55 protein-coding genes (2 of these 55 cut by a window edge) are annotated in these 57,671 nt (G+C 63.2%); 42 read left to right on the top strand and 13 right to left on the bottom strand.

Annotated elements, in window-relative coordinates; all coding sequences use genetic code 11:
- The 4 genes from CKO25_RS11935 to CKO25_RS11920 form a co-directional block, all read left to right on the top strand.
- Positions 1-293 carry the 3' portion of a protein-disulfide reductase DsbD family protein gene (locus CKO25_RS11935; RefSeq protein ID WP_242467576.1) on the top strand. The gene continues 1,798 nt to the left of window position 1, outside the view, so only the last 293 of its 2,091 coding nucleotides appear in the window; its start codon lies off the left edge, out of view; the stop codon is at positions 291-293.
- 148 nt (positions 294-441) lie between these two features.
- Complete coding sequence (locus CKO25_RS11930) at positions 442-1,065, top strand: thioredoxin family protein (RefSeq protein ID WP_338115119.1); 624 nt, start codon at positions 442-444, stop codon at positions 1,063-1,065.
- A gap of 175 nt (positions 1,066-1,240) precedes the next feature.
- Positions 1,241-2,443 (top strand): alanine transaminase, encoded by a 1,203-nt coding sequence (gene alaC, locus CKO25_RS11925; protein ID WP_200388146.1) that lies wholly within the window; start codon positions 1,241-1,243, stop codon positions 2,441-2,443.
- A gap of 80 nt (positions 2,444-2,523) precedes the next feature.
- Positions 2,524-3,840: a homoserine dehydrogenase gene (locus CKO25_RS11920; RefSeq protein WP_200388145.1), complete on the top strand. Its 1,317-nt coding sequence runs from the start codon at positions 2,524-2,526 to the stop codon at positions 3,838-3,840.
- Between the two features lie 61 nt (positions 3,841-3,901).
- On the opposite strand, the gene CKO25_RS11915 is transcribed toward CKO25_RS11920, so the two are convergent.
- From CKO25_RS11915 to glgX, 6 genes are all read right to left on the bottom strand, one after another.
- Complete coding sequence (locus CKO25_RS11915; RefSeq protein WP_200388144.1) at positions 3,902-4,999, bottom strand: DUF4340 domain-containing protein; 1,098 nt, start codon at positions 4,997-4,999, stop codon at positions 3,902-3,904.
- Positions 5,000-5,002: 3 nt separating this feature from the next.
- A complete protein-coding gene (locus CKO25_RS11910; RefSeq protein ID WP_200388143.1) occupies positions 5,003-7,903 on the bottom strand; it encodes a Gldg family protein in 2,901 nt (966 codons plus the stop codon).
- Positions 7,896-8,834, bottom strand: a complete 939-nt coding sequence (locus tag CKO25_RS11905) for an ABC transporter ATP-binding protein (protein ID WP_200388142.1) — start codon at positions 8,832-8,834, stop codon at positions 7,896-7,898. The genes CKO25_RS11910 and CKO25_RS11905 overlap by 8 nt, the downstream gene beginning before the upstream one ends.
- A 419-nt stretch (positions 8,835-9,253) precedes the next feature.
- A complete protein-coding gene (locus CKO25_RS11900; RefSeq protein WP_338115118.1) occupies positions 9,254-9,469 on the bottom strand; it encodes a CPXCG motif-containing cysteine-rich protein in 216 nt (71 codons plus the stop codon).
- Between the two features lie 46 nt (positions 9,470-9,515).
- A complete protein-coding gene (zwf, locus tag CKO25_RS11895) occupies positions 9,516-11,003 on the bottom strand; it encodes a glucose-6-phosphate dehydrogenase (RefSeq protein ID WP_200388176.1) in 1,488 nt (495 codons plus the stop codon).
- Positions 11,004-11,236: 233 nt separating this feature from the next.
- Complete coding sequence (gene glgX, locus CKO25_RS11890; RefSeq protein WP_200388141.1) at positions 11,237-13,315, bottom strand: glycogen debranching protein GlgX; 2,079 nt, start codon at positions 13,313-13,315, stop codon at positions 11,237-11,239.
- 516 nt (positions 13,316-13,831) lie between these two features.
- On the opposite strand from glgX, the gene CKO25_RS11885 reads away from it, so the two are divergent.
- The 4 genes from CKO25_RS11885 (at position 13,832) to CKO25_RS11870 (ending at position 19,535) form a co-directional block, all read left to right on the top strand.
- Positions 13,832-16,354 (top strand): DUF2868 domain-containing protein, encoded by a 2,523-nt coding sequence (locus CKO25_RS11885; RefSeq protein WP_200388140.1) that lies wholly within the window; start codon positions 13,832-13,834, stop codon positions 16,352-16,354.
- A complete protein-coding gene (locus tag CKO25_RS11880; RefSeq protein ID WP_200388139.1) occupies positions 16,354-17,787 on the top strand; it encodes a GTPase/DUF3482 domain-containing protein in 1,434 nt (477 codons plus the stop codon). The genes CKO25_RS11885 and CKO25_RS11880 overlap by 1 nt, the downstream gene beginning before the upstream one ends.
- Entirely contained in the window at positions 17,784-19,106 is a 1,323-nt protein-coding gene (bioA, locus tag CKO25_RS11875; protein ID WP_200388138.1) for an adenosylmethionine--8-amino-7-oxononanoate transaminase, read from the top strand. Before CKO25_RS11880 ends, bioA begins: the two co-directional genes overlap by 4 nt.
- A gap of 72 nt (positions 19,107-19,178) precedes the next feature.
- Positions 19,179-19,535 carry a hypothetical protein gene (locus CKO25_RS11870; RefSeq protein WP_200388137.1) on the top strand — a complete coding sequence of 119 codons (357 nt, stop codon included), beginning with the start codon at positions 19,179-19,181 and terminating at the stop codon, positions 19,533-19,535.
- Here CKO25_RS11870 and CKO25_RS11865 read toward each other — a convergent pair.
- The 3 genes from CKO25_RS11865 to CKO25_RS11855 are packed head-to-tail and all read right to left on the bottom strand — an operon-like array spanning position 19,519 to position 21,362.
- Complete coding sequence (locus CKO25_RS11865; RefSeq protein WP_200388136.1) at positions 19,519-20,004, bottom strand: EVE domain-containing protein; 486 nt, start codon at positions 20,002-20,004, stop codon at positions 19,519-19,521. The two genes, CKO25_RS11870 and CKO25_RS11865, sit on opposite strands and share 17 nt — an antisense overlap.
- Before the next feature lie 31 nt (positions 20,005-20,035).
- Positions 20,036-21,064, bottom strand: coding sequence for a ribosome small subunit-dependent GTPase A (gene rsgA, locus CKO25_RS11860; RefSeq protein ID WP_200388135.1), 1,029 nt, complete (start codon positions 21,062-21,064; stop codon positions 20,036-20,038).
- A gap of 4 nt (positions 21,065-21,068) precedes the next feature.
- Positions 21,069-21,362: a c-type cytochrome gene (locus tag CKO25_RS11855; protein ID WP_200388134.1), complete on the bottom strand. Its 294-nt coding sequence runs from the start codon at positions 21,360-21,362 to the stop codon at positions 21,069-21,071.
- Between the two features lie 385 nt (positions 21,363-21,747).
- Between CKO25_RS11855 and orn the strand changes: the two genes are divergently transcribed.
- Positions 21,748-22,296 carry an oligoribonuclease gene (gene orn, locus CKO25_RS11850; RefSeq protein ID WP_200388133.1) on the top strand — a complete coding sequence of 183 codons (549 nt, stop codon included), beginning with the start codon at positions 21,748-21,750 and terminating at the stop codon, positions 22,294-22,296.
- A gap of 53 nt (positions 22,297-22,349) precedes the next feature.
- Here the strand turns inward: orn and queG are convergent, their stop codons facing one another.
- Positions 22,350-23,468: a tRNA epoxyqueuosine(34) reductase QueG gene (queG, locus tag CKO25_RS11845; RefSeq protein ID WP_200388132.1), complete on the bottom strand. Its 1,119-nt coding sequence runs from the start codon at positions 23,466-23,468 to the stop codon at positions 22,350-22,352.
- Between the two features lie 267 nt (positions 23,469-23,735).
- Between queG and CKO25_RS11840 the strand changes: the two genes are divergently transcribed.
- From CKO25_RS11840 to CKO25_RS11700, 29 genes are all read left to right on the top strand, one after another.
- Complete coding sequence (locus CKO25_RS11840; protein ID WP_200388131.1) at positions 23,736-25,319, top strand: NAD(P)H-hydrate dehydratase; 1,584 nt, start codon at positions 23,736-23,738, stop codon at positions 25,317-25,319.
- 115 nt (positions 25,320-25,434) lie between these two features.
- Entirely contained in the window at positions 25,435-25,908 is a 474-nt protein-coding gene (gene tsaE, locus CKO25_RS11835; RefSeq protein ID WP_200388130.1) for a tRNA (adenosine(37)-N6)-threonylcarbamoyltransferase complex ATPase subunit type 1 TsaE, read from the top strand.
- Positions 25,909-26,088: 180 nt separating this feature from the next.
- Positions 26,089-27,390: an N-acetylmuramoyl-L-alanine amidase gene (locus tag CKO25_RS11830; protein WP_338115116.1), complete on the top strand. Its 1,302-nt coding sequence runs from the start codon at positions 26,089-26,091 to the stop codon at positions 27,388-27,390.
- A 144-nt stretch (positions 27,391-27,534) separates the two neighbouring features.
- A complete protein-coding gene (gene mutL, locus CKO25_RS11825; protein WP_200388128.1) occupies positions 27,535-29,394 on the top strand; it encodes a DNA mismatch repair endonuclease MutL in 1,860 nt (619 codons plus the stop codon).
- 109 nt (positions 29,395-29,503) lie between these two features.
- Positions 29,504-30,424: a tRNA (adenosine(37)-N6)-dimethylallyltransferase MiaA gene (miaA, locus tag CKO25_RS11820; protein WP_200388175.1), complete on the top strand. Its 921-nt coding sequence runs from the start codon at positions 29,504-29,506 to the stop codon at positions 30,422-30,424.
- Between the two features lie 362 nt (positions 30,425-30,786).
- A complete protein-coding gene (hfq, locus tag CKO25_RS11815) occupies positions 30,787-31,038 on the top strand; it encodes an RNA chaperone Hfq (protein WP_200388127.1) in 252 nt (83 codons plus the stop codon).
- A 59-nt stretch (positions 31,039-31,097) separates the two neighbouring features.
- Complete coding sequence (hflX, locus tag CKO25_RS11810) at positions 31,098-32,384, top strand: ribosome rescue GTPase HflX (RefSeq protein ID WP_200388126.1); 1,287 nt, start codon at positions 31,098-31,100, stop codon at positions 32,382-32,384.
- A 276-nt stretch (positions 32,385-32,660) separates the two neighbouring features.
- Positions 32,661-33,845 (top strand): FtsH protease activity modulator HflK, encoded by a 1,185-nt coding sequence (hflK, locus tag CKO25_RS11805; protein WP_200388125.1) that lies wholly within the window; start codon positions 32,661-32,663, stop codon positions 33,843-33,845.
- Entirely contained in the window at positions 33,842-34,708 is an 867-nt protein-coding gene (hflC, locus tag CKO25_RS11800) for a protease modulator HflC (protein ID WP_200388124.1), read from the top strand. The genes hflK and hflC overlap by 4 nt, the downstream gene beginning before the upstream one ends.
- 263 nt (positions 34,709-34,971) lie before the next feature.
- Positions 34,972-35,154: a DUF2065 family protein gene (locus tag CKO25_RS11795; protein WP_200388123.1), complete on the top strand. Its 183-nt coding sequence runs from the start codon at positions 34,972-34,974 to the stop codon at positions 35,152-35,154.
- A 46-nt stretch (positions 35,155-35,200) separates the two neighbouring features.
- A complete protein-coding gene (locus tag CKO25_RS11790) occupies positions 35,201-36,397 on the top strand; it encodes an ATP phosphoribosyltransferase regulatory subunit (protein ID WP_200388122.1) in 1,197 nt (398 codons plus the stop codon).
- Between the two features lie 8 nt (positions 36,398-36,405).
- A complete protein-coding gene (locus CKO25_RS11785; protein ID WP_200388121.1) occupies positions 36,406-37,701 on the top strand; it encodes an adenylosuccinate synthase in 1,296 nt (431 codons plus the stop codon).
- A gap of 18 nt (positions 37,702-37,719) precedes the next feature.
- Entirely contained in the window at positions 37,720-37,995 is a 276-nt protein-coding gene (locus CKO25_RS11780) for an OadG family transporter subunit (protein WP_338115115.1), read from the top strand.
- A 120-nt stretch (positions 37,996-38,115) separates the two neighbouring features.
- The gene (gene oadA, locus CKO25_RS11775; protein ID WP_200388120.1) at positions 38,116-39,915 is read left to right on the top strand and encodes a sodium-extruding oxaloacetate decarboxylase subunit alpha; all 1,800 of its coding nucleotides are present in this window, start codon (positions 38,116-38,118) and stop codon (positions 39,913-39,915) included.
- 3 nt (positions 39,916-39,918) lie between these two features.
- Positions 39,919-41,052 carry a sodium ion-translocating decarboxylase subunit beta gene (locus tag CKO25_RS11770; protein ID WP_200388119.1) on the top strand — a complete coding sequence of 378 codons (1,134 nt, stop codon included), beginning with the start codon at positions 39,919-39,921 and terminating at the stop codon, positions 41,050-41,052.
- A 96-nt stretch (positions 41,053-41,148) separates the two neighbouring features.
- A complete protein-coding gene (locus CKO25_RS11765; protein WP_200388118.1) occupies positions 41,149-41,907 on the top strand; it encodes a YceD family protein in 759 nt (252 codons plus the stop codon).
- A gap of 169 nt (positions 41,908-42,076) precedes the next feature.
- Entirely contained in the window at positions 42,077-42,253 is a 177-nt protein-coding gene (rpmF, locus tag CKO25_RS11760) for a 50S ribosomal protein L32 (RefSeq protein WP_200388117.1), read from the top strand.
- Positions 42,254-42,327: 74 nt separating this feature from the next.
- Positions 42,328-43,356: a phosphate acyltransferase PlsX gene (gene plsX, locus CKO25_RS11755; protein WP_200388116.1), complete on the top strand. Its 1,029-nt coding sequence runs from the start codon at positions 42,328-42,330 to the stop codon at positions 43,354-43,356.
- Positions 43,356-44,312, top strand: coding sequence for a beta-ketoacyl-ACP synthase III (locus CKO25_RS11750; RefSeq protein WP_200388115.1), 957 nt, complete (start codon positions 43,356-43,358; stop codon positions 44,310-44,312). The genes plsX and CKO25_RS11750 overlap by 1 nt, the downstream gene beginning before the upstream one ends.
- 11 nt (positions 44,313-44,323) lie before the next feature.
- Positions 44,324-45,274 carry an ACP S-malonyltransferase gene (gene fabD, locus CKO25_RS11745; RefSeq protein WP_200388114.1) on the top strand — a complete coding sequence of 317 codons (951 nt, stop codon included), beginning with the start codon at positions 44,324-44,326 and terminating at the stop codon, positions 45,272-45,274.
- Positions 45,261-46,001 (top strand): 3-oxoacyl-ACP reductase FabG, encoded by a 741-nt coding sequence (gene fabG, locus CKO25_RS11740; protein ID WP_200388113.1) that lies wholly within the window; start codon positions 45,261-45,263, stop codon positions 45,999-46,001. The genes fabD and fabG overlap by 14 nt, the downstream gene beginning before the upstream one ends.
- 153 nt (positions 46,002-46,154) lie before the next feature.
- Positions 46,155-46,391 carry an acyl carrier protein gene (gene acpP / locus CKO25_RS11735; RefSeq protein WP_005223711.1) on the top strand — a complete coding sequence of 79 codons (237 nt, stop codon included), beginning with the start codon at positions 46,155-46,157 and terminating at the stop codon, positions 46,389-46,391.
- A 117-nt stretch (positions 46,392-46,508) separates the two neighbouring features.
- Positions 46,509-47,747: a beta-ketoacyl-ACP synthase II gene (gene fabF, locus CKO25_RS11730; RefSeq protein ID WP_200388112.1), complete on the top strand. Its 1,239-nt coding sequence runs from the start codon at positions 46,509-46,511 to the stop codon at positions 47,745-47,747.
- 16 nt (positions 47,748-47,763) lie between these two features.
- A complete protein-coding gene (pabC, locus tag CKO25_RS11725) occupies positions 47,764-48,657 on the top strand; it encodes an aminodeoxychorismate lyase (protein ID WP_242467575.1) in 894 nt (297 codons plus the stop codon).
- Positions 48,654-49,655, top strand: coding sequence for an endolytic transglycosylase MltG (gene mltG, locus CKO25_RS11720; protein WP_200388111.1), 1,002 nt, complete (start codon positions 48,654-48,656; stop codon positions 49,653-49,655). Before pabC ends, mltG begins: the two co-directional genes overlap by 4 nt.
- Positions 49,652-50,326 (top strand): dTMP kinase, encoded by a 675-nt coding sequence (tmk, locus tag CKO25_RS11715; RefSeq protein ID WP_200388110.1) that lies wholly within the window; start codon positions 49,652-49,654, stop codon positions 50,324-50,326. Before mltG ends, tmk begins: the two co-directional genes overlap by 4 nt.
- Positions 50,323-51,348: a DNA polymerase III delta subunit-related protein gene (locus CKO25_RS11710; RefSeq protein ID WP_200388109.1), complete on the top strand. Its 1,026-nt coding sequence runs from the start codon at positions 50,323-50,325 to the stop codon at positions 51,346-51,348. Before tmk ends, CKO25_RS11710 begins: the two co-directional genes overlap by 4 nt.
- A gap of 110 nt (positions 51,349-51,458) precedes the next feature.
- Positions 51,459-51,839: a PilZ domain-containing protein gene (locus CKO25_RS11705; protein WP_200388108.1), complete on the top strand. Its 381-nt coding sequence runs from the start codon at positions 51,459-51,461 to the stop codon at positions 51,837-51,839.
- 8 nt (positions 51,840-51,847) lie between these two features.
- Positions 51,848-52,708, top strand: coding sequence for a TatD family hydrolase (locus CKO25_RS11700; RefSeq protein ID WP_200388107.1), 861 nt, complete (start codon positions 51,848-51,850; stop codon positions 52,706-52,708).
- 183 nt (positions 52,709-52,891) lie between these two features.
- On the opposite strand, the gene CKO25_RS11695 is transcribed toward CKO25_RS11700, so the two are convergent.
- Entirely contained in the window at positions 52,892-53,416 is a 525-nt protein-coding gene (locus CKO25_RS11695; RefSeq protein ID WP_200388106.1) for a GNAT family N-acetyltransferase, read from the bottom strand.
- Complete coding sequence (locus tag CKO25_RS11690) at positions 53,416-53,700, bottom strand: hypothetical protein (RefSeq protein ID WP_200388105.1); 285 nt, start codon at positions 53,698-53,700, stop codon at positions 53,416-53,418. Before CKO25_RS11690 ends, CKO25_RS11695 begins: the two co-directional genes overlap by 1 nt.
- A 138-nt stretch (positions 53,701-53,838) precedes the next feature.
- Between CKO25_RS11690 and CKO25_RS11685 the strand changes: the two genes are divergently transcribed.
- The gene (locus CKO25_RS11685) at positions 53,839-54,153 is read left to right on the top strand and encodes a zinc ribbon domain-containing protein (protein ID WP_242467574.1); all 315 of its coding nucleotides are present in this window, start codon (positions 53,839-53,841) and stop codon (positions 54,151-54,153) included.
- Between the two features lie 38 nt (positions 54,154-54,191).
- On the opposite strand, the gene pap is transcribed toward CKO25_RS11685, so the two are convergent.
- Positions 54,192-55,745 carry a polyphosphate:AMP phosphotransferase gene (pap, locus tag CKO25_RS11680; RefSeq protein ID WP_200388104.1) on the bottom strand — a complete coding sequence of 518 codons (1,554 nt, stop codon included), beginning with the start codon at positions 55,743-55,745 and terminating at the stop codon, positions 54,192-54,194.
- A 206-nt stretch (positions 55,746-55,951) separates the two neighbouring features.
- Here pap and phoU point away from each other — a divergent pair, with 206 nt between their 5' ends.
- From phoU to CKO25_RS11665, 3 genes are all read left to right on the top strand, one after another.
- On the top strand, positions 55,952-56,656 hold the full coding sequence (gene phoU / locus CKO25_RS11675) for a phosphate signaling complex protein PhoU (RefSeq protein ID WP_200388103.1): 705 nt from the start codon (positions 55,952-55,954) through the stop codon (positions 56,654-56,656).
- A 184-nt stretch (positions 56,657-56,840) separates the two neighbouring features.
- On the top strand, positions 56,841-57,326 hold the full coding sequence (locus CKO25_RS11670) for an NfeD family protein (RefSeq protein WP_242467573.1): 486 nt from the start codon (positions 56,841-56,843) through the stop codon (positions 57,324-57,326).
- A gap of 111 nt (positions 57,327-57,437) precedes the next feature.
- Positions 57,438-57,671: the beginning of an SPFH domain-containing protein gene (locus tag CKO25_RS11665; protein WP_200388102.1), read on the top strand. 729 nt of this gene lie beyond the right edge of the window; only the first 234 of its 963 coding nucleotides appear in the window; its start codon is at positions 57,438-57,440; the stop codon falls past the right edge of the window.

Here is a 57,671-nt window from a genome sequence, read left to right as displayed (position 1 = left end):
CCCGCGCGGCGGGGCAGCCCGTCTTAGTGAACATGACGGCGGCTTGGTGCATCACCTGTCTGGTCAATGAGCGGGTGGCCTTGAGTTCGCCTGCGCTCGCGCAGCGGTTTGCCGCCTCCGGGGTGCTGTATTTGAAGGGTGATTGGACGAATCGCGACCCTGCAATCACGTCTTATCTCGCCGAATATGGGCGCAATGGCGTTCCACTCTATGTCTACTATCCACCAAACGGATCACCCGAGGTGCTCCCACAGATCCTGACCGAGGAGATGGTGAGTCGGGTCTTGCCCTGACACGAATCGGGATGCAGTCGGGCCTACTGGTGGTCAACCCCCGTTGCGTTGGGGGATGTCGAGGACTCGATGACGCGGATGTGGCGCGCTGGTCGTTCACATTCAATCGATGGTCATCGGGTCGAGTGTGCAACCGAGAAGAGGACGAATGATGAAGACATCACGCGTGAGCAGAGGACTGGTGGGCCTGACGACGCTGGTTGCGACCCTGAGTCTTGGAACGGTTTGGGCGGCGCCGCAGGTCGGTCAGCCAGCCCCCGACTTTCAGGTCGTCGATACCGCGGGTCAGACTTGGACACTGGCTGAGCTGACTGGTAAGAAGACGATCCTGGAGTGGACGAATCACGACTGTCCCTTTGTGATCAAGCACTATGATTCCGGGGCCATGCAGGCGCTGCAACGCGATGCCACGGATGCCGGTTACGTCTGGCTGTCGGTAATCTCCTCCGCGCCGGGTCAACAGGGCCATGTCAGTCCAGCCATGGCCGATGACTTGACCGAGCGCCGTGATGCCCATCCGACCGCCGTGCTGCTGGATGAGTCAGGCGCCATGGGGCGCGCCTATGACGCCAAAACCACCCCGCACATGTACCTGATCGACGAGTCCGGTGTGCTGGTGTACATGGGCGGCATCGATGACAAGCCAACGACCAATCAAGCAGACCTGGAGGGTGCGAACAACTTCGTGCGGGCGGCCATGGCGGATTTGGCCGCCGGGCAGCCGATCGCCGTACCGGTGACACGCCCCTATGGCTGCTCCGTGAAGTACTGAGTTCACCTGCCGGCCGCGGCGGCGAGTCGGCAGGCGCCGACACGGTCGTCTCGCGGTCAAGGCCGGTTTGCGACCCTGGTGCCGCGCGCCTGGCCGCGCGGCTGGCTTTGCATCTGACGGGTGGGGCGGTAGACTTCCCCGCTTGACCCGAATCGAACCGACAAGAGGCCGTCCAGTGGTAGCGCCCGAGCCCGATTTCCACCGTATCAAGCGGTTGCCGCCGTATGTCTTCAATATCGTCAATGAGTTGAAGGCCGAGGCGCGTGCGCGTGGCGAAGACATCATCGACTTCGGAATGGGCAACCCCGATCAGCCGACGCCCCAACACATCGTCGATAAGCTGGTCGAGGCCTCGGTCCGCAAGGATACCCATCGTTACTCCGTCTCGCGCGGCATCCCCCGTTTGCGGCGGGCGATCTGTCATTGGTATCGCGATCGGTTCGACGTTCATCTCGATCCCGACAGCGAGGCGATCGTGACCATCGGGTCGAAGGAGGGGCTTGCCCATCTCGCGCTCGCGACCATGGGCGCCGGCGATTCCGTCTTGGTGCCCAACCCCGCCTATCCGATTCATCCCTATGGGTTCATCATCGCGGGGGCCGATGTCCGTCACGTGCGGCTGACTCCCGAGGTTGATTTTTTCGAGGAATTACAGCGCGCGATTCAAGACTCTTGGCCCAAGCCGAAGATGCTGGTCCTCAACTTTCCCGGCAACCCCACGACGCAGTGTGTCGATCTCAACTTCTTTCAAAAGGTGATCGAGATCGCCGCCGAGCACGGCATTTGGGTCGTGCATGACATCGCCTATGCCGATATTGTGTTCGATGGCTACCGTGCCCCATCGATTCTTCAGATCCCCGGGGCGAAGGACATCGCCGTGGAATTCTTCTCGATGTCGAAGAGCTACAACATGCCGGGTTGGCGGATTGGTTTCATGTGCGGCAACAAGACCCTCGTCGCCGCCTTGGCGCGCATCAAGTCCTATCTCGACTATGGCACCTTCACGCCGCTCCAGGTGGCCGCGATCGCGGCCCTCGAGGGTCCGCAATCCTGTGTGCGCGAGATCAGCAAGACCTATGAGAATCGGCGGGACGTCCTGTGCGGCGGTCTGAATACCTCGGGTTGGCCCGTCGAGCCGCCACAGGCAACCATGTTCGTCTGGGCACCCATTCCCGAGCCCTACCGCGCGCTTGGATCGCTGGAATTTTCGAAGAAACTGCTGCGCGAGGCCAAGGTCGCGGTTTCGCCGGGGATCGGTTTTGGCGAGTACGGTGATGGACATGTCCGCTTTGGTCTGATCGAGAACGAACACCGGACCCGGCAAGCGATTCGGGGGATCAAGGAGATGTTTCGCCGCGAATCACGGGCCGGGAGCTGAGCGGGGCGAGTCCCTGAATCCTGCTGGGCGCGGGTACCGCGTGACGGATTGGCTGCTAGGTTTGCGAATAGGTAACAGGCATGAAACCAGTGAAGGTCGGGCTTCTGGGGCTCGGTACGGTGGGGGGAGGCACGGTAACGGTCCTGGCGCGCAATGCGGTCGAGATCAGCCGTCGCGCGGGGCGCGGGATCGAGATTTCGCATGCCGCGGCGCGTGCCTATGACCCCGATCGGATCCAGGGTTTGGACAGGATCGGACGGATCGGGGACGATGCCTTTGCGATCGTGAATGATCCCGACGTGCAGATCGTGGTGGAGTTGATCGGTGGCTATTCGCCAGCGCGTGAATTGGTCCTGCAAGCGATTGCCAACGGGAAGCATGTGGTCACCGCGAACAAGGCGCTGATCGCAACGCATGGCAACGAGATCTTCGCCGCGGCGCGGGATCGGGGTGTCATGGTTGGGTTCGAGGCCGCCGTGGCGGGTGGGATCCCGATCATCAAGGCGCTGCGCGAGGGGCTTGCCGCCAACCATATCGAGTGGATCGCTGGGATCATCAATGGCACCGGCAACTTCATCCTGACCGAAATGCGCGACAAGCAGCGTGATTTCGCCGACGTCCTGGCCGAGGCGCAAGCACTCGGCTATGCCGAAGCGGATCCCACCTTCGACATCGAGGGCATCGACGCCGCGCACAAGCTCACGATCCTCAGTTCGCTGGCGTTCGGGGTTCCGCTGCGCTTCGAGCACTGCTTTACGGAGGGGATCGCGAAGGTCGGGGCGCTGGATGTCGCCTATGCCGCGGAGTTGGGTTACCGCATCAAACATCTCGGGATCACACGTCGGAGCGCTGGTGGGATCGAGTTGCGGGTGCACCCAACCTTGATCCCCGAGCGGCGTCTGATCGCGAATGTCGACGGGGTGATGAATGCCGTCCTGGTCAAGGGCGATGCCGTCGGGCCGACGCTCTATTACGGGGCCGGGGCCGGGGCCCTGCCAACCGCCTCCGCGGTGGTGGCTGATCTGGTCGACGTCGTTCGGACCTTGACAACGGACCCAAGCAACCGAGTTCCACACCTGGCGTTCCAGCCCGATGAGCTTGCCGATATCCCGTCGCTGCCGATGGAAGCCGTGCAGACGGCCTATTATTTGCGTCTCTCGGCGCTCGATCAGCCAGGGGTCATGGCGCGGATTGCGAGCATCTTGGCCGATCAGGGGATCAGTATTGAGGCCATCAAGCAGAAAGAGCCCGCCGAGGGTGAGACCCATGTGCCACTGGTCATGCTCACCCATCGCGTGATCGAGCGACAGATGAATACCGCGATCGCACAGATCGAGGCGCTGGACTCGGTCCAGGGCGAGGTGACGCGCATCCGGATGGAGACCCTGTCCGGCTAACGCACGCGGACCTCGTCGCCGCCCGCTGATCGTGAAGAGACAGTAGGCGGCCCGCCGCCCATCACGGATGCGTGGGCACCGTCATCGCATCCTCTCCGTCGGGCTCGTTCCCTACAGGAGCGGGCTCGAGTGTGGCCGCGGGCGATGCCGGCTCCGCACTGCTCGGATCCTCGTCGAACTCGGTGGGTTCGACCAAGTCCTCGAGGCTTGTTTCCAAGAGTTCGCCGAGATCGATCGTGGAGACCTTGAAGTACCAGGGACGGGTGGTGTCTTTCAGGACAAAATCCGGACTCTCGACGGCTTGGGAGATGCGGTAGTGGCGTGCTGAACCGTCAGCGAGCTCGATGTTAATGCTCAACACGGGCGACGCTTGGCCAAACGCGGCCTCCTCCTCAATGCCGAGGACACCGCGATAGCTCAGGTTGGCCAGGCGTTGAATCAGCGCCTGAACCGCCTCTTGATCAACCGCCTGATCGAACTCGCTGAGTGACCACTGCCCATCGTCGGCACGCACGAGCCGCATCTCATCAATCGACACCGCACTGATCTCGCCAGCCTCGAGACGCAAGAGCCCGAGTTCGATCCAATCATCCCGGCGTGGTGACAGGCTCGATGATGCGAGCTGCAGATCATAGACACCTGGGTCACCCGGCGGGCGGGCAAAGACGCGTCGAAAGCCGGGTGAATCGCCCACGATCAACTCAGCGAGCGGTCCTGTTTTGCCCTCGATCGAGAGGCGCCGATCGAACGAAGTGTCAGCGACCTTGAAGCGTTTCCGTGCGTCTTCGCTCCCGGCGATGGGGGGCGGTTTGCGCAGCGCGAGCACGTCCTCGATCAACTGATCAACCTTGGCGGCCTGAATGGGGAACTCGGCGAGGTTCGCGAGCACCCAGGTGTCATGGGTGCGGCTGAGCGTGAGTTGTTCGGCTCCGTCGCCGCTGGTGAGGATCACGCGTTCGACCTCCAGTGGTCTGAATTCGAACAGGGGCGTGTCGATTGCCATCGGGGCGAGGCTGCGGCTTCCGGTGAGGCTCAGACCCAGTGCGATCAGCAGTTGGAGGATGAGCAACACCCCCAAACCCAGCACGATGGGCGTGCGAAGATCCTGATGCCAACTGAGTTCGGCAACGGATGGATTGCTCGTTGGTGTCTCGCTCATCCTTCAACGCCCTCCCGTGCCCTTGAGATCAATGAGAAGCTTGGCATTGGCTTGATCATGGCGGCGGCGCATCTGTCGATAGATCCAGAAGACCAGTGCCAGACCGGCGAACGCAAGGAGATAATTCAGGGCCTCCCAGAGAATGCGCCCCTCACGCCCAAGCGGTTCGAGCAGACGGCTAAACTGACCCCGGCCGCGCAGTGTGAGCAGCCCCTGGTCCTCAAGCGCGGTCTCGACCGCGTTCTGAATCAGCTCGAGCGGTTTGAGATAGCGGTTTTGGGTGGCCTCCGTGGCGAGGCTGATCGCGGTGTCGGAGAGAAAGGTCGAGGAGCCGATCAGGATCAAGCGTGCCGAGGATGGAGAATTCTCGATCACCGTCGAGAGCACCGGGGCCGTCGGCGCGTCCGGCTCCTCGTCGAGGTCGGAAGCCCTCTCCCGAACGGGCTCGAGGAGTGGCGAGGGACGCCCGGCAAAGGCGGATTGAAAGCGTCCCTCCAGAGCGACCCCCAGCAGTTGTCGGCCGCGCTCCGCGCCCCGCGGGAAACCCAATCCACCGTAAGTCTGGAAGTCGGGTTGCACATTCTCGGACGCGCTGCTCCAGGCCTCTGGTGAACTCCTGATGAGCTCGATCACGCGCCGCTCCGCGTTGGCCTGGGGGTCCACCTGGATCGGCGAGACCCAGTTCATGGTGATCTGCCCGAGGGTGGCTGTGATCGGCGAGTCCGTGGCCAGACCATCCGTACGGACATCCGGAAAATACAGATAATCAAGGGTCTGGATCTCCTCGACGAGAAAGCCGCCGAGATCCCGCTGGACTGGGATGGGGAAGGGGGTGTTCTTAGGATCGAGCACCAGGGTCGGTGCGAGCGTCAGGCCCTGATGGCTGAGCCAATCCTCGAGTCCGGTCGGCGCGGCGCGGGCCTCGATGGCATTGGCATTCAGGTTGAGATCGAAGCTGCTCGCGGCCAGGATGACGGTGCCGCCCTGCATCAGGAACTGATCGATCGCGAATTGTTGACGCTCATCGAAGCCGCGGGGATCGACGACCAGCAGGAGATCAGCCTCCTCGGGGACCTGGCCCGATGTCAGATCCGTCTCCAGGAGACGAAAGCCATCGCGCAGACTTTCTTGCAACAGACTGTATCCGGCACTGGAGCTGACGTCGCCGAAAACGGGCGGGATCGAGGGCGGCGCATGCAATGCAATGGTCCTCAAAACCCCTGGCGTCAAGCGTTTGATCGCGGCCTCAAGGGCGCGGGTCAGACCCGCGCGATCCAGTGCCTCGGGGAGCGGTACCGGCACGACCTGTTCACCCGACTCGAGCAACATGTAGAAGTAAAAGGGCGTGGGATCCAACAGACTGATCACGAGCGGCTCGAAGCCGTACTGTTCGGCAATGGTTTGCGCCAGGCTGCCGTCCCCCTCGGCGGGATCCTCGAGCTGGAAACCGAACCGACCATCCGCGTCCGCCGCGAGGTCGCTCAAGACCGCTTCGAGCTCGGCACGCAGTTCTTGCAGCGGTTCAGGGAGATGACGCGCGGCGGAGATGTAGCCACGGAAGGACACCGGATCATTCAGATTGCCAAAGAGATCGCCGCCGCCCTGGTAGCCCTGGAGCACTTTGCGAATGGTGCGCGTGATGTCGTACTCCGGATTGCGCAAGCGAACATCGAGATCGGTTTCGCCCCGGGCCTTCACGTCGATCAAGTCCTGGAAACCGAGCGTTTCGTACTCATCACCGTATTGGATGAGCAGATCGAAGTAGGAGTTGACCACCGAGGCCTGGTACTTCGACGCGGTCTGGAAGGCGACCGGGCGAATGCCATACTGCTCGCCGGCTTCGCGTTCAAGCTCCGGTGAACGCAGTGGATCGACGAACTCGACCCGCACCCGTCCGTCGCCCGCGAGCTGATACTCCCGCAGTAGGTCCCGGAGCTGTGGCACCAATGGGGCTAGGAGCGGGTGGGTTTCCGCGCTGAAATAGCCGCGAATCAGGAGCGGTTCCTGGAGTTGCCCGAGATAGTGCCGGGTCGGATCGGAAATCGAGTAGATGCGTCCCTCGGTCAGATCCATGCGTGCCTGTCCGGCCGCATGCAGCCAGAGGTTGGCCGCCAACAGATTGGCGGCGGCCAGGGCCGTGATCAGCGTCCAACGCCGGTGCCGCCGTGGGTTTGCGGTCGGCTCGGCCCAGCGCAGTCGTTCGAGACTGTAGAGCGTCAGGGCTAGAAACACCCCGACGATGCTCAGGTAGTAGTAGAGATCACGCAGATCGATAACACCGCGGGTGATGGACTCAAAACGCGCGCCACTGCCGATCAGGCGCAGCACCTCGCCCCCGCCATGACCCACCAGGTTGGTCAAGGCGGGGGTGCCGATCAGATAGAGCGTGGCGCCGAGCAGGGTCGTCCCGATTAAGGCGACGATGGGGTTGTCGGTACGCGCGGAGACGAACAGACCAATCGCCACGTAGGCGGCGGCGAGCAACAGGGTCGCAAGGTAGGCACCAAACACCGGGCCCCAGTCGATCGGGCCCAGCAGCGACACCGTGAGCGGTAAGGGCAGGGTCAAGGCCAGTGCGATGGCGACCAGCGCCAAGGCGGCAAGAAATTTCCCGATGACCAGGTGCAGGGTCGGGACCGGCAGGGTCAGCAGTGTCTCCAGAGTCCCCGAACGTCGCTCTTCGCTCCAGAGCCGCATCGTCAGGGCCGCGGACAAAAAGATCAGCAGCAGCGGCATCCAGTCGAAGAGGGGGCGAACATCGGCGATGTTGCGGGCGAAGAAGGCATCGACCCAGAAGAAGACGAATAGGGAGGCCGCTAGAAAGGCGCCGATGAAGAGATAGGCGACCGGGGAGCCGAAGAAGGCCCCAAGTTCACGACCGGTCACGCGCAGGATCTCACGCATGATGTGTCTCCATGGTCTCCAGTGTCACGGCCCCAAACAGATCTTCGAGATCGCGTCGCTCGGGGCTGAGGCGGTGGAGGCTCCAAGCGTGCTCGGCGGCCGTGCTCGCCACCACGGGTGCGAGCGCATGGGGATCCTCGGCACTCAGGGCTAGGTCGCACAGGTTGCCATCGCCCGCCAGCACCTCGATGTGGGTGACGGTTGGTAATGCGCCCAGCACCGAGCGGGCGGCCTCGGTGTCCGCCGCCAGGGTCACCAACAGTCGTCGGGGGCGGCCGATCGCATTCAAGGCACTGTCCAAGGCCAATTCGCCACCACGCATGATCAGCACCCGGGTGCAGACGGCCTCGACCTCTTGCAGCACATGGGTCGAGATGATGAGGGTCGCCTCCTTGGCGAGTTCACGCACCAGCGCACGCATCTGCTGGATCTGTCCTGGATCGAGCCCGTTGGTGGGTTCGTCGAGGATCAGGAAGGCGGGTTCGTGAAGGATCGCCTGGGCAACGCCGACGCGTTGGCGATAGCCGCGTGACAGGGTCCCGATGAGGGCGGTCGCCTTGGGGCGGAGATCCGTCCGCTCGATGGCGCGGCGGATGGCCGCCGCGCGCCGCGCCGGCGCGAGGCCATGCAGGGTGGCCTGATAGTTCAGATAGTCCACGACCTGCATCTCCGGGTAGAGCGGGCAGTTCTCGGGCAGGTAGCCAATGCGCCGTTGTGCCTCACGACGCCGCTCGGCGATGTCAAGCCCATCGATGCGAATCTCGCCGCTGCTCGGTTCTAAGTAACCCGTGAGCATCTTCATGATGGTGGTTTTGCCGGCACCATTGTGCCCGAGCAAGCCGACGATCTCCCCGCGTGCAATGTTGAAGGAGACCGCCTGCACCGCTTTGAGGTCGCCGTAGCAGCGACTCAGTTCACGTACTTCGATCATACGAATTCCTCACCCGCCTTCGTCAGGTCCGCCCGCCGCAGGGTCACCGGGCCTCCTGGCGGGACGGATCATGACCAGCGCGGGATCACAGTGCCAGCTCGAGTCAAGCCGCGGAGAAACCGCGCCGATAGCGTGATGGAGGTCAAGTATTGGAGCGGCAGGAGACCTGACCCGGGATCCCATCAGACGTCGTGGCTGCGGGGTCACGTCCTCACGCGCATTGAGTTAGACCACGCCCCTGTTCGGAGTCGCATTTCACCCAAGCTGAGCTGAAGATGCAAGACCGGGTGTCGCTCAGGGCGGGGTTGGAATAGGCGATGGCGGCGGCCGGTCTGGCGTCGACTTGGCTCCGGCGTGTTCCTGACGCGCAGAGCGGTCCGTGGCAGTGCGCCCGGCGCTCGACATGGATGCCGCGCGTGTCAGTCGCCCTCGCGGATTAAGGTCACGCCATACTCAGGGTCCAGGGTGACCTGGACGACAATGGGGGCACAACAGACGTGGCAGTCCTCGACATAGGTCTGCGCGCCGGCACTCAAATCGATCGCGAGCGCGATGGGAGCATGACACCAAGGACAGAGGTCGTCGTGGTCTTCTAAACCGTTCATGAGGTCATCCGCGGCGGTCGTTTCATCCACGTCAGCAGGGCTCGATCGCCCTTGCCCGGATGGCGAGCAGGCCTGTTCAGCTCGTCTCGGACGAGCGGATCCGTCGCCAATGGCGCCCGTCGTTCTTGAGCAGGTCGTCGGCACCCGGGGGGCCCCAACTGCCGGCGGCATAGTTGGGAAAATCGCGCGCCGGTAGGGCCGACCACACGTCTTGCACGGATTCGACGATCTCCCAGCCCTTCTCCACGGTTTCGGCATGCTTGAATAGGGTCGCATCGCCGTTCATGCAGTCATAGATGAGGGTTTCGTATCCGGTGGCGGGTGCATTGCCGAAATAGTCGGCATAGCAGAAGTCCATATTGACGGTGCCCACCCGCATTCGCGGTCCGGGGATCTTTGCCCCAAAGCTCATCTGAATGCCCTCGTTGGGCTGAATCCGCAAGACCAACATGTCCGGGCTCATCTGGGCGGTATCGGCATCCTTGAACATGATCGTTGGGGCACGCTTGAACTGGATGACAACCTCGGTGTATTGGCCATGCAATCGTTTGCCCGTGCGCAGATAAAAGGGCACGCCAGCCCAGCGCCAGTTGTCCAGGGTCAGCTTCAGTGCCGCATAGGTTTCGGTGCGCGATCCGGCCGCGACGCCCGGAGACAGCCGGTAGGCGGAGACCTGCTCTCCGTTGGTCATGACCCCGTCGCCGTACTGGCCGCGCACGGCATTCGTCAGAACCTGCTCCGGGGTCAGCGGGTGGACCGCGTCGAGCACCTTGTTGATCTCATCGCGCACGGCATCGGATTCGAACGAATTGGGCGGCTCCATCCCCAGAAAGCCGAGCAGCACCAGCAGATGATTCGGGATCATGTCGCGCAGTGCACCGGCGGTGTCGTAGTAGGCTCCCCGGTGCTCGACTCCGACCGATTCGGCCACCGTGATTTGTACATGGTCGATGTGTTGGCGATTCCAGAGCGGCTCGATGAAGCCGTTGGAGAAGCGAAAGACCATGATGTTCTGCACCGTCTCCTTCCCGAGATAGTGGTCAATGCGATAGATCTGACCCTCGTCAAGGGTCTCGTGAAGCATGCCGTTGAGGGCCTTGGCGCTATCGAGATCGCTGCCGAATGGCTTTTCGATGATGACCCGCCGCCAATCGCTCGCGCCCTCCGAGGTCAGGCCAACGGCTCCCAGTAGGCGCGTAATGTCGGCAAATAACATTGGTGGAACAGCGAGATAGAACAGATAATTCCCGTCGGTTCCGCGTTCGGCGTCGATCTGGCTCAGACGTTCGCACAGCGTCTGATAGGCGCCCTGGTCCTTGATGTCGCCTTGCATGTAGTGCAACCGCTCACGCAGCCGTGCCCAGGTTGCGGGATCCCAGGCTGCCCCGAGGTTGCCTTGTACATCGCTTTCCATCATGTCCCGAAAGGCGTGATCGTCCATCTCAAGACGGTCAACGCCAACGACCGCGAAGCTCTCGGGGAGCAGCTTCCCATGACAGAGATGAAAGAGTGCCGGAATCAGCTTGCGTTTCGTCAGATCGCCCCCCGCGCCGAAGATGATCATGACACACGGCGGTGCCGGTGGGGTCGTCTCGGCAGTGAGGCGCTGAGTGGGCACGGCATCGGTCCTCTGGTCGCGGTTGGATGGGGGTATGCGTTGGTGATTGTAACGTGAAACCGGCCCCGGCTTCCGGCCAAGGCGGCCGCTGCCGGATGCCTGGTCGTCATCGCGGGCGCCGCGGTGGCGGCGCGGCCAGCCCGTGACATCAAGCGCTGGCCATGGGGTGTCGGTCAGGCTTACGCCTCGCAACCCTCAAGGACGACGACCGAGCGCGCGCTGACCTCAAGCGGCTGATCCGGCGGCAGGCGAGGCGCACTCGGCGCGATGATCGCGGGCTCCCGAGCGGTATCGATGGCGCACCGCCAAGACCATCCGGGCAGCTGCGGAAGCGCGAACCTCAGGGGCGTCGCATCCATGTTGAAGAGGATGTGGAGCGGGGGTTCCGCCGGCGTCAATCCGGCCAGGGTGAACGCCAGGGTGCGCGCATTCGCATCATCCCAGTCGGGGCGGTCGAGTCCGACCCCATGCCAAGAGATATCGGGGAGTGGTTGCGTTCGGGTCGGGGCGCCGGTGAGGAAACGACTGCGATGCAGCGTCGGGTGGTCTTGGCGAAACGTGATCATGTCGCGCACGAAATCGTGCATCTCCCGGTTGGCCTCGAGCTGCGTCCAATCGAACCAGGATAAGGCATTGTTCTGGCAGTAGCTGTTGTTGTTGCCTTGCTTGCTTTGCAGCACCTCGTCACCCGCTCGGAGCATGGGGACCCCTTGGCTGAGCATCAGGATGGCGACGAAGTTGCGGGCCTGGCGACGGCGTTGGGCGAGGATGGCTGGATCATCGGTGGGCCCTTCGACGCCGCAGTTCCAGCTCAGATTGTGGTCGTGGCCGTCACGGTTGTCTTCACCGTTGGCCTGATTGTGTTTGCTGTTGTAACTCACCAGATCCCAGAGGGTGAAACCGTCGTGGCAGGTGATGAAGTTGATCGAGTTCGCCGGCAGCCGACCCCGGCTTTCGTACATGTCGCTCGATCCGGCCACGCGGGTCGCGACTTCGGCAATCAGCCCGGGATCACCTCGGACAAAACCGCGGATCACATCGCGATAGCGACCGTTCCACTCGGCCCAACGGAAACCGGGAAAATCCCCGACCTGGTAGAGACCCGCCGCATCCCAAGCCTCGGCGATCAGGTGCGTACGGCCGAGGGCGGGCGAAAGTTCAGTGGCCCAGAGGATCGGCGCATGATACTCGGGGTTGCCGTCCTCGCCGCGCGCGAGGGCGCTGGCGAGATCGAAACGGAAGCCGTCGACATGCATTTGTCGCACCCAGTAGAGCAGGGCATCGATGAGGAAACGGGTCACGATCGGATGATTGCAGTTCACCGTGTTGCCGCAGCCGGTGTAGTCGCGATAGATCCGGCGATCGGCGAAGTCGAGATGGTAGAAAACCTCGTTACCGATTCCTCTGAATCCGATCGTCGGTCCTCCCACACCACCCTCGGCGGTGTGGTTGAAGACCACATCGAGAATCACTCCGATGCCCGCTCGATGGAGCATCTTGACGAGATCACGGAACTCATCGCGCGCCCGGTTAGGGTCGCGCGCATAGCCCGGATGGGGTGCGAAGAAGCTGTAGGTACTGTAGCCCCAATAGTTCTCGAGCCCCATCGCGGCCGTTTGTGCTGGGACATCCTGGGCATCGAAGGCCATGACGGGCATCAGCTCGACATGGGTGATCCCGAGTTCTTGCAGGTAAGGGATTTTCTCGATCAAGGCGCCGAAGGTGCCTGGAGCGGCGGTCCCGGACGTTGCGGAGCGGGTGAAACCGCCAACATGCAGCTCATAGATAACCGCGGCGTTCAGAGGGAAAAACAGCGGGGTATCGCCTTCCCAATCATAGTCGTCGCGCACGACCTGCGCTCGGATGGCGCTGCTCACGTTGTCGCCCGGACGACTGGCGCGCTCACGCTGCCACAAACGGTCGGAAACGGTCGTTGCCCAGGGGTCCAGGAGGGCCTTCTCGCCGTCCATGCGACAGCCGATCGTCTTGGTGTCGCAGGTGCCGCCAAGACGCCAGTTGTAGTAGACCCCGTCGCGCAGGTCCTCGACAAAGATATGCCAGAAGAAAAACGTCCGATTCACCAGTGGGTCGAGCGGGATGACGGCAGTGGGTGCGGTTTGCTCGGCGGTGTCGAAGAGCAGGAGCTCGACCTGCTCCGCGTAGCGGGAGAAAACACAGAAATTGACGCCGTCTTCGCTCGCGCGCGCGCCGCCCTGATCGCGATTGCCGGGGCGGGTCTGATATCTGGCATGACTCATGGGGTGAAGCCTGGCCGCGATGCTGTCCTGATCCAAGTCTGTTCCGCTCGGCTGAACCGACTCGGTTTCGACTCCTCTGGCGAGGTCGCTGGCACACGGCAGCCGCCAATGCCCGGCGGCCTGATGCTGGTGACCCTCCCTCGCACTAGTGTAGAGGAGGTCCGCGGGTTTTGCTCACCCGATGACCCTGGGGTGTGAACGACGGTTTGGTCCTGCTACCGTCCCCGCGGCGGATCGATCGGAGCGCAGGTTGGCCAGGGGCGGAACATCAGCGCGCGCTCATGCGAACGTGCTCGCAGGCTCGGTCGGACTGGTTAGGGCGTGAATTGAATCCCGGACTGTGGGATATTTCGTTTCTAGCCATGACGAGGTGTTGAAGGCGAAATCCGACCGATCCAGTTCGGATCCTTGCAATGCGCAGTCTGCACGCCACACTCTCGGGTTCGTCTCGTGTCCATCGCACTCATCAGGGTTTGAGAGGGCGCGACCTGCATTCGATCTATCTCCCGGAGGCCCATGGATCTTCGCTACCATTCGACCGAACCCCAGCCTGGAGATGCGACATCGGTGACGGCACGCCGCTGGAGCGTCGCCGATCTGATCGACCTCGAGTACTATCTCGATCAAGACGAGCAACGACTGCGCGAAAATCCGACGTTTCGCAAGACGCTCACTGAACGTGACCGCTCGCTGTATCTCGAGACGATTGCCCCCGCGCTCGGTCAGGCGGAACCCCACACGCCAGCGCACCGCCGCCGTGGCCTGCGCCGCTGGCTGGAGGAACGCCGCCGCAGCGAGGCGCCCGAGATGCGTGCCCTGCTGCCGGGGGCTGCCTTTCATGGCGCCCAGCGAGTCGTCAATTGGCTGGTCGCCATCCTCGGATGGGGTGCGGGCATTGCGGTTGCGTCGGCGCTGCTGAGCTACGATGGGACGCGCCCAATCAGTGTGTCCTGGTATCTGTTTCTTCTGGTTTTTCTGCAGGTCGCCTTGGTGTTCATGCTGCTGGGGACCTGGGCCTATCGCCGTGTGCGCGGCCGCGGTGCGGTGACGCCTCCCGCGCTGCTCGTCGGCATCCTGCGCCCTGTGTTGGCGAAGACAACGAACTGGCTGCAAGGGCATCGCATCGGGCATGCCACGGGCGAATTCCAAGAGCGGGCGCGGGCCAGCCAGGGGTGGCTGAAATCACAGCATGCGCTCTATGGCCCCTTGTCCTATCTCCCCTTATTGATCTCGGCGCAGGTCTTTGGTGTTGCCTTCAACCTCGGCGTGATCCTCACCACGATGTCGTTGGAATGGTTCACGGACATTGCCTTCGGTTGGGGTTCCACCCTGAACGTCCATCCGCAAACCATTTTCGACCTGTCGCGGTTGATCGCACTCCCTTGGGGCTGGTTGCTCGGCGAGGGTGTCGGTTATCCAAGCCTGGAACAGGTCGCTGGTTCGCGCATCATCCTCGAACACTGGGCCAGCGCGACGCCCGTAGATAAACCCGACCCGCTTCACTTGCGCTCTTGGGGTTCGTTCCTGATGCTCGCCGTGCTGACCTATGGACTGCTGCCGCGGCTGCTGCTCCTAGGTGGTTCCTTGTTGGTTCAGAGGATGATCCTCGCGCGGCTGCCGATGACGCACAGTCGCACGCAAGCTCTGTACGCCCGGATGCTCTCGCCTCGCATCGAGACGACGCCGAGCAGTGCGCGACAAGGCGCGGAGATGCCGATTCCCGCTGCCTCGGAGAACCGCTCGCAGCGCGTTGTGGGCGATGCGGCTGCAGCCACCAGCGCACGCCCCTGGCGCAATGCCCTTGTGCGGCGTCCTGCTCCGGGGCGTCCTCCCATCGTTGCCGATGCATCAACGGGTCAGGCGGCGCCGACCGCCCCGTCGACCGCGAATCGAGCCACGCCCGTGGCGGAGCCAGTCGGCGCGGGCAGGCCGTTCACGGTCGCACGCGAGACGGCGGAGCCGACTGCGCCGAGTCGCTCGTCTCCCCCGCATGCGACCGATGCGCAGGCGTCGGCGTCCACGCCACGTCCCGCGGGGACGGGGACCGTCACCGCCGAGCAACCCATCCGGCCATCCGTGCCGGCGGTGACCGACCCGGATGCCGAGCGCTCCGTGACGTCCGCGGCTGCGGTTGCGTCCGCGCGGTCGCCGGTACCACCGTCTGGACCGGCGACCGCGCCGCAACAGGAGGAGACCTCACCTGCGACCAAGCCCCGGATACCGGAGCCGGATCCGCCCTCCCAAACCACGGCAAAGGCCAAGACTAAGGCCAAGACCAAGGCGAAAGCGCCGAGTAAGACGGCACGGGTGGAGGTGGCACCCCGTGCCGCGCCCCCTGAGACGAGCACGCCGTCAGGAGTGGACGCGCCCGCCCGGGAGCGGGCTGTCGCCCCGCCGCGGCTGTTGTTGTCCCCACGGTCGCGCTCCGCCCCGGCGCATCCGGCGCATCCGGCGGCGCCGGTGGCCCCGGCGAGTGTCCCTGAAACACCCATCGAACCGACTGACGCGGGCGTCGCGGCGGCGGCGGATCAAGCGGTGTCACGCCCCGGCCCGGGGCGCGCATCACGGGGCGGCGAGCGGTTCGCGCCCGATGCCTGTCTGTTGCTGCTGCATGTGGATATCGACGACATCCTGGAGGATGAGGATCATCCTCGCTTGCAGCAGATGCTCTTGTTACACACCGGCTGGCGCGTGGGTGCGACGGCGACCTTCGGGGCAGGCAGCGCCATGAACGAGGAGGCGCTGGCCGTCTTGGAACAAGGTGTCTGGCAGGCGCCACCGCCGCGTATCGCGGTGATCGAGGACGGCTCGCAACCACCCATCACCGAGAATCTGCGGTTCCTGCGTGATTTGCGCGCCGCGGCCGGCCCGCGCGCCCAGATCACTCTGGCCTTGGTCGGTGACCCGAACGATGAGGATCGGCTACCGCCCATGCGGTCCTTTGACTTCATCGACTGGCAGCGCAAGGTCGATCAAATGGCCGATCCCTATCTGCGCTTGGAGATGTTGGCACACGCCGACGAGCATGGAGAGGAGTGATGTCAGCGAAGATTCCAAGACTGGCGATCATGGGTCACCCCAACGCGGGGAAATCCTCAGTCGTTGCGACCTTGACGGAGAATGACCTGATCGCGATCGACAAGCGTGCCGGTACAACGACCGAATCGAACGTCTATCCGGTCGTTATCGATGGCCGCGCGGTGATCGAGTTCATCGACACCCCAGGGTTTCAGAACCCGAATGCCATCCTCGAATGGTTCCATGCGCAAAGCGACAAGCTCGAGTTGCCCAGGGCCTTTGTGGCGGCGCATTGCGACGATCCACTCTTCGCGCATGATTGCGCGTTGCTCCAGCCGGTTGCCGAAGGGGCGGCGATCATCCTCGTGGTCGATGGCTCGAAACGGATCAAGGAAAAGGATCGCGTCGAAATCGAACTCCTGCGTCTGACCGGTCGCCCGCGCATGGCGATCCTGAACAACCTGACCCAATACGATCGCTATACATCACAGTGGCACGATGCCTTGTGCAAGGCGTTCAACTCGGTACGTGAATTCAACGCCCATCGCGCGACCTACGCGGAACGGATGAAGCTGCTCCAAGCCCTTAAGAGCATCGACCAGCGTTGGGAGCCCCTGGTGGGGGAAGCGATCCAAGCCTTCGCGCACGACTGGAACCGGCGCACCGACCTGGCGGTTGAGACCATCCTCGATCTGTTGCGCGATGCCTTGACCTTCAAGGTCTCGCGCACGGTTCGCAACGGCCGCTTGGTGTTCGAGAGTGGCCGCGAACGGATTAAGCAGGAGGTGATGACGGCCTTCGAGGATGGCCTGCGTGATCTCGAGGTGCAGGCGCAAGAGCAGATTCGCGCCAACTTCCGACACCATGTTTGGCACATGCCGCCGGACTCGATCCTCGGCAAGGATTTGCTCTCAGAGGAGGTCAACCAGGCCCTGGGACTCTCAAAACGTCAGTTGGCGCTCGTGGGCATGGCCGCGGGCGCGGCCTCCGGCGTCACCATCGACCTCTCCCTGGCGGGTCATACCTTCGGAGCCGGCGCGCTGTTTGGGGCGGCGACAGGTGGCCTGATCGGGCTCGTGGGTGGTAAGGCCTTGGCGAAATTGAATATCGAACGTGCCCCGGGGACACAGCGCTTCACGGTCGGTCCCGTGCACCATCCACGCTTTCCCTTCGTGCTGCTCGATCGCATCGTGCTCTATAGCGCACGGGCCATGAACTGGTCGCACGGGCGCCAAGCCGCGGAGGAAGATGCGCCCGATAAAGTGCCCGACAAACCTATTCCGCGTGGCGGCTTCACCGAGGCCTTAACGACTCAGCAGCAGCGTGATCTCGCACGCTTTTTTAACGGAGCGCGCAAGGGTAAACCGGAACGGGAAGAGGAGTGTCGCATCCTCATCAAGGAGATCCTGCATGGGCTAGCCTTGAGTGAGATCGACAGTCGGGCCGATCTATGAGCCGCCACTTCGGGGTGGCGCCGCTCACTGAAGCCGAGGTGCTCGCAAACGATCGCGCGCACGCCTGGCATCCCTACACCTCAACCATCGACCGTGACCCCGTCTACCCCGTCGCCTCGGCGCACGGGTGCCGCATCACCTTGATGGACGGTCGTGAGTTGATCGATGGCATGTCCTCCTGGTGGTGTGCCATCCATGGTTACAACCACCCGGTCCTGAATGCGGCCGCCGGCGCGCAGCTCGAGCGCATGGCCCACGTCATGTTCGGCGGTCTAACGCACGAACCGGCGGCGCGCTTGGTCCGCACCCTCGTCGAACTGACGCCCGAGCCCCTGCAACAAGTCTTTCTCTGTGATTCGGGATCGGTCTCGGTGGACGTGGCGCTGAAGATGGCGATTCAGTTTCAGCAGGCCCAGGGGCACCCTGAGCGACAGGGGTTCATGACGATCCGACAGGGTTATCATGGCGATACCTTTGGGGCCATGTCGGTCTGTGATCCGGTGACCGGGATGCATCATCTCTTCGCGGGGATCCTGCCGCGGCAGGTCTTCGCTCCCGCGCCGCAAAGTCCCTTTGGCGGTCCCTGTCGCGCCGAGGAGATTGACGCCTTTGCCGATCTGCTCGAGCGCCACCACGGCGAGCTGGCGGCGGTGATTCTCGAACCCATCGTCCAGGGCGCCGGCGGCATGCGTTTCTACAGCGCCGACTATCTCGCCGCGGTGCGCGCGCTCTGTGATCGCTTCGAGGTGCTCTTGATCGCCGATGAGATCGCCACGGGTTTCGGTCGCACGGGCAAGCTGTTCGCCTGCGAACACGCGGGGATCGCACCCGATATCATGACGTTGGGCAAGGCGCTGACGGGCGGCTATCTGACCTTGGCGGCAACGCTGGCGAGCGATCGGGTGGCGCGGACCATCTCCGCGGGCCACCCGGGTGTCTTCATGCATGGTCCGACCTTCATGGGGAATCCACTGGCCTGTGCGATCGCCAACGCCAGCATCGAACTGCTGCTCGCGCAAGACTGGTGCTCCACCATCGCGCGGATCGAGCGTGCCCTGACGCTGGGACTCGCGCCCTGTCGGGTCTTGCCAGAGGTCGCCGAGGTGCGCGTCCTCGGCGCGATCGGTGTGGTCGAGATGACACAACCGGTGCGGATGCGGGAACTGCAGCAGCGTCTCGTCGAGCAGGGGATCTGGGTGCGCCCCTTTGGTCGGCTTGTTTATCTGATGCCGCCCTACATCATGAGCGATGAGGATCTCGCGACGCTGTGCCAGGGTGTGGTGGCTGTCCTCAGCACACCAGGCGACACGGCCCGTTGAGCGGGGTCAGGGCATCGTCCATTTCCGGACCACCGATTGGTCACGAATCATCGAGTATGCGAGGACGCGATCATGCAAGATCAGCCCATCATCAAGACCGCCATTCCCCGGCGTCGTTATCAGGTCGGGACCCATCTCGCGACCTTGCTCGGTGAGATCGATAGTGGGGACGCTCGCCAGTTTCGCCATTTGCTCGCCTTCGTACCCCAGGGCCAATCGGAGCCAACCTTGTATGTGTGCGCGCAAGTCAGTGCGCCGGCTGAACGTGCCGAGGGGGCTTACAGTTTGGTTGTGGTCGGGGAAGTCATCTCCGAGGTGGTCGATCGAGACGATTGCTGGGGGGATCTCGAGACCTTCACCACGCAAGCCTTGAAGCTCGGTCAGCAGGCGCTCGGTCTGCGGCAGGTGCAGATCAACCGTCTGCTTTAGCGCGATCCTCCAGACCCAGGATCAAGGTCCACTGCGCTGGAGAGACGGGCATGATGGAGAGACGATTGCCCGGTCGTACCAAGGGGAACCCGGCGAGTTCGCGCTCGGCGTAGGTCTTCAGTTCGGCCAGTGAAATGACGCGGCGCAGATGACGAACATAGCGAACCTCGACCAGATACCATCGTGGTTTTGCGGGATCGCTCTTCGGATCGAAGTATTGCGCACGAGGATCGAATGCGGTGGGGTCGGGGTAGGCCGCGCTTGCGACCTCCGCGATCCCGACGATCCCCGGCACGGCGCAATTGGAGTGGTAGAAGAAGATCGGATCGCCGGGTCGCATCGCATCACGCATCATGTTGCGCGCCTGATAGTTGCGCACGCCATCCCAGGGTTCGGTGCGCGCCGGGCGCGCGGCGAGGTCATTGATGCCGAAGGTCTCGGGTTCGGATTTCATGAGCCAGTGGTTCATCGGGTGCTGGTCCTGGGTCGATCGTTGCGTGCTAGTTGCGTGACTGTTCGGACTCGGCCAAGAGGTGGCGGAAATTGTTCAGGCGTTGCGGTGTGATCAGTCCCGCGGCGAGTGCGGCTTGAACGCCGCAATCGGGTTCCTGGTCGTGCCGGCAATCCGTGAACCGACAGCGCTCGAGATGGGGACGCAGCTCACGAAATCCCTGTTGCAGGTTCTCCCGCGAGATGATGCCGAGACGAAAGCTGCGCACCCCGGGGGAGTCGATCAGGGCGCCGCCAGTCTCGGCGCCGGGACCGAGGCGGTAGAGCGTGGCCGCGGAGGTGGTGTGCCGTCCCAGCCCAGTGGCCTGCGAGAGTCGGCCGATCTGAATCCCACGATCGGGCAAGAGCACGTCGATCAACGAGGATTTCCCGACTCCTGATTGACCGACCAGGATGCTGGTATGGCCAGCAAACTGACCGAGCAGGCGCTGCGGTGCGCCCGCCGCCCGCAGGCTGATCCACGTCAGGGGGTATCCGATCTCGGCGTAGTGAGCGAATCGCGCCTGGAAGAGGTGTTGTTCGTCCGCACTGAGCAGATCCATCTTGGTGCCGAGGATGATGGCACGCACCCCCATCATTTCGGCCGCGACCAAATACTGATCGACCAGATAATCGCTGGGCTCGGGACGCGGAGCGATGACGATGGCAAGTTGCGTGAGGTTGGCCGCGAGCGGCTTGTCACGGCCGCTGAAGTCCGGTCGACTCAATAGGCTGTCACGGGGCAGGATCGCGGTGACGATGCCGCGCTGATCCGCGGTGTGATGCCAGACCACGTGGTCGCCGCAGACGGGGTGACCCAGATTCTGGCGCGCGCGACAGTGGATGATCTGTCCCGCCTCATCCTCCACGGCCAAATGTCCCCCGTGCCGAACCACGATCCGTCCCCGTGCCGGCGGGAGGGACTCGGTGTCGAGATCGGATGCCGCCGCGTCGAGCCGTGTTGCGAGGCGTTGGCGGCGGCGATCCTGAATCGTTTGAATGCGCTCGATTTGGCGTCCGGAGAGCCGCCGTTTCGGCATCGGCTCAGCGCTCGAATTGATAGAAATGGTGATTGAGGTAGGCCGTCACCGCGTTGATGTCCTCATCGAACCAACGCAATCCAATCATGGCATCGCAGCGCTGGACTTGACGCTCCAGGCCATCATAGGACGTCACCATGCGATCCGCGCGGGTGTAGACTTCGCTGCCATGACAACTGAGACAGTTCTCCTCATGAAGGGCTTGGGCGCGCTCATCGTCCGAGGACGCCGCGCTGAGGGTGGGGAGGGTGAGCAGGGCGGTCAGGGTGGTGATGCGCAAGGTCTGGATGTGGGTCATGGTTGTGGTCTCCTTCAGGGTGAAAGCAAGCGTCGAACAGGCGCCGAACCGTTCCGTGCGGAGCGCGCCCACCGGCCGTGTCATGGACGTGGATGACCCCCGTCGCGACCCGCTGCAAGGTATCCGCTCCGCCGGTCGCACGCCGGGTGGTGACCGGCGCCGCGAGCGATGCATGCATCATGCGATGACACGGATCAGAAGCTCAGGGTAGCGGATCCTGCTGTTCTTGTCCTGCGTGTGCGGCGCTGGCGTGTTCCGGGTCGGGGCTCGCCAAGTGGGGAGCGATCACCGATACTCAGGTGGACCGGGTCGGGATCGTGACCCAGGATCAGGATGAAGACCCCGGGGCGTTGCCCCTGTTGCGAATCAAGAGGAGCGCACGGCTTTGAGCAGGAGCGAGAACAATCTGATCTGGCTGGATCTTGAGATGACTGGTCTTGAGCCCGCGCGGGATCGCATCCTTGAGATTGCGACCATGATCACGGATAGCGAGTTGCGGATTCTGGCCGAGGGTCCGGTGATGGCCATTCATCAGCCCGAGGAGATCCTCGCCGAGATGGACGAGTGGAATCGCGACCATCATGGTCGATCGGGCCTCCTCGATCGGGTGCGGGTCAGCGATCAGGGTGTGGCCGAGGCCGAGGCCGCGACCCTGGCCTTTCTGGCCAACTATGTTCCGGCGGGGGCCTCTCCGTTGTGCGGCAACAGCATCTGTCAGGATCGGCGTTTCCTGGCCCTGTGGATGCCCAGGCTCGAGGGCTACTGCCATTATCGCAATCTGGACGTCAGCACCTTAAAGATCCTGGCGCAGCGTTGGGCACCGGATGTGGCGAGCGACTTCAAAAAGGAGTCCCGACATCTCGCCTTGGAGGATATCCGCGAGTCGATCGCGGAATTGCGCCATTATCGCGAACATCTCTTGCGAGAATTCTGACCCGCTGGGCATCGACCCCCATGCGGATGCACGAGCGGGTGACTGTCGCGGCCTCAGCCCCGCCGGCTGGCCTGCTCCCGCAAGGCCCAGCCGACATGCTCGCGGATCAGCTCGTCGGGATGGTGCGCGCGCGCCGCTAACGCGGACGTGATCCCGGGGGACGCCGGGGCGTTGCCCAGAGCGATACTCAGGTTGCGCAGCCAGCGCAGATGGCCGATACGGCGGATGGCCGAACCCTGCGTGCGCGCGAGAAAGGTCGGCTCGTCCCAACTGAAGAGGTCGATCAGGGTAGCCTGATCCAGGCCATATCGGGCCTGAAAATCGTCCTCGACGCTGAGGCGTGCAAACCGGTTCCAGGGACACACCAGCTGGCAGTCATCGCAACCATAGACGCGGTTGCCGATCGCGCGTCGAAAGGCTTCGGGGATGGGGCCGGGATGCTCGATCGTCAGATAGGCGATACAGCGCCGTGCGTCGAGTTCGTAGGGTGCCACGATGGCGCGGGTCGGGCAGATCGCGATGCAGGCGGTACAGCGTCCACAGTGATTCGCAATGGGGCGATCGGGGGGAAGCGCGAGATCCGTGTAGAGTTCGCCGAGGAAGAACCAGCTTCCCGCTCGTGGATGCAACAGGTTCGTGTGTTTGCCGATCCAGCCCAGGCCCGCCTTCGCGGCGAGCGGTTTCTCCATGACCGGGGCCGAATCGACGCAGACCCGGTGACCGAAGGGGCCGATAGCCGTGCGAATACGCTCGGCGAGTCGCCGCAGGCGGTTGCGCAAGACCTTGTGATAATCGCGTCCCAAGGCGTAGCGCGAGATGAAAGCCCGGGCGGGATCCTCAAGGCAGGTCGCGATGCCCTGCTGTGATTGAGGGAGATAGTCCAGCCGCACCGAGATCACGGAGCGGGTGCCGGGCAGGAGTTGCGCCGGTCGTGAACGCATTGTCCCATGCCGGGCCATGTAGGTCATGGCGCCGTGGCGGCCCTGCTCCAGCCATGCGTGCAGGTGCCCCTCGGCCTCTGTCAAATCGGTGTCGGCGATCCCGACTTGCTGGAACCCCAGCGCCCGTCCCCAGGCCTTGATGTCTGCCGCTAGCCGTGCGTTCGCGGCGTCCTGGTGAGGGTCCGCGAGGTTGGAGTGCCTGGTCTCGGCGTGACCGCTGTTGGGGTTCATGGTCTCGATGCGCCCCCGATGTCTGGTGAGTGGCCCACTCTACCCCAACGCGCACGACATGCGAATCAGGCCGGAGTGGCGCCGCGCGACCTGGGGGCAGGCGGCAGCAGCGGCTCGTCCACCAGGCGCGGGACCTAAAACGGCGCCACGACGTCGATCTGTCCGTGCTCTTGCCAATCGGTTACACTGCGGCGCAACCCACACCGATCAGAGCTGCCGATGCGGCGGCTCGACCATTCTGATTGTTTGCCCGAGCGGTGAACCGCGATGCCGACCGGACCCGAGAGTCCGTCCCCCACGCGCCATCGTCCCATGCCCGAGCGGGACCGGCTGCCCCATGCGCTCTATCGTGCCGAGCAGGTGCGGCATCTCGATCGCCGCGCGATCGATCACCACGGGCTCCCCGGTTTGACCCTCATGGAACGTGCGGGGACCGAGGCCTACCGCCTCCTGCGCACGCGCTGGCCGCATGCGCGCAGACTGGTGGTCCTGGTGGGAACGGGCAATAATGGTGGCGATGGCCTGGTGATCGCGCGTTTGGCTCAGGCCGACGGTTTGAACGTACGGGTGCTGCGGTTCGGCGACCCGGCCCGCATGCGTGGCGATGCCGCGACAAATCATCAGCGCTGGCTTGACAGTGCGGGCCGTAGTGAACCCTTCACGAGCACGCCGCGACACGCGGATGTCTTGGTCGACGCGGTCCTCGGAACCGGCCTGGAGCGCCCGCTCACGGGACACTGGGTCACGGCTTTCGCAGCCATCAACGCCGGCTCCACGCCGGTGATGGCCGTCGATATGCCCTCCGGGCTCGATGCTGACACCGGGCGGGTCATGGGTGCGGCCCTGCGCGCCGCGGTCACGGTGAGTTTCATTGGGTTGAAGCAGGGGCTTTTCATCGGCGCTGGTCCCGAGTACGCGGGTGACATCCACTTTCGTGCGCTGGGGATTCCCGCCGTCGTCTACGCCAGTGAGGTCGCCTCCGCGCGGCGCATCGATTGGCACCAGCAGGGCAGTCGATTGGGCCGGCGTCCACGCACCGCGCATAAAGGCGACTTCGGACAGGTACTCGTGATCGGTGGGGCGCCTGGGATGTCGGGGGCCGTCCTGTTGGCCGGCACAGCGGCCTTGCGTGCCGGGGCGGGGCGGGTGACGCTCGCAACGCATCCGGCCCATGCGGCGTACTTGAATGTCGCGCGCCCGGAATTGATGGTCGCCGGGGTAGCAGGAGTGGCGGATCTCGAGCCACTTCTTGCGCGTTGCGATGTGGTGGCGATTGGTCCCGGGTTGGGCCAGACTGATTGGGCGCGCGAACTATGGCAGCGGGTGAATCGGCTCGACCAGCCGCTGGTCGTCGATGCCGATGCCCTGAACTTGCTCGCTCAGGCGCCCTTGGCGCGGGCCGATTGGGTGCTGACACCGCACCCGGGCGAAGCGGCGCGCTTGCTCGGCAGCGCGACGGCACGGATCGAGCAGGATCGACCTGCTGCGGTGCGGGCACTGCAAGCGCGCTACGGTGGGGTGGTTTGTCTCAAAGGAGCCGGAACCCTGGTTCAGGGTGAGTCGCCCCGCCCATTCGCGGTCTGTAGCGATGGCAATCCGGGGATGGCCACCGCCGGCACCGGCGATCTTCTCACCGGGATCATCGCGGCCCTGCGTGCGCAGGGTCTCGATGCCGAGGAGGCGGCCGCGGCGGGGGTGTGCTTGCATGCCGCGGCGGGTGATTGGGCTGCGCGGGCGGGTGAGCGGGGACTGATCGCGGGCGATCTGCTGGCCGCGATCCGGTGGGTTGCCAATCATGACGCTAGAGCGAGTGCGCCGAGCGCCGGCCACTCGTCTCCGGATGGGATCTGAGCGGCCCTCAGCGGCGGCGGATCGCGTCAGATCGAACGAGTCGGTGAATGGGACGTGGACGTGCGGATCGAAACAACCTGTTACGCATCTCAAGGCGTGATCCTGGTGTCCTGGCATGACTAGGATCACGCTGCCAAATCCAACCGCGCAGATCGCCTTCGGCCAGCGTCTGGCCAGGCTGATTCCAGCACATTTCGTGATTAATCTCGAAGGTGATCTCGGGACCGGTAAGACCACCTTGACCCGTGGGGTGTTACGCGGGTTGGGCTATCAGGGGACCGCACGCAGCCCGACGTACACCCTACTCGAACCCTATGAGCTCACCACCCGAACTCTGTATCATCTCGACCTCTATCGTCTCGGCGATCCCCGCGAACTCGACGATCTGGGACTGCGGGATCTGATGGCGGAGCCCGCGATCTGGATGGTCGAATGGCCGGAGCGCGGGCGCGGAATGCTCCCGCCCTGTGATCTCACCCTCGCGATCGACTATTGTGGTCAGGGGCGCGCGATGCTGCCGCACGCACACACGGCGCGGGCGCGGGAGGTCCTCGCCGCTTTGCTTGAGCGGTCCCCTGCGCAGCCGTGAACGAGGTCCCGCGATGAGACCTGACCGTTAGACCTGAATATCACGACTGGATCTGGAACGATGTTGAGCACTGTCCGCGTTGCGCCCTTGCAACGGGTGAGTCATGGCGGGTCCGGCCCTCACCGGAGGTCTCGATCGACCGCGCCGTGGTTGAGGGTTCTCTGCTGGTTGCTGCTGTGCGTGACCACGACCGCTTGGGCTGAGCAATCCTTGGTCCAAGGAGCGCGGGTCTGGACGGATCCCGATAAGACGCGGCTGGTGTTCGAGACCTCCGCCCCGATCGGGCATCGACTCTTTCCCATCGATGAACCGCATCGTCTCGTCGTTGATCTCGACGATGCACGCCTGATGACGGAACTCCCCAAGGTCGATCTCAGCGATGCCTTGCTGGTCGGACTGCGCAGTGGGCCGCGTGGCGACCATCACCTCCGGGTCGTCCTGGATCTGAAGCAGCCGGTGCGCGCGAAGAGTTTCGTGCTCAGTCCAAATGAACGCTACGCGCATCGGCTGATCATCGATCTGACCCCTCGGGAGGGCGCGGTGGGGCGGCGAGTTGCATTGCCGACCTTCCCGGGTGCCATGCCCGGGCGAGTCGGCTCCCGCGGGGATGCTCCACCGGCCTTCGTGGTCGCCATCGACGCTGGTCACGGTGGTGAGGATCCCGGTGCCATCGGTGCCGCGGGCACCAAGGAAAAAGATGTGACGCTCGCGATCGCACGTGAACTTGCGCGCCTGATCGATCAGGAGCCCGGGATGCGCGCCGTGATGATCCGCGATGGTGATTACTATGTTGGCCTGCGCGAACGCATCGAGATCGCGCATGGACATCAGGCCGACCTCTTCATTTCGATCCATGCCGATGCCTTCAGCAATCCGCGCGCGCGCGGGTCATCGGTGTACACCCTGTCACATAGCGGGGCGAGCAGTGCCTCGGCGAAGTGGCTTGCGAAGCGGGAGAATCGCTCGGACCGCTTCGGTGGTGTCGAGGCCTCGAACACGTCGGACTTGCTCGAAACCGTCTTGATGGACATGACCCGCAACGCGACCCTCGAGTCGAGTGTCGATGCCGCGGCCTTGGTTCTCACCCACCTGGGCCGCGTGAACGAGTTGCATCGCAGTGATGTACAACGGGCTGGCTTTGTCGTTCTCGAGTCACCGGATATCCCCTCGATCCTGGTCGAAACGGCTTTTATCAGCAACCCCGAGGAGGAGCGGCGGCTGCGTGATCGGGCTCATCAACGGAAGCTGGCGCAGGCCATCATGGCCGGGGTCAGGGTCTACGCACGCAACTACCCAGCGCGCGGCGTGATGGTCGATACCAGTCCTCGTGGTCTGCGTGAGGTCGTCATTCATGCCGGTGATACCCTCTCTGGTATCGCGCAGCGCTATCAGGTCAGTCTGCGCGCGTTGCGCGAGCATAACGGCCTGAAGAACGATGTCATCCGGGTCGGGCAGGTCCTGTCCATTCCAGAGGATTCCTGAACGGACTGAAGCCGCCGGAGTGTGCCAGGGCCACTCAAGCGTATCGGGCCCCATCACGCACCCCCACCGAGATGCGATGGATGGGCGGTGGCGCCATGATGGACCTGCTTGCGCCCGGGACCGGGTTTTGTTTCTATCGTTCTCATGTCCCAACCCATCCGCATCCTGCCCAATCATCTCGTCAATCAGATTGCCGCGGGCGAAGTGGTCGAGCGGCCAGCCTCCATCGTGAAGGAATTGATCGAGAACAGTCTCGATGCCGGGGCACGACGGATCGAGCTTGACATCGAGCAGGGCGGGATCAAACGCGTGCGGGTCCGTGATGATGGCCGCGGGATCCCGCCGGACCAACTCGCGCTCGCGCTTGCACGCCATGCGACCAGCAAGGTTGCCGAACTCCAGGATCTCGAGGCGGTTGCGACCCTCGGGTTTCGCGGCGAGGCCCTCCCGAGCATCGCCTCGGTCAGTCGCTTGCGGCTGATCTCGCGCACACACGAGGAAAGCCGGGCATGGGAAGTCGCGGTTGGCGTCGATGGGACGCTCGAGGCACCGCGCCCGGCCGCCCACCCACCCGGCACCAGCGTCGAGGTGCGGGATCTCTTCTTCAATGTGCCGGCGCGACGTAAGTTTCTGCGCACCGAGAAGACCGAGTTCAGCCATCTCGAACAGGTGGTCCGCCGCATCGCGCTGGTTTCCCCGGAGGTCGCCTTCCACCTGCGTCACAATGGCCGCACGCAGTTCGATCTCCCGCCTGCCACGGACGCGCACGGGCATCTCGACCGATTGGCGCGTCTGCTCGGTGAGACCTTTGCGGAGCAGGCGCTCGACCTCGACGCGGTTGCGGTGCAATTGCGTCTCTGGGGGTGGGTGGTGCGCCCCGCTTTTTCACGCAGCCAGGCCGACCAGCAGTTCTTTTATGTCAACGGGCGGATGGTGCGCGATAAATTGGTCAGTCACGCGGTGCGCCAGGCCTTCAACGACGTTCTGCATCATGGCCGACAGCCGGCCTATGTGCTCTTTCTCGAGCTGCCTGCTCGCCTGGTCGATTGCAACGTTCATCCAGCCAAGCACGAAGTGCGCTTTCGCGAGGGTCGGCAGGTACATGATTTTATCTTTCGTACCTTACATCGCCGGCTGACCGACGGTGTGCTCGGTCGTGCCCCGCTCGATCTCACGAGTCCCGCCGCGGGCGGGGCCGGTCAGTGGGAGGAGGACGCGGTGCCGGGAGTCGAGCAGGGGGGCGTGCATGGTCAGGAGGCTCCAAGCCGGCGGGGGTTCGGTTTCACCCAGCGGGTCGGCGATGCCCGGCCGGTCTATCGTGACCGGTTGCGTGCCGATCTGAGCCTTCAATGTCCGCTGGGGTCGGGACCCTCCGGCACGACCGAGCCGGGCGATTCCGCGCGCACCCTCGCGGACGCCATGCCACCGCTCGGTTATGCTCTCGCCCAGCTCAATGGGGTCTATGTGCTGGCACAGAGCGCGGCGGGGCTCATTCTCGTGGACATCCATGCCGCTCATGAGCGCATCGGTTATGAACGACTCAAGGCGCGTTGGCGTGAGGGCGCCTTGGTCCGGCAACCCTTGCTGATCCCGGTGAGTGTCGCGGTCGCGCCCCACGAGGCCGAATTGATCGAGATACACGCCGAGGGGCTCTGCGCGCTCGGGATGCTCATCGATCGCATCGATGCCGGCACCCTGGTGGTGCGCGAGGTACCAGCGTTGCTGCGGGAGGTCGATCACGCGGCCTTGGTCCGCGATCTGCTCGCCGACCTCACGGTACATGGCCGCAGTCGGCGTCTCGAAGACACCATGGAAGCGGTGCTCTCGACCATCGCCTGTCATGGCGCCGTGCGCGCGAATCGCCGTTTGAGCCTTGATGAGATGAATGCCTTGCTGCGCGAGATGGAGCAGGCGGAGCGCATCGATCAATGCAATCACGGACGGCCGACCTGGATCACCATCGGCTATGACGAACTCGACCGATGGTTTGCGCGCGGTCGCTGATGCAAACCCCGGGTCAGGTGCAACGCCGCGGCGCGGTCGTTCGGCGCGGTGACTTGACGTGAGCGAGGTGGCCACCAGCCCAGAGCGGCGCCCGCTGGCGATCGCACTCATGGGCCCGACCGCATCCGGGAAGACGGACCTCGCCGTGGCTTTGGCCCAGCGCCTGCCATGCGAGATCATCAGCGTGGATTCGGCGATGGTCTACCGCGGTCTCGATATCGGTACGGCCAAGCCGAGCCCGGAGGTCTTGGCGCGGGCGCCCCATCGCCTGATCGACCTCCTGGAGCCAACCGAGGCGTACTCGACGGCGCGATTTCGCGAAGACGCCTTGGCCGCGATGCAAGACATTACCGCGCAGGGGCGCATTCCGCTCCTGGTTGGCGGCACCATGCTCTATTTCAGGGCGTTGCAGCAGGGTCTGGCGCCGCTTCCGAGCGCGTACCCCGACCTGCGGCAGACGTTGGCGGAGGAAGGAGCACGGATTGGCTGGGAGGCCATGCACCAGCGTCTCGAGCGGCTCGATCCCCGTTCCGCGCATCGTATCCATCCGCATGACCCCCAGCGGATCCAGCGCGCCTTGGAGGTCGCGCTCATCACCGGGCGACCCATGAGCGAACTCATCGCCGAGCATGCCGAGCACGCGGGTTTACCCTTTCGGCTCCTCAAGCTGGCCCGCGCCCCCGCGCAGCGTTGCGTGCTGCACGAGCGGATCGCGCAACGGTTCCAGGGCATGATCGCCGCGGGCTTGGTCGAGGAGGTCGCGGCCTTGCGAGCGCGGGGCGATCTGCATGCTGATCTTCCGTCCATGCGCGCGGTGGGGTATCGGCAGGTCTGGTGCTATCTCGATGGCGTCTGGAGCCATACAGAGATGTGCGAACGCGGCATCGTTGCCTCCAGACAACTTGCCAAACGTCAACTGACCTGGCTGCGGGCCGAGCGCGCGACGCATTGGATCGAGGATCAACAGGACCCGCTAGCCGCGGCCTGTACGCTGATCGAGGAGGCGCACGCCGCTCGGTCCGGTGAGTGAGCCGAAGGCCCGGCGCCTGACTCAAAGGGCCGTGCCCGCCGGCTGGAGTGGCGGTTTGCTTGCGCGCCGTCGTGTCCCCCTACACCGAGCTGGGGTGTCGCTCATCATCTGGAAATCCCGATGTCTTGGAGGCCAGTGGCAGGAACTGGCGTGTGATTTGCTGTCTGATTGGGCGGGGATCACGCGAGGTAGCGGTCGGATGTCGTTTCAGCCACACTAGTGGCGTGTCAGACGCGTTTTTGGCGGGTGTGCCTGTCCCGGCTGCAGTCCCGCCAGCATGGTTCCCGGCTTGACCGATTTCGATCAATGCCTTTTTGCCGGGCAATTCTCGGTCACAATGAAAACAATAAGGAGTTTACTCAATGTCCAAGGGCCAAAGCCTCCAAGACCCCTTTCTCAATGCCCTCCGGAAGGAACGCGTGCCCGTGTCCATCTTTCTGGTCAATGGGATCAAGTTACAGGGCCAGATCGAATCCTTTGATCAATTCGTCGTGTTGCTCAAAAACAACGTGAGCCAGATGATCTTCAAACATGCGATCTCAACGGTCGTGCCCGCCCGCAATGTGAAGCTGCCACCGCCTGAAGGGGCCGTGCCTGAGCCGGGTAATGTCTGAAGCGGCCGCGCATCGTATGCAACGGCTTGTAACTGAGTGTGCCAGCGGCCGAGGCCGATGTGTTTGAGCGCCCGACCGGCGGGGAACGCGCGGTCCTGGTCCACTTGGACATCGGCGGGGTCAGTGAGCCGGATGAGCGCGAGGAGTTCCGCCGCTTAGCGCTCGCGGCGGGAGCCGAGATCGTCGGGGCGCTCGGCGGTTCGCGGGTCACGCCCGATCCACGGCTGTACCTCGGCACCGGCAAGGCCGACGAGCTTGCGGCCCTGGTTGTTGCAACCCGCGCTGAACTCGTGATCGTCAATCATGCGCTCTCCCCGGCACAGGAGCGCAATCTCGAACGCCTGCTCCAGTGTCGGGTGGTCGATCGCTCGGGTCTGATCCTCGACATCTTCGCGCGGCGCGCACGTTCCTTCGAGGGCCAGTTACAGGTCGAACTCGCTCAGTTGAAACATCTCTCAACCCGGCTGGTGCGGGGATGGACGCATCTTGAACGCCAAAAAGGGGGCATTGGGTTGCGTGGTCCCGGCGAGACGCAGCTCGAAACCGACCGCCGGCTGCTTGCCCAGCGCATGACCCTGCTCGACCGGCGTCTCGACCGCATCCAGCAACAACGTGCCCAGGGGCGTAAGGCGCGCGCGAAGGCCGAATTGCCCGTGATCTCCCTGGTCGGTTACACCAACGCCGGCAAATCAACGCTCTTTAACCGCTTGACCGATGCGGGCGTCCTGCAGGCCGACCAACTCTTCGCAACCTTGGATCCAACCCTGCGGCGGCTGATCCTGCCCGACGGCGGTCGGGTGCTGGTCGCCGATACAGTCGGTTTTATCAGTCATTTACCACACGAATTGGTCGCGGCCTTTCGCTCGACGCTTGAAGAGACACGTCACGCCGCGCTCTTGTTGCACGTCATCGAGGCCTCGGCGCCTCATCGAGCCCGGCTCGTCAGCGATGTCGAGGAGGTGCTCACGCAGATCGGGAGCCAGGCAATTCCCCGGCTGGAAGTCTACAACAAGATCGACCTGCTGCCCGATGAGTCAGCGCGCATCGAGCGCGACCCGAGCGGTCTGCCCCGGCGGGTCTGGCTCTCTGCCGCGACGGGGGCGGGGATCGGGCTGCTTCAGCAGGCCATCTCGGACTGGCTCAGTCGTGACCGCGTTCGCGTCACCCTGCGTCTGGAACCGGGCGATGGGCGCCTGCGGGCTTGGTTGTTCGAGACGGCGCAGGTGCTCGCCGATGACGTCCTGCCAGCCGGCGGCTGGAGGATGGTGGTCAATCTGGCTGCCCCGGACTGGGAGCGCCTGCGGGCGCGTCATGGCGACCTCCTCGCGGCGCGCCGGCGGCACTGAACCGATGCCCACGCGAACTCCACGCGTGCGGGGCGGTCGGTTTGCCCTGGCGGTTCGGCTTCTCTAGAATCCACCATCATGTCGATTCAACCAGGGTGACCCTTTGCTTGATATCGGGTCGCCTTGCCGGCACGTTCACTGGTGGGGTCGGTGGATGATGCGTCCTCATGAATCGTACGCGCCATTAGGTTGGCGCCTCTCGTGGTCTCACGGTTGACAGCCTGGGATCATGCCCGATCCAACACTCAACAGTCGTTTTCGACAGACGGAGATGCTATGGCCTGGAATGAGCCAGGTGGCGGTAACAAAGACCCTTGGAGTGGCAAGGGCGGCGGCGATCAGGGACCACCCGATCTCGACGAAGTCGTACGGAAACTCCAGGAGCGGCTCGGTGGGCTGTTCGGAGGCAATAAACCCACCGGTGGCGGCGGGACGGGCGGTGGCGCCGGTGGCGGATTCAACCTGCCCGGTGGCGACCTCAGCTCGAAAGCCTTCGGGATCATCGCCGGTGTCGTTCTGGTGGTCTGGCTGGCGACCGGTATCTATATCATCGAACCCGCCGAGCGCGGCGTGGTAACTCGCTTCGGCGAGTACGTCGATACGACCGGCCCCGGCCCTCACTGGCACATTCCTTGGCCAATCGAAGCCGTGAGAAAGGTCAATGTCGATGAGATCTCGACCTTCAGTCACTCGGCCTCGATGCTGACGCAGGACGAAAATATCGTCGATGTCGAACTCACGGTCCAATCACGGATTCAAGACGCGGCGGATTTTCTGTTCCAAGTCGCCGACCCCGAGCAGACCTTGCGTGATGCCACGGTGACGGTCGTGCGGGTCACGGTCGGTGGCAGCAAGTTGGACTTCGTCATGACCGAAGGGCGTGGCGCGGTGGCGGTCATGATTCGTGAACGCATCCAAGAGTTGATGGACGAATACCGCACGGGATTACTCGTGACCGCGGTGAACATGCAGCCGGCGAAGCCGCCGGAACAGGTCAAAGCGGCGTTCGATGATGCCATCAAGGCCCGCGAGGATAAGGAGCGGCTCGAGAATCAGGCCGAGGCCTACGCGAACGAGGTGCTGCCGCAGGCTCGTGGTGAGGCGGCTCGAATCATCGCCGATGCGCGCGCCTACCGTGATCAGGTCATCGCACGCTCTGAAGGTGAGACCGCGCGCTTCACGGCGATCCTCAATGAGTATCTGATGGCTCCCGAGGTGACACGTCAACGTCTCTATATGGAAACCATGGAACAAGTCCTCGGCGAGGCCAACAAGGTCATCATCGATGTGGAGGATGGAACCAACAGCCTCCTCTATCTGCCCATTGATCAACTCATGAAGCAACGTCCGGCCGAAACCACGCTGACACGCCCTGAGTCCGGCGCGCCTACGGTTGCCGCGGATGCCTCGTCGGATCGCCCACAACGGTCGGTGGACCGTGACCGGAGGGTCCGTCAATGAGTAAATTCAAAACCTATCTGCCGATTGGCATCGGTGCCCTCGCACTCCTGATCTATGGCTTCACCTTCGTCGTTCAGGAATATGAAGTGGCGATCAAGCTCCGATTGGGTCAGATCGTTGGAGACGACTATCGAGCCGGGCTGCATTTCAAGGTGCCGGTTCTGAACAACGTGAAGATCTTCGATCGCCGCATTCAGACCATGGATTCGCGTCCCGAGCGTTTTCTGACGGTCGAGAAGAAAGACGTGATCGTTGACTCCTACACCAAGTGGCGAATTTCCAATGCCGCGCAGTTCTTTCGTTCGACCGGCGGCAATATCCCAAGAACCTCGCGGCTCTTGTCGGAGCGGGTCAATACCAGCCTGCGCGATGAGTTTGGTAAACGAACCATTCAGGAAGTGGTCTCCGATGACCGGCTCGCGATCATGGCCCTGCTGACCAAGGACGTGAACGAAAACGCTCAAGACCTAGGGATCGAGGTCGTGGACGTGCGGGTGAAGAAGATCGACCTTCCACCGGAGGTGAGCGAATCGGTTTATCAACGGATGCGGGCCGAACGTGATCGGGTCGCACGAGACCTTCGGGCACAGGGTGGTGAAGCCGCCGAGCGCATCCGCGCGGATGCCGATCGTCAGCGCACCGTCATCGTCGCCGAAGCCTTTCGCGAGTCAGAAGAAACCCGCGGTGAGGGTGACGCACGGGCCTCGCAGATCTTTGCCAGCGCCTTCAACCAGGATCGCGAGTTCTATTCCTTCTTCCGCAGCCTGAGTGCTTACCGCCAATCGCTCGGACAGGATGATGTCATGGTGCTCCAACCAGACTCCGACTTCTTCCGGTTCTTCCGCGATCCAGCCGGGCAGTAGCACGCCTCGTCGTTGAGGCCCCGGCTGGTGCGCACCGCCGGGGCTAACCCCTTCCTTCCCGCAAGCTCACGCCCCACGCCGCCGCACTGGTGGTGTGGGGCGTGAGCTGCGCGTTGATCCACGATCGAGCCCCACGCCAGGCGAGTCCAGACAAGCGTTGGACAAACGCCCCAACCTTTGAAAAGATGATGATTCCCGGGCAAGGCGGATGTGCGGTGTCCGATCCTTGACATGAACCACCGAACCGACGGGGTCACTCGCTCGTGCAGAGTCTCTGGATTGCGCTTGCGCTGGTGTTGATCATCGAGGGAATCTGGCCATTCCTGAACCCCCAGGGATTCCGCCGCGCGTTGTTGCTGATCGCTGCCGAGGATGCCCGCGCGCTGCGCTGGGCTGGGCTGGCCAGCATGGTGGTGGGTGTCGGGTTGCTCTACCTGATCAATTGAGACCGGGGTCGGATAACCGAGCATTCGATGCGGAGCGATTGAACGCATGAACGAAGAGCGCTGGCTGTTGCCGGCCGGGATCGAGGAGATCTTGCCACCGCAGGCGCGGGTGATCGAAACCTTGCGGCGCGAGCTGCTCGATCTCTATTCCAGTTGGGGGTACGAACTCGTCATCCCCCCATTCATTGATTACCTGGAATCGCTCCTGACCGGCACCGGTCAGGATCTTGATCTCCAGACCTTCAAACTCACCGATCAACTCAGTGGTCGGTTGCTCGGGGTCCGTGCCGACATGACGCCACAGGTCGCGCGCATCGACGCGCACCATCTCCGGCGTGAGACTCCAACGCGCTTGTGCTATCTCGGGACGGTTCTTCACACTCGCAGCGATGACTTCGCGGGGACACGCAGTCCACTGCAAATTGGCGCCGAGATCTACGGACATTCGGGCATCGAGAGCGATGTCGAGATCCTGCGACTGATCATGCTGACCCTGCGCACGGCGGGGATCCGGGAAACCTATTTGGACCTGGGCCACGTCGGGATCTACCGAGGGCTTGCGCGCCAGGCCGGACTGTCTCCGGTGCAGGAGCATGACCTCTTCGATGCTTTGCAGCGCAAAGCCATCTCCGAGATCGAGACCCTCATCGCCACGAGTGGGGTCGTTGGGGCCCAGGCGCGGATGTTGACAGCCTTGGCTGAGCTGAACGGGAGTGATGCGCTCGAGCGCGCGACCCGCTTGCTGCGCGAGGCGGACCCTCGGGTTCGCGCCGCGGTCGATGAGCTGCGCCAACTCGCCGCGGAACTCCAACGCTGGTTACCGGACGTCTCGATCCATTACGATCTGGCGGAATTGCGTGGTTATCGGTATAAGACGGGTGCCGTTTTTGCGGCATTCGTTCCGGGGTGGGGCTTGGAGATCGCGCGCGGCGGGCGTTATGACGACATCGGCCGCGTCTTTGGCCGAGCGCGACCCGCGGTTGGCTTCAGCACCGACTTGAAGGAACTGCTGCGCCATGGGGCGCGCCAGGACGCTGTCGATGCGGCCGTCTATGCGCCCTGGTCGGCGGATGCGGCCCTGCAAGAGTGCATCATGCGGTTGCGCGCGGCCGGGCGGCGTGTCATTCAGGCCTTGCCCGAGGGCGCGTCCGGACCACATCCAAGCGCGCTCGGTTGTCGGCAGCAGTTGGTCGAACGGGGCGGGCGCTGGGAACTCGAGGATCTCCTCGCGAATCAGGGTTAGGGCTACAGATGGGCAATAACGTCGTTGTGATCGGCACCCAATGGGGTGATGAAGGGAAAGGCAAGGTGGTCGACCTCTTGACGGATCGCGCCGCGGTGGTGGTGCGTTTCCAGGGCGGTCACAATGCGGGGCACACGCTGGTGATTGATGGCGTGAAGACGGTCCTGCACCTGGTGCCTTCGGGAATCTTGCGCGCCGGCGTGCAGTGCTTGATCGGCAATGGCGTGGTGCTCTCGCCTGCGGCCTTGCGTGAAGAGCTGACCATGCTTGAAGGCTCTGGGGTGCCCGCCACGCAACGCCTGGGCATCAGTGCCGCCTGTCCCTTGATCCTGCCCTACCATATTGCGCTCGATCAGGCGCGAGAGCGCGCGCGGGGCGCCAAGGCGATCGGCACGACCGGACGCGGCATTGGCCCTGCTTACGAGGACAAGACCTCGCGGCGCGGGATTCGGCTCGGCGAACTGCTCGATCCCGTGCATTTCACGGAGCGTCTGAAGGAGGTGCTCGAATATCACAACTTTATGCTGCAACGCTATTATGAAGCCGATCCGGTCGATCTCACGGCGGTTCTCGACGAATTTCTCGACCATGCCGAGGTCCTGCGCCCCCTGATCACTGATGTGCCTGGAGTCCTGCATCGCTGTCGCGCCGAGGGCCGTGATGTCTTGTTCGAGGGTGCTCAGGGCGCCCTGCTCGACATCGATCATGGCACCTATCCCTATGTGACCTCCTCGACCACGACGGCGGGCGGCGCGGCCAGCGGGAGCGGGGTGGGGCCGCGGGATCTCGACTATGTGCTCGGGATCGTCAAGGCCTACACCACGCGTGTCGGTGCCGGCCCCTTCCCGACCGAACTCTTCGATGCGACCGGAGAGCGGCTCGGTGAGCGCGGGAACGAGTTCGGCGCCACCACCGGGCGCAAGCGGCGGTGTGGTTGGCTCGATATGGTTTCCCTCAAGCGCTCGCTCGAGATCAACAGTGTCACCGGACTCTGCATCACCAAACTGGACGTGCTCGATGGGTTGGAGACCATCAAGATCTGTACCAGTTATCGTCTCGACGGCGAAGAGACCCAGGTGCCGCCAGTCGGGGCGGATGCCCTAGCGCGTTGCGAGCCGGTCTATATGGAACTGCCCGGTTGGTCGACCTCGACGGTCGGCGTGAAGGATGATCGGAACTTGCCGCCCGCGGCCCGTGCCTATCTGGAGACGATCGAGAACCTGAGCGGGTGCCCGATCGACCTGGTCTCGACCGGTCCGGATCGGGCCGAGACCTTGGTGCGTCGCCACCCCTTCGACGTCTGAACAGCGAGGGCTCGGGTGGTGGATACACCAGTTGGCGATCTCCTTCTCGACGGACTCTGGCTGATGGGAATTGGCCTGGGGGTCGTGTTCTCCTTTCTGCTGATTCTGGTCGCAATCCTGGTCCTGATGTCACGGGCCGTGGCGCGTTGGGGACCCGCCGAGCCGCTCGCGCAGTCGCTGACCGCAACGGCTCCAGTGCCGGGTGCGGATCCAGTGCCGGGCGCGGGTCATGCGCGGGTCATCGCGGCGATCACGGCTGCCATTCATGCGTACCGCCGTCGCCATGCGGCATGATCCGCCACGCCAGCCGATGCGATCGCAGGTGGCCCTGTGGCGTATCGCGGAATTCGGGTGCCGCCCCCCAGTTCCGACTCCTTGCGCTCTGTTGATCGCCAACCACGAAGCGAGCTCCGTATGAAGCAATCCAATCCGCTTGCCATCACGGATGTCGTCCTACGCGACGCCCATCAATCCCTGCTTGCGACGCGACTGCGTATCGAAGACATGCTCCCGATCGCCCCGCAACTGGACGAGGTGGGCTATTGGTCGGTGGAGACCTGGGGTGGGGCGACCTTCGATGCCTGTATCCGTTACCTCGGCGAGGATCCCTGGGAGCGTTTGCGGCGCATCAAGGCGGTCATGCCCAAAACACGCCAACAGATGCTGTTACGCGGTCAAAACCTCCTCGGCTACCGTCACTATGCCGACGATGTGGTTGAGGCCTTTGTCGAGCGCGCGGCGATCAACGGCATCGATGTCTTCCGCATTTTCGACGCCATGAATGACGTGCGCAATCTGCAGACGTCGATCAAGGCGACCTTGGCGACCGGCAAGCATGCCCAGGGCACCATGTCCTACACGGTCAGTCCGGTCCATGATCTCGAATACTGGGTTGAGATGGGGCAGCGGCTCGAGGACATGGGCTGCCACTCCATCTGCATCAAGGATATGGCCGGCCTGCTCAAGCCCTATGTCGCCGAGGCGTTGGTGACACGGCTGAAGGAGGTGTGCCACATCCCCATTGCGATACACAGCCATGCAACGACCGGCATGAGCACCTGCACCATCCTCAAGGCGGTGGAGGCCGGGGTCGATATGGTCGATACCGCGATTTCCTCCATGAGCATGACCTACGGCCACTCGCCGACCGAGTCAGTTGTGGCCATCCTCGCTGACACCGAGCGCGCGACCGGCCTCGACATCCGTCGACTCGAGGAGATCGCGGCCTATTTTCGGGATGTCCGCAAAAAGTACGCGACATTCGAAGGCGCGCTGAAGGGCGTGGATTCGCGCATCCTGGTCGCACAAGTCCCGGGTGGCATGCTGACCAATATGGAGAATCAGTTACGGGAACAGGGCGCGACCGATCGACTCGACGCCGTATTGGACGAGATCCCGAAGGTGCGCGAGGAGCTTGGTTTCATTCCGCTGGTGACCCCGACCTCGCAGATCGTCGGCAGCCAAGCGGTGCTCAATGTGCTGATGGGGGAGCGCTATAAAACCATCACCAATGAAACAGCCGGTGTCCTCAAGGGAGAGTATGGTACCACCCCAGCGCCAGTGAACGAGGCCTTGCGCCAACGCGTCCTGGCCGCGGGTGAGCGTCCCATCGACTGTCGTCCCGCGGATCGGCTCGCACCCGAACTCGAGACACTGACCGCGGAGTTGACGCGCCTCGCCGCTGAGCGTTCCTTGCGTCTGGCCACGGATCGCATCGATGATGTCCTCACTTTTGCGCTGTTTCCGCAAGTCGGACTGAAGTTTCTGGAACATCGCGATCACCCGGAGGCATTCGAGCCGGCGCCTTGGTTGGAAGCCGCCGCGCCGCCGTCCATCGCACCGGCTCAGCCATTGCAGCCCATGGGGGAGGTGGCGCCGGCACCGAGCGAGGCTGAGCGTTACCGTGTTGAGGTCGATGGCCAGGCCTTCCAGGTCGTGGTCGCGCCCGACGGTGGCGTTGAGCAGGTGGTGGCCGCGCCGGCCTTGACCCTGAATCCGGTCGGACGAACCATTCCCGCGCCCTTGGCCGGGACGGTCCTGGCCGTAAAGGTTAAAGAAGGGCAGCAGATCGTAGCGGGTGAGGTCGTACTGTTGCTCGAGGCGATGAAGATGGAAACCGAGGTGCGCGCGCCGGAGGGGGGGGCGGTGCTCGGCATCGCCGTGCGCGAAGGCGAGAGTCTGCAGGTCGGCCAGACCTTGATCACCCTGGGTTGACCGATGGAGTCCGCCCTCACCCTTTGGCAATCGACTGGCATCGCCAACCTCACATGGCGTGAGTTGTTGATGCTGCTAGTCGGCTGCGGTCTCATCTATCTGGCCATCGCCAAACGCTTCGAGCCGTTGTTGCTGCTGCCGATCGGCTTCGGGGCGATCTTGTGCAATATCCCCCTGGCGGGAATCGGTGGCCCGGACGGGATGCTCGGGATGATTTACGCGGTTGGGATCGAAACCGGCATCTTCCCCTTGCTGATCTTCCTGGGAGTTGGCGCCCTGACCGACTTCAGTGCGCTGATCGCGCGTCCGAGCACCCTGGTCCTGGGCGCGGCGGCCCAGTTTGGGATCTTCGCGACACTCCTCGGCGCGCTCGCGCTGAATCTGGTTCCAGGCTTCGACTTCAGCCTCTCCGATGCGGCCGCGATTGCCATCATTGGCGGCGCGGATGGCCCGACCGCGATCTTCCTCGCGTCTCGTCTGGCTCCTGATCTCCTCGGGGCGATTGCCGTGGCCGCCTATTCCTACATGGCCCTGGTACCCATTATCCAGCCCCCCATCATGCGTGCCCTCACGACCAAGGCCGAGCGGGGGATCGTGATGGAGCAACTCCGTCCGGTTTCACGTCTCGAGCGGATCCTCTTCCCGCTGATGCTGCTCCTGCTGTGCGCCATGTTGCTCCCCGCCGCGGCGCCCTTGATCGGGATGCTGACGCTCGGCAATCTGCTGCGCGAGAGTGGGGTGGTCGATCGACTCAGCCGCTCGGCTCAGAATGAGATCATCAATGTCGTGACCATTCTGCTCGGGCTTGCGATCGGATCCAAACTATCCGGTGAACTCTTTCTCACCACCCAGACCCTCGGCATCCTGATCCTGGGTGCCTTTGCCTTCGCGATTGGAACGGGAGCGGGTGTGCTGATGGGCAAGATCATGTCACGCTTGACTGGCCGCAAGGTCAATCCGCTCATCGGCGCGGCAGGGGTTTCGGCCGTGCCGATGGCCGCACGGGTCGTGAATAAAGTCGGCCTGGAAGAAAATCATCACAACTTTCTCCTGATGCACGCCATGGGGCCCAATGTCGCCGGGGTGATTGGTTCAGCGGTTGCCGCGGGGGTTTTGATCGCACTCGTGACCCCGTGATTGGGCGGGCGCGGTGATCGAGACGAGTGAGCGAGGGTCACGGATGAGGACCAAGCAGCGGTTGGTGGTGCGTTTTGGTTGACGTCAAGAGACCGAATGCGCTACTTTTGCGCGCTTATGTCGGGGCCACATCACGCTCAATTGGATCCATGGCGAGCTTGTCGCCGCGCCTACACCCTGGTCGGCACGCTGACCTTGAGTGAGATGCCGCGACTGGCGGCGAGTGTCGTGGACCTCGGGAGGTGGCTGGGTGACGGCGCAACAGTTGACGGGGGAACGGATCCATCGTCCCGGGATCACCAGGGTCCGCCCTTGATCGGCGACCAGTCCGTTGGGTCATCGACGGGGGGATTGGACTGCTCGGCTGAGTGGATCCCGAGTGACGAGGAGCGAGGCGCTGATGAGAGCGTCGGTCCCGATGAGCAGGCATTCGCAACTGCCGCTAGGGTCGCCTGTTACGAACTGCGCTTCGCTCGCGATGCGCGGGCGCGCGCGACGGTTACGGGCTGCGTGCGTGCCGTTCTGCGGTTGCGCTGTCAGCGTTGCCTCGGTGTCGTCGAGTACGCCGTTGCGGCGCCGATTGCGATTGCGCTGATTCGCAGCGATGAGGAAGCGCGCGAGCTGCCAGCGGAGCTCGATCCGCACCTTGTGATCGAGGATCAGATGAATCCGCTCGAACTCGTCGAGGACGAATTGCTCCTCGCGATCCCGACGGTTCCGCGTCACGCCGATGGTGCGTGCGACGCAGCCGCGGTTGCCGTGCCGGACCCGGTGGCGGTGCGGGAGCGGGCCGAGGAGGATCGGCCGCGACCGTTCGCCGCGCTGGCCGCGTTGAAGAACCGATCGGAGCCATGACTCGGCGAATGGATGCTTGATGCAATCCGCTCAGGCGACATGCGGCCTGACCCCAATGGGCAGTGAACAAAACCTGGAACAGGCTGAGTTGCCCCGACGACAACAAACCGAATCACGATTGCCCGCGTATCCGTTCTCTCAACGGCCGCGCTAGACCAGGAGACTTAAAATGGCCGTTCAGCAAAATCGTAAGACCCCGTCCAAGCGTGGCATGCGCCGCTCGCACGATGCCCTGTCCAAACCGACCCTGTCGGTCGATCCGACCAGCGGTGAGGTGCATCGCCGTCATCATGTGACCGCGGATGGGTACTACCGGGGTCGCAAGGTCCTGGACCGCTCTGAGTGACCACCCGCGGTTCCTTGGAACCCCTCGCGTTGGCGACGCGACAGCGACCTGAGATCACGGCCTTGAGTTCCAGCGTGCCCGGAAACACAACCATCGCGCTTGATGCAATGGGTGGTGATCACGGTCCCGCGGTCGTGGTCCCGGCAGCATTGCGCTTCCTCGCCAATACGCCGGCGGTGGATCTGATTCTCGTCGGTGACGAGGACAAGATCCGTGCCTCGCTCGGCGGCCCCGTGCCGCCGCGGGTTCGCATTCGCGCGACCTCCCAGGAGGTTGGGATGGATGAGTCCCCGTCGAAGGCGCTGCGTGGTAAGAAGGACTCATCCATGCGCGTCGCCATCGATCTGGTCAAGGATGGCGCGGCGCACGCTTGCGTGAGCGCGGGAAACACCGGTGCACTCATGGCAACGGCGCGGTTCGTGCTGAAAACGCTTCCGCGTGTCGATCGCCCGGCGATCATGACCGCCGTGCCGTCCTTGCACGGCCACACGCACATGCTCGACCTGGGTGCCAATGTCGATTGCACCGCGGAACATCTTGTTCAGTTTGCCGTGATGGGCAGCGAATTGGTCACGGCGGTTGAAGGAAAGGCCGCACCGCGCGTTGCCCTCCTCAATATCGGACAGGAAGAGATCAAGGGTAACGAGCAGGTCAAGCTCGCGCATCAGCGTCTCGCCGTCAGTCGCCTGAATTACATCGGCTATGTCGAGGGCGATGACATCTTTCTCGGCGACGTCGATGTGGTCGTGGCCGATGGGTTCGTCGGCAACGTTGCGCTCAAATGCAGCGAGGGCGTCGCGAAGTTCATCGGCTCGTCCCTCAAGGCCCAGTTCCGGCGCACCTGGTGGTCTCGCCTGGCAGGGTTGGGCGCTCTGCCGATTCTCAATCAGTTTCGTCAGACCATCGATCCGCGTCGCTACAATGGAGCCAGCCTCCTGGGGCTGCGCGGCATCGTCATCAAAAGCCACGGCGGCGCTGATGAAGTCGCCTTTGAGAACGCGATCCGGATTGCGCGGAAAGAGATTCGTGCCGACATTCCCCGTCGGATCGGCGAGCAGGTCGGACAGCAACTCGACAGCGCACACTATAAGGCGACCGCTTGATGACTTATTCGCGCATCCTGGGTACGGGCAGCTTTCTCCCGGCTCGGACGATGACGAACGCCGATCTCGAGTCGCTTGTCGACACGACGGCGACCTGGATTCTCGAGCGAACCGGGATCGAGAAACGTCATCTCGTCTCCGATGGTGAAACCTGCTGTGACCTGGCCGAGGCCGCTGCCCGTAATGCCCTCGACGCTGCCGGGCTGGCGCCGACCGACCTCGATCTCATCATTGTTGCGACCACGACGCCCGATCAATTCTTCCCCAGTACCGCCTGTTTGCTGCAGCAACGTCTCGGCGTGCGTGGCTGCGCCGCCTTCGATCTGCAAGCGGTTTGCACCGGGTTCGTTTATGCCCTTGGGGTTGCCGATCAGTTCATCCGCACCGGTTCGGCTCAGCGGGCACTCGTCGTCGGCGCGGAAACCCTCTCGCGGATCACCGATTGGACCGATCGCGGAACCTGTGTCCTGTTCGGGGATGGTGCGGGCGCCGTGGTCCTGGAGGCGGCGACAGAGCCTGGAATCATCTCGACCCATCTGCATGCCGATGGCGCCTATAAGGACCTGCTCCAGGTTCCGGGCGGACTCGGCAATGGACATCCCGAGTTGCAGTTCATGCAGATGAAAGGCAATGAAGTCTTCCGGGTTGCCGTCACGACCCTGGGTCGCATCGTGGATGAAACGCTCGAGGCAAATGGCTTGAGCAAATCCGACATCGACTGGCTGATTCCGCACCAGGCCAATATTCGCATCATTCAAGCCACCGCACGTAAGCTCGACCTGCCCATGGAGCGTGTGGTGGTGACGGTGGCCGATCACGGGAATACCTCGGCGGCATCGATCCCGCTCGCCTTCGATCGCGCGGTGCGTGATGGGCGGATCCGTCGCGGCGAGCTGCTGCTGATGGAAGCCTTTGGAGGTGGTTTTACCTGGGGATCGGTTTTGGTTCGTTACTGAGCGATGGGACGATGACAGAAGCGATTGCAGTTTTTTTTCCCGGCCAAGGTTCACAATCCGTTGGCATGCTCGATGCCCTGGCCGAGTCCTACCCGAGCGTCAAGGCGACCTTTGCGGAGGCATCAGAAGCCTGCGGGATCGATGTGTGGCGGCTGGCGAGCGCAGGGCCAAAGGCGGAACTAGACGCGACCACGAACACCCAACCCGTGATGTTGGCCGCCGATGTCGCGATCTGGCGTGTCTGGCGCGCGGCCGGCGGTCCCGAACCGGTCGTCATGGCGGGCCATAGTCTCGGAGAGTACAGTGCGCTGGTTGCGTCCGGGGCCGTCTCGTTCGCCGATGGCGTTCGCCTTGCTGCTGAGCGCGCGCGCTACATGCAGGATGCCGTTCCACCGGGAGCGGGCGCGATGGCCGCGGTGCTCGGTCTTGAGGATGAGGCGGTGATTGCACTCTGCCAAGCACAGGCGGGGGGTGAGGTGCTCGAGGCGGTGAATTTCAATGCGCCCGGTCAGGTCGTCATCGCCGGGGCCGCGACTGCGGTGCAACGTGCGATTGGGGCGGCAAAATCCGTCGGTGCGAAACGCGCCATCATCTTGCCCGTCAGCGTCCCCTCGCATTGCACGCTGATGCAGCCAGCAGCCGAGCGCTTGGCCGAGCGTCTGGAGGGCATCAGGTTACGCCTGCCCCAGGTGCCACTCCTTCACAATGCGAGCGTCAGCAGCGCGCAGGATGAGGCGGAACTGCGTCAGTTGCTGGTGCGACAACTGGTTGAGCCGGTCCGTTGGGTGGCGACCATCAAGGCGGTGGCGGCTGCCGGCGTTTCATTCGCGATCGAATGCGGCCCGGGTCAGGTTTTGACTGGCCTGAATAAACGAATCCACGATCAACTCACGACACTGCCGATCAACGATCCCGCCTCGTTGGAGTCGGCATTGGAGGCACTCCATCATGCTCAAGGGTGATATCGCGCTCGTCACCGGCGCATCACGCGGGATTGGGCGATCCATTGCCCTGTCATTGGCCGAGCAGGGTGCGCTCGTGGCCGGCACAGCGACATCGCAGGCAGGTGCTCAGGCGATCGAGCAGGCCTTGAATGAGGCCGGTCATTCGGGTCTGGGCGTGGTCCTTGATGTGGCCGACGCCGCATCGGTCCAAGCCGCCGTCGAGCAGGTGACTGCGCGGCTCGGGGCCCCGAGCATCCTGGTCAATAATGCAGGCATCACACGCGACAATCTTCTGATGCGCATGAAAGACGAGGAGTGGGACGCGGTCATCGAAACCAATCTCAGTTCCCTCTACCGGGTCTCGAAGGCCTGTCTGCGCGCCATGACCAAGGCACGCTATGGACGGATCATCAATATCGCCTCCGTGGTGGGCGTGATGGGCAATGCAGGGCAGACCAATTATGCGGCGGCGAAGGCCGGGATGATGGGATTCACTAAGGCCTTGGCACGGGAGGTCGGTTCGCGTTCCATCACCGTGAACTGTGTCGCGCCCGGATTCATCGACACCGACATGACCCGGGCATTACCCGATGCCCAGCGCGAGGCTCTGATCAAGAACATCCCCCTAGCACGGCTCGGGGATCCAGACGACATCGCGAGTGCCGTGGTCTTCCTGGCCTCTGCGGCCGCAGCCTACATCACGGGTGAGACCTTGCATGTGAACGGAGGAATGCACATGGCATGAACGGTCGAGCTTCGGGATGATTAGATGTTTTAAATCAGACGCTTGAATTTTTAATACCTATGGCGAGCGCGGCTTTCATCGGCCGTGAATTGTCTCTAGAATACGGCTTGGTCCAGCGAGGGCCAACTTTATTTACCCGGAGGAATCAGTCCCATGAGCAGCGTTGAAGATCGAGTCCGCAAAATCGTTGTCGAGCAACTCGGCGTCAAAGAGGAAGAAGTGACCGCAGAGGCGTCTTTCGTCGACGATCTGGGCGCTGACTCGCTGGATACGGTGGAGTTGGTCATGGCCCTCGAGGAAGAGTTCGAAACGGAGATTCCGGACGAAGACGCGGAAAAGATCACGACGGTTCAGCAGGCCATCAACTACATCAACGAGCATCAAGCCTAGCGGCATGTCTCTGGCACTCTGCATGGGTGCTCCGAGATGACAACGCCGTCGGCCGCGCTTGGATGACGGCGCGACGGCTCGCTTCGATGGTCGGGTTTCGAACGATAGGGGTCACCAATGTCAGGCAGAAGGGTAGTGGTCACCGGGTTGGGGCTGGTCGCTCCGGTCGGGTTGGACGTCAAATCATCCTGGGACAACATTCTAGCCGGCAGAAGCGGAATCAAGCGGATTACCCACTTTGACGTCGAGCCCTTCAGTACACGTTTCGGAGGGCCCATCTACGGCTTTGAGATCGGCGAGTACATCTCCGAAAAAGAAGCGAAGAAGATGGATAAGTTTATCCATTACGGGCTAGCCGCTGGCTGTCAGGCGATCGAGGATGCTGGTCTCGAAATTGACGACTCCAATCGTCGGCGCATCGGTGTCGCGATTGGCTCGGGCATCGGCGGGATTACGGGTATTGAAAACAACTACGAGGCGTATCGATCCAAAGGACCGCGCCGCATCTCACCCTTTTTCGTCCCGGCCAATATCATTAACATGGTGGCTGGGAATCTCTCGATCAAGTTCGGTTTGAAGGGACCCAACTACTCCATCGTCTCTGCCTGCAGTACCGCGACCCACAACATTGGCGAGGCCGCGATCATGATCCGACACGGCTATGTCGATGTGATGATCGCGGGCGGAGCGGAGATGGCGACTTCACCCGTTGGCCTCGGTGGTTTCGCCGCGGCCCGCGCCCTCTCGACCCGCAACGATGCCCCCGAGGCGGCGAGCCGCCCCTTTGACCGAGATCGCGATGGCTTCGTGCTGAGCGACGGTGCCGGGGTCGTCGTGCTTGAGGAGTACGAGCGTGCGAAGGCGCGTGGCGCCACCATCTATGCCGAGTTGATCGGCGTCGGGATGAATTCCGATGCCTATCACATGACCGCCCCGTCGGAAAATGGCGAGGGGGCCTGCGACTGCATGTTGCTCGCACTGGCCGACGCCAAGCTCGATCCGGCAGCGGTTCATTACATCAATGCGCATGGCACCTCCACTCCCGCGGGTGACGTAGCCGAAACGATGGCGATCAAACGCGCCTTCGGTGAGCGTGCGTATCAGATTCCAGTGAGTTCCACCAAGTCGATGACGGGTCACATGCTGGGCGCGGCGGGCGGCGCCGAGGCCATCTTCACGATCCTCGCCGTTCGTGATCAGGTTGCCCCGCCCACCATCAACTACGAGACGCCTGATCCCGACTGTGACCTCGATTATGTGCCGAACACAGCGCGTCCGATGCGAATCGATGTTGCCTTGACCAACTCCTTCGGGTTTGGTGGAACCAACGGAACGCTGGCTTTCCGACGCCTGTAAGGCGCCCCGGCAACCCTTGCCTCGGTCATTGCCGCCCTGGCCCGGCGCGCCGGGATGCGAGGCGGCATCCACGGTTCGCGCTCTGTTCAATGGTGAACCGGGCGAGTCCATCCCCTTGATGGATCGCGGTTTGGCGTATGGCGATGGGCTGTTCGAGACGATTCTGATCCGCGAGGGGCAGCCCTGTCATTGGGGCCGCCATCTGCGACGTTTGAACTTGGGCACGTCGCGGCTGGCAATGCCGCCCCCCGCGGAGCACATCCTCCGCACGGAGGCGACCTTGCTCTGTGAGGGGATGCGCTGGGGCATTCTCAAACTCATCCTCACTCGTGGTTGTGGAGGGCGCGGTTATGGCCCCCCGGTTCCGTCGCGGCCGAACCGGATCCTCATGGCCTCGGCCATCAGCCGCGCCGAGGTGGAGCCGGCTGACTCTGGTGTCATGGTGCGTTGGTGCGAGACCCCGGCATCGTTCAATCCACGGCTCGCCGGGCTCAAACATCTCAATCGTTTGGATGCCGTGTTGGCGCGAAGCGAATGGGACGATCCCGAGATCGCCGAAGGCCTGATGTGTGACCCCATGGGAGGGGTGGTGGGGGGGACCATGACCAATCTCTTCCTCTGGGATGGCCGCGCCCTGACGACTCCCACCATCACTGCGGCTGGGATTGCCGGCACGGTGCGGGCACTCGTGATCGAGCGGGCTAGGGCGCGAGGCCTGGACTGTCTCGAGCGCGGATTGACCGTGGCGGATGTCGCGGCGGCTGTTGGTCTCTTCTTAACGAATGCCCGAATCGGCGCCTGGCCGGTCGCGCGACTGGGGTCGCGCCGGTTCGACCTCGAACGGCTGCCGCTGGATCTGATCGCAGAGATCCGCGAGCTGGCCCAACAGCCTGGGTGGGATGATCCATGATCAAACGGTTGTTGTTCGTTGTTTTCTTCATCCTGATTCTGTTGGGTTCCTCACTGTGGCTCGACTACGCGACATTTCGCGACGAGCCGGTGATGCTGCCCGAGCCCTCCATGATCTTCGAGATCCCTCGTGGAACCTCGTTGCGCACAGTGGCGCGTCGGCTGAGCGAGGAGGGGATTCTGAAACACCCCTATTACTTCATCGCCTTGGCCTACGAACGTGGAGAGCAATCCCGGATCAAGGCCGGCGAATTCGAGTTGGTCGCCGGGATGACGCCGGCAGATGTCCTCGCTCGGATCACCTCGGGTCAGGTCGTCCAGTATGGGGTGACCCTAGTGGAAGGATGGACCTTCCGTCAGGCACTCGCGGCGATCGAGGAGCAACCGCGTTTTGTCGGGTCGCTCGTCGATCGCTCCGATGCGGATTTGATGGCCGAACTGGGACACCCGGGTGAACACCCCGAGGGCCGTCTCTTTCCCGACACCTATGTCTTTCCGCGCCAGACCCCACGATTTCAGGTATTGCGGCGAGCCTTTGAGCGCATGGAGCAGGTCCTAGCGGAGGAATGGGCAGGGCGACAGGATGATCTGCCGATCAAGACGCCCTATGAGGCCTTGATTCTGGCGTCTATCATCGAGAAAGAGACCGGCGCCCCGCATGAGCGCGCCGAGATCGCCGGCGTGTTCGTCCGACGCCTGCGACAGGGGATGCGCCTGCAGACCGATCCGACCGTGATCTACGGTATGGGAGATCGCTACGAGGGTCGCATCAGGCGTGCTGATTTGCGCGAGGCAACGCCCTATAATACTTATGTTATCAGTGGCTTGCCTCCAACACCGATCGCCTTGCCGGGACGCGCGGCCATTCATGCCGCGCTCAACCCGGAGGACGGAACGACCCTGTATTTCGTCTCGCGCGGTGACGGAACCCACGTCTTCTCCGAGACGCTCGCGGAGCATAATCGCGCCGTGCGTCGCTATATCCTGGGGCAAGAATGAGCAGGCGTCGCCTCCCAGGACAGGCCGATCGGCCCGGCTATCTGATCACCCTCGAAGGGGTCGAGGGGGCGGGTAAGTCCACGCAGCTTGCTGGTCTGGCACGCTTCCTCGAATCCCAGTCGGTTCCCGTCATCACGACCCGCGAGCCAGGTGGCTCGCCCATCGCGGAGCGGATCCGTGCCCTGCTGCTCGATCCCGCCAACACGGGGATGGATGAGACGGCAGAACTGCTGCTGATGTTCGCCGCCCGGGCCGAGCATCTCGCCAAGCGCATTCGCCCTGCCTTGGCGTCGGGGGCTTGGGTGCTCTGTGACCGCTTCACCGACGCCACCTATGCCTATCAAGGCGGGGGGCGGGGCATCGATCTGGGGCGCATTGGTCAGCTTGAGACACTGGTGCAGGGGGCGCTTCGGCCCGACCTGGTGCTGCTGTTGGATCTTCCCGTGGAGATCGGACTTGCGCGGGCCCGCGGTCGTGCGGCGGCGGATCGATTCGAGGCCGAGACGCTTGGCTTCTTTACCGCGGTGCGGGACGGCTATCGCGCACGCGCTCAGGCCGACCCAGCCCGTTATCGGGTGGTCGATGCGTCGCATCCGCCCGCGGTCGTCGGTGAGGCCTTGCGGGGCCACATCGCTGATTTGCTCGTGGCCGCGCCCGGAGAGAGCCGATGACGAGCGATGGCTGCGAGGGTCTGCCTCGCGATCGCGCCTTGCCCTGGATGACCGCGCAGTGGCAACGCCTGCTGGCTAGCCGCCAGGCTGGGCGACTGGCCCATGGACTCCTGGTCAGTGGCCTGCCGGGTCTCGGCAAGCGCCATCTCGTCGACCTCTTCGCGCGCTCGCTCTTGTGTCACACCCCAACAGCAGCGGGATTCGCCTGCCAGCGCTGCCCTGACTGTGTGCTGGTCGCGGCCCACAATCACCCTGATCTGTTACGGATCGGCCCTGATTCCGAGGCCAAATCGAGCGACATTTCGATCGATACCGTGCGGGCCCTCGTTGATCGCGGGGCCTTGACGCCGAGTCGTGGCGCCTGGAAGGTCACCATCCTGGATCCGGCGGATCATCTGACCGCGGCGGCATCCAACGCCCTGCTCAAGACGCTCGAAGAGCCTCCTGGCGTCGCCTTGATCGTGCTGGTGACCGAGTATCCCAGCCGCTTACCCGCAACCATTCGCAGCCGCTGTTTGCAACTGAAAATCCCATTACCGCCCTCCGAACTGGCGCTGCAGTGGTTGGTCGAACAGGTGGAGGATGGCTCGGCGCCGCTGCGTTTGGCCCTCGCGCATGGTGCTCCGCTGCGGGCCCTGGCCTCCTTCGATGCCAACCTCTTGCAAGCACGTCGCGAGCGCCTGGACGGCTTTTTCGCGCTGCTACGTGGGACCCGCGACCCACTCGGTGAGGCGGCTGCCTGGCAGGCGCTGGGACCGCCGCTTGCGTTGGAGTGGTTAGCCGGTTGGTTCACGGATCTGCTCAGACTTAAGGCGAGCGAGTGTGCACCGCACCTCGATAATCCGGATCAACGCGCCAGCTTCGCGGCGCTCGCGCGCACCCTTGATGCCAACGCGGCGCACCGCGTACTCCAACGAACCCTGCGTGGCCGTGCGTTGGTCGAGACGCGCGTGAATCCGCAACTCACGCTGGAGGCGTTGGCGATCGCGTGCCGGGGGCTCGGCGCCGCGCCTCATGCCTAGCCCCACAATGGAGGCCGCGAGCACGACAGCGGCCAAAACAGGTCGCAACCGCGTGATGCATCCGGGGTTGATCGACGCACCCTAAGCAGATGATGGGGAGACCGCACGTCATGACCACACCGAATACAGCGAGCGCGCCAGGTGGATCCTTTGCCGGCCAACAGCGGATCCTGAGCTTCGCGATCAAAGAGAAGGCGAGCCTGTATGCTTCCTTCATGCCCTTCATCAAGAACGGTGGTCTCTTTATTCCGACGACCAAACGCTATCAACTGGGCGATGAGATCTTTCTGTTACTCCAAGTGATGGATGAGCCGGATCGGATCCCGGTGGCGGGCAAGGTCGTCTGGATCACCCCAGCCGGCGCCGAAGGCAGTCGTGCCACGGGCGTCGGGATCCAATTCAGCGATCAAGACAAGGGCATGGCACGGCGTAAGATCGAAGGCTATTTAGCTGGTTCGATGCAATCCGATCGCCCCACGCACACCCTCTAGGAGACCTCATGCTCGTTGATTCGCACTGTCATCTCGATCGGGTTGACCTCAGCCACCATGGTGGCAACTTCTCCCGCATGATGGCGGCGAGCGCCGATGCTGGGGTCGGTCACATGCTCTGTGTGTCCATCGATCTGGAGTCCTATCCGAGTATGCGCCGCCTGGTGGACCCCTATCCCCAGGTGGATGTCTCGGTCGGGGTTCATCCCAATCAGGCCGAGGGGGACGAACCAAGCGTCGCGCATCTCGTGGCGCTGGCCGATGATCCGCGTGTCGTCGCCATCGGCGAGACCGGTTTGGATTATTATCGTCGTGCCGGCAGCAGCCCGGAGGATGGCGATGAGGCGGAGGATTGGGCTTGGCAGCGTGAACGCTTTCGGTGTCACGTCCAGGCGGCGCGGCATTGTGGCAAGCCGCTGATCATCCACACGCGGGCGGCGCGCGAAGACACCGTGCGGGTGCTCAGGGAAGAGGGGGCCGATGCGGTCGGTGGTGTGCTCCACTGTTTCACGGAAACCTGGGAGATGGCCAAGGCGGGCTTGGATCTCGGCTTCTATGTCTCCTTCTCCGGCATCATCACCTTCAAGAATGCGGCTGATCTGCGCGCCGTCGCTCGCCGCGTTCCCGACGATCGTCTCCTGATCGAGACTGACTCACCCTATCTCGCACCGGTCCCGCATCGTGGGAAACCGAATGAACCGAGACGACTCACGCATGTGGCCGAGTGCCTCGCCGAGCTGCGCGGAAGGTCGGTTCCAGACCTTGCGGCCCTGACCGGCGAGAACTATCAGCGGCTGTTTCGCCGGCGTTTGTCCAGTCCTAGCGACACCAATCTCGTGGCACCCGCTCCCGGGTTGCGGTCGATGTGACCAGGGTCTGAGCCGGTTGCGGAATGCCGACCCCTACCATCGGAAGAGCAGGCAGTGTTGGCTCCAGCGGTAAGCGCCAGTCAATATTGTGAGTTTCCACCAGTGCGATCAGGCGGGCGGGTTCTTTGCCTGAAGCGTTATCAGCGGATCAGTCATGGACTCCGCATTCATCAACGATGAGCGTCACCGGTTGTCGGGGCACGGAATCGCCGACAGCGGCAGAAACATCGGTGTCGGTTCCGGTCGATCGAGCAGGACGCCCTCGACCGCAGACACCGACTCGAAACCATAGCGAAGATAGAACGTCTGTGCATCGGGCTTCGCGTCCACGACGACGCCAACACAGCCGATCTCGTCGGCCATCCGGCGGGCGAGGGTCAAGGCGAACCGCAGCAGAGTTTGGCCGATCCCGCGGCCCTGCGCGCTCTGGGCGACGGCTAGCCGTGCCAACCGCAGCGTCGGCAATGGGTAGCGCGGTAACCGACGACGGCGGTCGGCGGGGAGTGCGTCGATCTCGATTTCGGACGGTGAGACGGTGACAAAGCCGAGAATCGCATCATCCTCGACCGCGATGTAGGTGACGCCAACATGGTGGCGAAATTGGTTTTGGTCTGCAAAGCGATGGAAAAACCGGTCGAGATCCGGGTGGCCACTGCAAAACCGGTCGCGATCGTCGCCCGGCTCCAGCCGCCGAATCCCCACACTCATCAGGCGTCGCGGCTAGCGGGCTCCGGGCCCTCGCCGAAGAGCTCGCGCATGGCCCGATTGGGGGCTTCCTGAGACTCAATCCGATCCAGCAGCTGCTCGCCCGAAGCGGACGTGACTACAAGGCGAGGGGGTATGACGACCTCCTCGGGGATCTCGTTGATCGCCTGGAGATGGTGCAGGAGCGCCTGTTCGATCACGAACCCTTTCTTCAAGCCCCGGGCGCGGACGTACCGTTCGAGGCGATCACGGGTTTCGGGAGAGATGTTCGCGGAAATCTGGGTCACGTCCAGCTTGCTCGTTCTGCCGTCTACAAAACTGTAGAGAAGTCTAGCACGATACGGACGAGCGTATCGAACCCAGCGGTCCGACAGGGTGAATGCCAGGCCGCGTATCGAGTAATGTCGGCGTCGGCGGCCGGGACGATGGCAGCGCTGGGCACCCAGGTTCGGGCCAAGTCCGGCCTGAACAAAGCCATTCTCGACCAGGGTTGGTTCGAGTTCCGCCGGCAACTGGACGACAAGACTGCCTGGAGCGGTGGGCACCTGGTCGCGGTGCCCCCACAGAACACCAGCCGGACCTGTCCGTGCTGCGGGCATATCGCCAAGGAGAACCGGCAGACGCAAGCCAATGTTTTAAGGGCGGGGCACGCCCGGTTAGCCTGCGGAGAGACTTCGCTCATTGGAGCGTCGGCCCAGGAACCCGCCGAAGCGACGATTCGCAAGCTTGCTTGCGCGTAGCGCCGTAGGAATCGCCGTCCTTCAGGTCGGTGAGGATGTCAAGGCTGCTCTTGCGTTGGACGTTTGTCCCCACAGGGCAGATAGCCTGCGGTGGGTTCGGGATCGCGTTTGAGGGCGTCACGAACCCGGTCGCAGACGGTCCTCAGGACCTTCACGCGTGCGTAGGGCTTGTCGTCTCCCTCCACCAGGGTCCAGGCCGCATGCTTGGTACTGGTTCGCACCACCATCTCGTTGACCGCATCCTTGTATTGCGGCCATTTCTCGCGATTGCGCCAATCGTCATCCGTGATCTTGTACTGTTTGTAGGGCACGCTCTCGCGGTCCTTGAAACGTTTCAACTGTTCATCCTGGCTGATCTGGATCCAGAACTTCAATAGGATGACGCCGCTGTCGACCAACTGCTCCTCGAAGCGGTTGATTTCGGAGTAGGCGCGCTGCCACTCGGCATCGTTTGCGAATCCCTCAACCCGCTCAACCAGGACCCGGCCGTACCAAGAGCGATCGTAGAGCGTGATGTAGCCGGCACGCGGAATATGACGCCAGAAGCGCCAGAGATAGTGGTGTGATTTTTCCTCGTCGGTCGGAGCCGCCACCGGAATCGAGCGATAGAGCCGGGCATCAATGGCGGTGGTGATCCGCCGAATGGCGCCGCCCTTGCCGCCCGCGTCGACACCCTCGAAGACCAGGACCGTTGAGCGTTTTTGGTTGTGTGCCAGCCAGGCGAGTTCATTGATCTCGACCTGCAGCCGCTTCATCTCCGATTTGTACTCATCCTTGGCCAAGGACTGTGATAGATCCAGTTGATCCAGAAGGGTGATCTGGGCGCTGGCTCCGCTCGGAAGTTCCGGGCTGCCGGCGCTGGTCTTCACGGTGGCGATCGGTGGCTCGGCTAAGCGCGAGCGAATCGCATGCAGGAGCGTCTTGCCAACCGTCAGATCGCGATAGCGGCGGTCTTCGGCCTCGATCAGGTACCAGGGACAGCCACCACGGTCGGTTTGGCGGATGACGCGTTCGGCAACCTGCTCGAACGCGGCATATTGCTCGGAGAACTTACTCTTGTCCGGGAGCATCTTCCAGCGACTCTTGTCATCGCGCGAGAGTTCTTTCAGACGCGCCTTTTGGTCCGCCTCGGACATGTGAAACCAAAACTTGAGGATGAGTGCGCCATCCTGAATGAGCATGCGCTCGAAATCCACGATGCGGTTCAATTCACCGTCGAGTTCGGCGTCGCTGCAATGACCCTTGAAGCGATATTCGATCGGGGTCTGATACCAACCGCCGAAGAGGATGGCGATCTCACCGCGTGGCGGCATGGAGCGCCAAAATCGCCAATAGCGAGGTCGTGCGCGTTCCTCGTCCGTCTCATCCCAGAAGGCAAAGGTTTGCACTCCGCGGGTATCGAGCCACTCGTTGAGCCGGTTCACCACCTCGCCCTTGCCGGCCGCCTCGACCCCAGAGATCAGGACGATCACGGCGATGTTGGATTGCTTCAGCTCCCGTTGCACCTCAAGTAACTCGGTGCGCAACGCCTCTTGCTGTTCCTTGAAATCGTCCTTGCTGACAGAGCGTCCCACCTTCGTTGATTCGAACATGCGTCTGTGCCCTCGGTACGGCGTACGGAGTTCTGGTGATTGGTCTCGGACGAATCCAGACCGGGTTCTGGTCGTCTCTGGACTTCTGATCGACTCAGGCGAGCGAGCCAGGGGTTCGTGGTCGCCCTGGTCATGGAATCGTCAAGATCGCCGGTTACAGTGCCAGGTTGAATGAATCTACCATCATGTCAGAGGAGACGCCCTTCATGTCCATGACACAGTCGTTGGTTCAGCAACAGTGTATGACACTGAGGTCCGGCATGCTGGGACTCGGCGAGCGTGTCCGCGAAGCCCTCCAGCGTTCACTCGACGCCTTGCGCAATACCGATCTGCCATTGGCTCAGGCCATCGTCCTGGGGGATCGGGAGATCAATCGCGAGCGGCGCATGTTGGAGCAGCAAGCGCTCGTTGTCTTGGCGGCATTCCGGCCGGCCGGTTCCGATCTGCGTCTCGTGGGTGGTTCACTGGAGATGATCTCCGAGATGGAACGGATGGGTGATTATGCCGCGGACATCGCCCGTGCGCTGCTGCGTCTTGCCCCCGACCGTCTTCCCGGCGAGCCTTTGCAGCAGTGTCTCGAACTTGGCGAGGCGGCGATCGCCATGTTCGAATCCGCCCTTGATGCCTATGCCCAGGATGCGGACGCATCCGGCGCACGTCTGGTGGGGGCGGCGGATCCGGCCGTCGATCGTGCTGAGCAGGAACTGATCGGCGCGGTTCTGTCGTGGCTGCGTGACCATCCCGAACAGGCACGCGCGGGGGTGACGCTGCTGTCGATCGCCCACGGCTATGAACGGGTCGCTGATCGCGCGACCAACCTGGCCGAGCGCATCATCTATATTGCGACCGGGGAGACGCCTGACCTCGATGACGCCTCGATCGTACACGCCTCAAGCAGCGTGCAGGCTTGATCCGAGCCACCGAGCGATCGTCCCATGACGCCAGAGCAGGTTTGGGCAGGGGGGCGCTGAGGGTCGGTGCTCTGGACCATGCCGCTTAAGTCTAGACCATCGCGTCGATCAATCTTCGATCCCCTGATACAGGGGCAGGGTTCAGTGCTAGAGTTGCCAACGGTGTTGGTCGCGGATGCACAGAATGGCCGGAGCCCTCGTCATGATCGACTGGACCTTTACCCCTGCCTCGCTCTGGACGCTCGTCGGCGTCCTTTTGATCCTATCTGAACTCGCCTTGCCGGGTGTCATCGCGGTGTTCTTCGGCTTGGCCGCCTTGATTGTTGCCTTGCTCCTCTTCTTCAATCTGCCGCTCGATCCCCCGGCACAAATCCTTCTGTTCGGTGTGCTGGGTGCCGCACTCCTACTCTTGGCACGCAACCGACTCAAGCCGTGGTTTCGTGGTCAGGTTGAGACGGGCGGGGTTGGCAGCGAGGTGTTACCCGACGGGACGCGGGCGACGGCACAAGCCGACTTCGAGCGTGGGGTTGGTGTTGTCTTGCTCAATGGGGTCCGTTGGAATGCGGAGTCGAGCGATCCGATTCGCGCCGGGGATCCCGTGTGGTTGAGCGGCCGCCGTGGACTGGTGCTGCTGGTTCGGGCAACGCCGCCAACGGATTCGAAGACGTGATCACGGCTCATGGAGCCGAAAGTCTGTTGTTCACGAGGGCCGGCGTGACCCGGTCAGGCGCCCTCTCCAAAACCGTTCTTGCCCCTTTTCTTGCAAGGAGATCCCTTCCGCATGAATGAGTTGTACTTGAGTGTCAGTACCATCATCTCGCTCGTGGCACTGGCTGCCATCGTCGTGACACTGGCGAAGACCGCGCAAATCGTGCCCCAGCGGTCCGCCTTCATCGTCGAACGGCTCGGCCGGTATTCCCGAACGCTCGATGCAGGATTTCATATCCTGATTCCCTTCGTCGATAAGGTCGCCTACCGCCATACCCTGAAGGAAGAGGCGCTGGATGTTCCCAAG

It is taken from the genome of Thiocapsa imhoffii (assembly GCF_016583985.1).
Classification (GTDB): domain Bacteria; phylum Pseudomonadota; class Gammaproteobacteria; order Chromatiales; family Chromatiaceae; genus Thiocapsa; species Thiocapsa imhoffii.
The sequence above is the reverse complement of the archived record's forward strand: the minus strand, read 5'-3'. Positions and strand labels throughout refer to the sequence as shown.

Bases quoted from the DNA above. Each gene is read 5' to 3' on its own strand.
- CKO25_RS11930 (WP_338115119.1), top strand. From the start codon at position 442: ATGATGAAGACATCACGCGTGAGCAGAGGACTGGTGGGCCTGACGACG.
- CKO25_RS11920 (WP_200388145.1), top strand. From the start codon at position 2,524: ATGAAACCAGTGAAGGTCGGGCTTCTGGGGCTCGGTACGGTGGGGGGA.
- CKO25_RS11915 (WP_200388144.1), bottom strand. From the start codon at position 4,999: ATGAGCGAGACACCAACGAGCAATCCATCCGTTGCCGAACTCAGTTGG.
- CKO25_RS11910 (WP_200388143.1), bottom strand. From the start codon at position 7,903: ATGCGTGAGATCCTGCGCGTGACCGGTCGTGAACTTGGGGCCTTCTTC.
- CKO25_RS11905 (WP_200388142.1), bottom strand. From the start codon at position 8,834: ATGATCGAAGTACGTGAACTGAGTCGCTGCTACGGCGACCTCAAAGCG.
- zwf (WP_200388176.1), bottom strand. From the start codon at position 11,003: ATGATCATCTTCGGCGCGGGGGGCGATCTGACGAAACGCAAGCTGATT.
- glgX (WP_200388141.1), bottom strand. From the start codon at position 13,315: ATGAGTCATGCCAGATATCAGACCCGCCCCGGCAATCGCGATCAGGGC.
- CKO25_RS11885 (WP_200388140.1), top strand. From the start codon at position 13,832: ATGGATCTTCGCTACCATTCGACCGAACCCCAGCCTGGAGATGCGACA.
- CKO25_RS11880 (WP_200388139.1), top strand. From the start codon at position 16,354: ATGTCAGCGAAGATTCCAAGACTGGCGATCATGGGTCACCCCAACGCG.
- bioA (WP_200388138.1), top strand. From the start codon at position 17,784: ATGAGCCGCCACTTCGGGGTGGCGCCGCTCACTGAAGCCGAGGTGCTC.
- CKO25_RS11870 (WP_200388137.1), top strand. From the start codon at position 19,179: ATGCAAGATCAGCCCATCATCAAGACCGCCATTCCCCGGCGTCGTTAT.
- CKO25_RS11865 (WP_200388136.1), bottom strand. From the start codon at position 20,004: ATGAACCACTGGCTCATGAAATCCGAACCCGAGACCTTCGGCATCAAT.
- rsgA (WP_200388135.1), bottom strand. From the start codon at position 21,064: ATGCCGAAACGGCGGCTCTCCGGACGCCAAATCGAGCGCATTCAAACG.
- CKO25_RS11855 (WP_200388134.1), bottom strand. From the start codon at position 21,362: ATGACCCACATCCAGACCTTGCGCATCACCACCCTGACCGCCCTGCTC.
- queG (WP_200388132.1), bottom strand. From the start codon at position 23,468: ATGAACCCCAACAGCGGTCACGCCGAGACCAGGCACTCCAACCTCGCG.
- CKO25_RS11840 (WP_200388131.1), top strand. From the start codon at position 23,736: ATGCCGACCGGACCCGAGAGTCCGTCCCCCACGCGCCATCGTCCCATG.
- tsaE (WP_200388130.1), top strand. From the start codon at position 25,435: ATGACTAGGATCACGCTGCCAAATCCAACCGCGCAGATCGCCTTCGGC.
- mutL (WP_200388128.1), top strand. From the start codon at position 27,535: ATGTCCCAACCCATCCGCATCCTGCCCAATCATCTCGTCAATCAGATT.
- miaA (WP_200388175.1), top strand. From the start codon at position 29,504: ATGGGCCCGACCGCATCCGGGAAGACGGACCTCGCCGTGGCTTTGGCC.
- hfq (WP_200388127.1), top strand. From the start codon at position 30,787: ATGTCCAAGGGCCAAAGCCTCCAAGACCCCTTTCTCAATGCCCTCCGG.
- hflK (WP_200388125.1), top strand. From the start codon at position 32,661: ATGGCCTGGAATGAGCCAGGTGGCGGTAACAAAGACCCTTGGAGTGGC.
- hflC (WP_200388124.1), top strand. From the start codon at position 33,842: ATGAGTAAATTCAAAACCTATCTGCCGATTGGCATCGGTGCCCTCGCA.
- CKO25_RS11790 (WP_200388122.1), top strand. From the start codon at position 35,201: ATGAACGAAGAGCGCTGGCTGTTGCCGGCCGGGATCGAGGAGATCTTG.
- CKO25_RS11785 (WP_200388121.1), top strand. From the start codon at position 36,406: ATGGGCAATAACGTCGTTGTGATCGGCACCCAATGGGGTGATGAAGGG.
- oadA (WP_200388120.1), top strand. From the start codon at position 38,116: ATGAAGCAATCCAATCCGCTTGCCATCACGGATGTCGTCCTACGCGAC.
- CKO25_RS11770 (WP_200388119.1), top strand. From the start codon at position 39,919: ATGGAGTCCGCCCTCACCCTTTGGCAATCGACTGGCATCGCCAACCTC.
- CKO25_RS11765 (WP_200388118.1), top strand. From the start codon at position 41,149: ATGCGCTACTTTTGCGCGCTTATGTCGGGGCCACATCACGCTCAATTG.
- rpmF (WP_200388117.1), top strand. From the start codon at position 42,077: ATGGCCGTTCAGCAAAATCGTAAGACCCCGTCCAAGCGTGGCATGCGC.
- CKO25_RS11750 (WP_200388115.1), top strand. From the start codon at position 43,356: ATGACTTATTCGCGCATCCTGGGTACGGGCAGCTTTCTCCCGGCTCGG.
- fabD (WP_200388114.1), top strand. From the start codon at position 44,324: ATGACAGAAGCGATTGCAGTTTTTTTTCCCGGCCAAGGTTCACAATCC.
- fabG (WP_200388113.1), top strand. From the start codon at position 45,261: ATGCTCAAGGGTGATATCGCGCTCGTCACCGGCGCATCACGCGGGATT.
- acpP (WP_005223711.1), top strand. From the start codon at position 46,155: ATGAGCAGCGTTGAAGATCGAGTCCGCAAAATCGTTGTCGAGCAACTC.
- fabF (WP_200388112.1), top strand. From the start codon at position 46,509: ATGTCAGGCAGAAGGGTAGTGGTCACCGGGTTGGGGCTGGTCGCTCCG.
- mltG (WP_200388111.1), top strand. From the start codon at position 48,654: ATGATCAAACGGTTGTTGTTCGTTGTTTTCTTCATCCTGATTCTGTTG.
- tmk (WP_200388110.1), top strand. From the start codon at position 49,652: ATGAGCAGGCGTCGCCTCCCAGGACAGGCCGATCGGCCCGGCTATCTG.
- CKO25_RS11710 (WP_200388109.1), top strand. From the start codon at position 50,323: ATGACGAGCGATGGCTGCGAGGGTCTGCCTCGCGATCGCGCCTTGCCC.
- CKO25_RS11705 (WP_200388108.1), top strand. From the start codon at position 51,459: ATGACCACACCGAATACAGCGAGCGCGCCAGGTGGATCCTTTGCCGGC.
- CKO25_RS11700 (WP_200388107.1), top strand. From the start codon at position 51,848: ATGCTCGTTGATTCGCACTGTCATCTCGATCGGGTTGACCTCAGCCAC.
- CKO25_RS11695 (WP_200388106.1), bottom strand. From the start codon at position 53,416: ATGAGTGTGGGGATTCGGCGGCTGGAGCCGGGCGACGATCGCGACCGG.
- CKO25_RS11685 (WP_242467574.1), top strand. From the start codon at position 53,839: ATGGCAGCGCTGGGCACCCAGGTTCGGGCCAAGTCCGGCCTGAACAAA.
- pap (WP_200388104.1), bottom strand. From the start codon at position 55,745: ATGTTCGAATCAACGAAGGTGGGACGCTCTGTCAGCAAGGACGATTTC.
- phoU (WP_200388103.1), top strand. From the start codon at position 55,952: ATGTCCATGACACAGTCGTTGGTTCAGCAACAGTGTATGACACTGAGG.
- CKO25_RS11670 (WP_242467573.1), top strand. From the start codon at position 56,841: ATGGCCGGAGCCCTCGTCATGATCGACTGGACCTTTACCCCTGCCTCG.